The organism is Kitasatospora sp. NPDC088779 (assembly GCF_040685395.1).
In the GTDB taxonomy this organism is placed as follows: Bacteria; Actinomycetota; Actinomycetes; order Streptomycetales; family Streptomycetaceae; genus Kitasatospora.
Genome location: NZ_JBFBHW010000020.1, coordinates 1 through 55,411, shown reverse-complemented (window position 1 = coordinate 55,411; position 55,411 = coordinate 1). Strand labels below are relative to the sequence as shown.

General features: G+C 73.2%; 50 protein-coding genes, 1 tRNA gene and 2 pseudogenes (1 of these 53 cut by a window edge). 33 read left to right on the top strand and 20 right to left on the bottom strand.

All coding sequences use genetic code 11. The annotated features are described in order from the left end of the window. Together AB0P03_RS20580 and AB0P03_RS20575 are read left to right on the top strand one after the other, a co-directional pair. Window positions 1-381: the final stretch of a phosphatase PAP2 family protein gene (locus AB0P03_RS20580; protein ID WP_363630133.1), read on the top strand. The gene continues 432 nt to the left of window position 1, outside the view; only the last 381 of its 813 coding nucleotides appear in the window; the start codon falls outside the window, past its left edge; the stop codon is at window positions 379-381. A 73-nt stretch (window positions 382-454) separates the two neighbouring features. Beyond that, entirely contained in the window at window positions 455-1,327 is an 873-nt protein-coding gene (locus AB0P03_RS20575) for a carbon-nitrogen hydrolase family protein (protein WP_363630131.1), read from the top strand. A gap of 76 nt (window positions 1,328-1,403) precedes the next feature. On the opposite strand, the gene AB0P03_RS20570 is transcribed toward AB0P03_RS20575, so the two are convergent. The 4 genes from AB0P03_RS20570 to AB0P03_RS20555 all read right to left on the bottom strand — a co-directional run bounded on the left by AB0P03_RS20570 (window position 1,404) and on the right by AB0P03_RS20555 (window position 7,307). After that, on the bottom strand, window positions 1,404-3,887 hold the full coding sequence (locus AB0P03_RS20570) for an ABC transporter permease (RefSeq protein WP_363585365.1): 2,484 nt from the start codon (window positions 3,885-3,887) through the stop codon (window positions 1,404-1,406). 243 nt (window positions 3,888-4,130) lie between these two features. Beyond that, a tRNA-Arg gene (locus AB0P03_RS20565) sits at window positions 4,131-4,206 on the bottom strand. Window positions 4,207-4,420: 214 nt separating this feature from the next. Continuing rightward, entirely contained in the window at window positions 4,421-5,713 is a 1,293-nt protein-coding gene (locus AB0P03_RS20560; protein WP_363630129.1) for a transglycosylase family protein, read from the bottom strand. Between the two features lie 148 nt (window positions 5,714-5,861). Beyond that, a complete protein-coding gene (locus tag AB0P03_RS20555) occupies window positions 5,862-7,307 on the bottom strand; it encodes a hypothetical protein (RefSeq protein ID WP_363585367.1) in 1,446 nt (481 codons plus the stop codon). 779 nt (window positions 7,308-8,086) lie between these two features. On the opposite strand from AB0P03_RS20555, the gene AB0P03_RS20550 reads away from it, so the two are divergent. Further along, window positions 8,087-9,619 carry a glycosyltransferase family 39 protein gene (locus AB0P03_RS20550; protein ID WP_363585368.1) on the top strand — a complete coding sequence of 511 codons (1,533 nt, stop codon included), beginning with the start codon at window positions 8,087-8,089 and terminating at the stop codon, window positions 9,617-9,619. A 107-nt stretch (window positions 9,620-9,726) separates the two neighbouring features. Here AB0P03_RS20550 and AB0P03_RS20545 read toward each other — a convergent pair whose 3' ends face one another. Continuing rightward, window positions 9,727-11,955, bottom strand: a complete 2,229-nt coding sequence (locus tag AB0P03_RS20545; RefSeq protein ID WP_363630127.1) for a D-alanyl-D-alanine carboxypeptidase — start codon at window positions 11,953-11,955, stop codon at window positions 9,727-9,729. A gap of 298 nt (window positions 11,956-12,253) precedes the next feature. Between AB0P03_RS20545 and AB0P03_RS20540 the strand changes: the two genes are divergently transcribed. From AB0P03_RS20540 to AB0P03_RS20530, 3 genes are all read left to right on the top strand, one after another. Continuing rightward, window positions 12,254-12,997 carry a GPP34 family phosphoprotein gene (locus tag AB0P03_RS20540; RefSeq protein WP_363585370.1) on the top strand — a complete coding sequence of 248 codons (744 nt, stop codon included), beginning with the start codon at window positions 12,254-12,256 and terminating at the stop codon, window positions 12,995-12,997. Between the two features lie 637 nt (window positions 12,998-13,634). Continuing rightward, the gene (locus AB0P03_RS20535) at window positions 13,635-14,495 is read left to right on the top strand and encodes a helix-turn-helix transcriptional regulator (protein ID WP_350877673.1); all 861 of its coding nucleotides are present in this window, start codon (window positions 13,635-13,637) and stop codon (window positions 14,493-14,495) included. Further along, window positions 14,495-14,704 (top strand): DUF397 domain-containing protein, encoded by a 210-nt coding sequence (locus AB0P03_RS20530; protein WP_363585371.1) that lies wholly within the window; start codon window positions 14,495-14,497, stop codon window positions 14,702-14,704. Before AB0P03_RS20535 ends, AB0P03_RS20530 begins: the two co-directional genes overlap by 1 nt. Before the next feature lie 189 nt (window positions 14,705-14,893). Here AB0P03_RS20530 and AB0P03_RS20525 read toward each other — a convergent pair whose 3' ends face one another. After that, entirely contained in the window at window positions 14,894-16,009 is a 1,116-nt protein-coding gene (locus AB0P03_RS20525; protein WP_350877669.1) for an ADP-ribosylglycohydrolase family protein, read from the bottom strand. Between the two features lie 212 nt (window positions 16,010-16,221). Further along, window positions 16,222-18,828 (bottom strand): bifunctional FO biosynthesis protein CofGH, encoded by a 2,607-nt coding sequence (locus AB0P03_RS20520; protein ID WP_363585372.1) that lies wholly within the window; start codon window positions 18,826-18,828, stop codon window positions 16,222-16,224. A gap of 182 nt (window positions 18,829-19,010) precedes the next feature. Between AB0P03_RS20520 and AB0P03_RS20515 the strand changes: the two genes are divergently transcribed. From AB0P03_RS20515 to AB0P03_RS20505, 3 genes are all read left to right on the top strand, one after another. Further along, window positions 19,011-20,300, top strand: coding sequence for a DUF2092 domain-containing protein (locus AB0P03_RS20515; RefSeq protein WP_363585373.1), 1,290 nt, complete (start codon window positions 19,011-19,013; stop codon window positions 20,298-20,300). Between the two features lie 147 nt (window positions 20,301-20,447). Beyond that, window positions 20,448-21,389 carry an ABC transporter ATP-binding protein gene (locus tag AB0P03_RS20510; protein ID WP_363630125.1) on the top strand — a complete coding sequence of 314 codons (942 nt, stop codon included), beginning with the start codon at window positions 20,448-20,450 and terminating at the stop codon, window positions 21,387-21,389. A gap of 151 nt (window positions 21,390-21,540) precedes the next feature. Then, a complete protein-coding gene (locus tag AB0P03_RS20505) occupies window positions 21,541-22,311 on the top strand; it encodes an ABC transporter permease (RefSeq protein WP_363630187.1) in 771 nt (256 codons plus the stop codon). Between the two features lie 36 nt (window positions 22,312-22,347). Here the strand turns inward: AB0P03_RS20505 and rarD are convergent, their stop codons facing one another. Both rarD and AB0P03_RS20495 read right to left on the bottom strand, forming a co-directional pair. After that, the gene (gene rarD / locus AB0P03_RS20500) at window positions 22,348-23,316 is read right to left on the bottom strand and encodes an EamA family transporter RarD (RefSeq protein ID WP_363585376.1); all 969 of its coding nucleotides are present in this window, start codon (window positions 23,314-23,316) and stop codon (window positions 22,348-22,350) included. Between the two features lie 176 nt (window positions 23,317-23,492). Then, entirely contained in the window at window positions 23,493-24,341 is an 849-nt protein-coding gene (locus tag AB0P03_RS20495; RefSeq protein WP_363630123.1) for an SDR family oxidoreductase, read from the bottom strand. A 205-nt stretch (window positions 24,342-24,546) separates the two neighbouring features. Here AB0P03_RS20495 and AB0P03_RS20490 point away from each other — a divergent pair, with 205 nt between their 5' ends. Next, window positions 24,547-24,888 (top strand): helix-turn-helix domain-containing protein, encoded by a 342-nt coding sequence (locus AB0P03_RS20490; RefSeq protein ID WP_363630185.1) that lies wholly within the window; start codon window positions 24,547-24,549, stop codon window positions 24,886-24,888. On the opposite strand, the gene AB0P03_RS20485 is transcribed toward AB0P03_RS20490, so the two are convergent. Both AB0P03_RS20485 and AB0P03_RS20480 read right to left on the bottom strand, forming a co-directional pair. Further along, the gene (locus AB0P03_RS20485; RefSeq protein ID WP_363585378.1) at window positions 24,875-25,642 is read right to left on the bottom strand and encodes a TetR/AcrR family transcriptional regulator; all 768 of its coding nucleotides are present in this window, start codon (window positions 25,640-25,642) and stop codon (window positions 24,875-24,877) included. The two genes, AB0P03_RS20490 and AB0P03_RS20485, sit on opposite strands and share 14 nt — an antisense overlap. A gap of 84 nt (window positions 25,643-25,726) precedes the next feature. Next, window positions 25,727-26,722: an AsnC family transcriptional regulator gene (locus AB0P03_RS20480; RefSeq protein WP_363585379.1), complete on the bottom strand. Its 996-nt coding sequence runs from the start codon at window positions 26,720-26,722 to the stop codon at window positions 25,727-25,729. Window positions 26,723-26,984: 262 nt separating this feature from the next. On the opposite strand from AB0P03_RS20480, the gene AB0P03_RS20475 reads away from it, so the two are divergent. The 3 genes from AB0P03_RS20475 (at window position 26,985) to AB0P03_RS20465 (ending at window position 29,533) form a co-directional block, all read left to right on the top strand. Next, window positions 26,985-28,538, top strand: coding sequence for an MFS transporter (locus AB0P03_RS20475; protein ID WP_363585409.1), 1,554 nt, complete (start codon window positions 26,985-26,987; stop codon window positions 28,536-28,538). Between the two features lie 74 nt (window positions 28,539-28,612). Beyond that, window positions 28,613-29,068, top strand: a complete 456-nt coding sequence (locus AB0P03_RS20470; protein WP_363630121.1) for a hypothetical protein — start codon at window positions 28,613-28,615, stop codon at window positions 29,066-29,068. Between the two features lie 207 nt (window positions 29,069-29,275). After that, window positions 29,276-29,533, top strand: coding sequence for a DUF6011 domain-containing protein (locus tag AB0P03_RS20465; RefSeq protein ID WP_363630119.1), 258 nt, complete (start codon window positions 29,276-29,278; stop codon window positions 29,531-29,533). A gap of 35 nt (window positions 29,534-29,568) precedes the next feature. Here AB0P03_RS20465 and AB0P03_RS20460 read toward each other — a convergent pair whose 3' ends face one another. Further along, the gene (locus AB0P03_RS20460; protein ID WP_363630117.1) at window positions 29,569-31,512 is read right to left on the bottom strand and encodes a hypothetical protein; all 1,944 of its coding nucleotides are present in this window, start codon (window positions 31,510-31,512) and stop codon (window positions 29,569-29,571) included. Between the two features lie 306 nt (window positions 31,513-31,818). Here AB0P03_RS20460 and AB0P03_RS20455 point away from each other — a divergent pair, with 306 nt between their 5' ends. Further along, window positions 31,819-32,547, top strand: coding sequence for a chitinase (locus AB0P03_RS20455; RefSeq protein ID WP_363585383.1), 729 nt, complete (start codon window positions 31,819-31,821; stop codon window positions 32,545-32,547). A gap of 323 nt (window positions 32,548-32,870) precedes the next feature. Continuing rightward, window positions 32,871-33,593: a DsbA family oxidoreductase gene (locus AB0P03_RS20450; RefSeq protein ID WP_363619175.1), complete on the top strand. Its 723-nt coding sequence runs from the start codon at window positions 32,871-32,873 to the stop codon at window positions 33,591-33,593. 55 nt (window positions 33,594-33,648) lie between these two features. Here the strand turns inward: AB0P03_RS20450 and AB0P03_RS20445 are convergent, their stop codons facing one another. From AB0P03_RS20445 to AB0P03_RS20425, 5 genes are all read right to left on the bottom strand, one after another. Next, a complete protein-coding gene (locus tag AB0P03_RS20445) occupies window positions 33,649-34,053 on the bottom strand; it encodes a DUF3052 domain-containing protein (protein ID WP_363630115.1) in 405 nt (134 codons plus the stop codon). Window positions 34,054-34,157: 104 nt separating this feature from the next. Beyond that, window positions 34,158-34,358, bottom strand: coding sequence for a hypothetical protein (locus AB0P03_RS20440; RefSeq protein WP_363585386.1), 201 nt, complete (start codon window positions 34,356-34,358; stop codon window positions 34,158-34,160). Window positions 34,359-34,436: 78 nt separating this feature from the next. Further along, window positions 34,437-34,802, bottom strand: coding sequence for a hypothetical protein (locus AB0P03_RS20435; RefSeq protein WP_363585387.1), 366 nt, complete (start codon window positions 34,800-34,802; stop codon window positions 34,437-34,439). A gap of 105 nt (window positions 34,803-34,907) precedes the next feature. After that, entirely contained in the window at window positions 34,908-35,171 is a 264-nt protein-coding gene (locus AB0P03_RS20430) for a hypothetical protein (protein WP_363585388.1), read from the bottom strand. Next, window positions 35,171-35,542 carry an ATP-binding protein gene (locus tag AB0P03_RS20425; RefSeq protein WP_363585389.1) on the bottom strand — a complete coding sequence of 124 codons (372 nt, stop codon included), beginning with the start codon at window positions 35,540-35,542 and terminating at the stop codon, window positions 35,171-35,173. The genes AB0P03_RS20430 and AB0P03_RS20425 overlap by 1 nt, the downstream gene beginning before the upstream one ends. A gap of 208 nt (window positions 35,543-35,750) precedes the next feature. Here AB0P03_RS20425 and AB0P03_RS20420 point away from each other — a divergent pair, with 208 nt between their 5' ends. From AB0P03_RS20420 to AB0P03_RS20370, 11 genes and pseudogenes are all read left to right on the top strand, one after another. Beyond that, window positions 35,751-36,635: a helix-turn-helix transcriptional regulator gene (locus tag AB0P03_RS20420; protein WP_363585390.1), complete on the top strand. Its 885-nt coding sequence runs from the start codon at window positions 35,751-35,753 to the stop codon at window positions 36,633-36,635. A gap of 10 nt (window positions 36,636-36,645) precedes the next feature. Then, on the top strand, window positions 36,646-36,852 hold the full coding sequence (locus AB0P03_RS20415) for a DUF397 domain-containing protein (RefSeq protein WP_363585391.1): 207 nt from the start codon (window positions 36,646-36,648) through the stop codon (window positions 36,850-36,852). Window positions 36,853-36,946: 94 nt separating this feature from the next. Beyond that, the gene (locus AB0P03_RS20410; RefSeq protein WP_363630113.1) at window positions 36,947-37,522 is read left to right on the top strand and encodes a DUF1707 domain-containing protein; all 576 of its coding nucleotides are present in this window, start codon (window positions 36,947-36,949) and stop codon (window positions 37,520-37,522) included. Window positions 37,523-37,738: 216 nt separating this feature from the next. Further along, window positions 37,739-38,593 (top strand): helix-turn-helix transcriptional regulator, encoded by an 855-nt coding sequence (locus AB0P03_RS20405; protein ID WP_363630111.1) that lies wholly within the window; start codon window positions 37,739-37,741, stop codon window positions 38,591-38,593. Window positions 38,594-38,740: 147 nt separating this feature from the next. Beyond that, window positions 38,741-38,968: a hypothetical protein gene (locus tag AB0P03_RS20400; RefSeq protein ID WP_363630109.1), complete on the top strand. Its 228-nt coding sequence runs from the start codon at window positions 38,741-38,743 to the stop codon at window positions 38,966-38,968. Further along, the gene (locus AB0P03_RS20395; RefSeq protein ID WP_363630107.1) at window positions 38,946-39,464 is read left to right on the top strand and encodes a DUF6879 family protein; all 519 of its coding nucleotides are present in this window, start codon (window positions 38,946-38,948) and stop codon (window positions 39,462-39,464) included. Before AB0P03_RS20400 ends, AB0P03_RS20395 begins: the two co-directional genes overlap by 23 nt. Before the next feature lie 3 nt (window positions 39,465-39,467). Next, window positions 39,468-40,313, top strand: a complete 846-nt coding sequence (locus AB0P03_RS20390; protein ID WP_363630105.1) for a helix-turn-helix transcriptional regulator — start codon at window positions 39,468-39,470, stop codon at window positions 40,311-40,313. 313 nt (window positions 40,314-40,626) lie between these two features. After that, window positions 40,627-41,811: a methyltransferase domain-containing protein gene (locus AB0P03_RS20385; RefSeq protein WP_363630103.1), complete on the top strand. Its 1,185-nt coding sequence runs from the start codon at window positions 40,627-40,629 to the stop codon at window positions 41,809-41,811. Between the two features lie 78 nt (window positions 41,812-41,889). Then, a complete protein-coding gene (locus AB0P03_RS20380) occupies window positions 41,890-42,405 on the top strand; it encodes a DUF6879 family protein (RefSeq protein ID WP_363630101.1) in 516 nt (171 codons plus the stop codon). A gap of 190 nt (window positions 42,406-42,595) precedes the next feature. Beyond that, a pseudogene (locus AB0P03_RS20375) lies at window positions 42,596-43,111 on the top strand (DUF4157 domain-containing protein); the annotation flags it as partial. A gap of 190 nt (window positions 43,112-43,301) precedes the next feature. Then, window positions 43,302-43,799, top strand: a complete 498-nt coding sequence (locus AB0P03_RS20370; protein ID WP_363585396.1) for a hypothetical protein — start codon at window positions 43,302-43,304, stop codon at window positions 43,797-43,799. A 25-nt stretch (window positions 43,800-43,824) separates the two neighbouring features. Here AB0P03_RS20370 and AB0P03_RS20365 read toward each other — a convergent pair whose 3' ends face one another. Next, on the bottom strand, window positions 43,825-45,318 hold the full coding sequence (locus AB0P03_RS20365; RefSeq protein ID WP_363585397.1) for a BTAD domain-containing putative transcriptional regulator: 1,494 nt from the start codon (window positions 45,316-45,318) through the stop codon (window positions 43,825-43,827). 131 nt (window positions 45,319-45,449) lie between these two features. On the opposite strand from AB0P03_RS20365, the gene AB0P03_RS20360 reads away from it, so the two are divergent. The 4 genes from AB0P03_RS20360 (at window position 45,450) to AB0P03_RS20345 (ending at window position 51,084) form a co-directional block, all read left to right on the top strand. Beyond that, window positions 45,450-48,485, top strand: coding sequence for a BTAD domain-containing putative transcriptional regulator (locus tag AB0P03_RS20360; RefSeq protein WP_363630099.1), 3,036 nt, complete (start codon window positions 45,450-45,452; stop codon window positions 48,483-48,485). Between the two features lie 169 nt (window positions 48,486-48,654). Further along, on the top strand, window positions 48,655-49,554 hold the full coding sequence (locus AB0P03_RS20355) for a CAP domain-containing protein (RefSeq protein WP_363630097.1): 900 nt from the start codon (window positions 48,655-48,657) through the stop codon (window positions 49,552-49,554). Between the two features lie 63 nt (window positions 49,555-49,617). Next, window positions 49,618-50,475, top strand: coding sequence for a peptidoglycan-binding protein (locus AB0P03_RS20350; protein WP_363630095.1), 858 nt, complete (start codon window positions 49,618-49,620; stop codon window positions 50,473-50,475). Window positions 50,476-50,526: 51 nt separating this feature from the next. Further along, window positions 50,527-51,084: an RICIN domain-containing protein gene (locus AB0P03_RS20345; RefSeq protein WP_363630093.1), complete on the top strand. Its 558-nt coding sequence runs from the start codon at window positions 50,527-50,529 to the stop codon at window positions 51,082-51,084. A 313-nt stretch (window positions 51,085-51,397) separates the two neighbouring features. Here the strand turns inward: AB0P03_RS20345 and AB0P03_RS20340 are convergent, their stop codons facing one another. Then, the gene (locus tag AB0P03_RS20340) at window positions 51,398-52,054 is read right to left on the bottom strand and encodes a TetR/AcrR family transcriptional regulator (RefSeq protein WP_363630091.1); all 657 of its coding nucleotides are present in this window, start codon (window positions 52,052-52,054) and stop codon (window positions 51,398-51,400) included. Window positions 52,055-52,553: 499 nt separating this feature from the next. Between AB0P03_RS20340 and AB0P03_RS20335 the strand changes: the two genes are divergently transcribed. The 3 genes from AB0P03_RS20335 to AB0P03_RS20325 all read left to right on the top strand — a co-directional run bounded on the left by AB0P03_RS20335 (window position 52,554) and on the right by AB0P03_RS20325 (window position 55,136). Beyond that, entirely contained in the window at window positions 52,554-52,907 is a 354-nt protein-coding gene (locus AB0P03_RS20335; protein ID WP_363585403.1) for a DUF6542 domain-containing protein, read from the top strand. Then, window positions 52,900-54,552, top strand: a complete 1,653-nt coding sequence (locus tag AB0P03_RS20330) for an LCP family protein (RefSeq protein ID WP_363630089.1) — start codon at window positions 52,900-52,902, stop codon at window positions 54,550-54,552. Before AB0P03_RS20335 ends, AB0P03_RS20330 begins: the two co-directional genes overlap by 8 nt. Before the next feature lie 203 nt (window positions 54,553-54,755). After that, a complete protein-coding gene (locus tag AB0P03_RS20325; protein ID WP_363630087.1) occupies window positions 54,756-55,136 on the top strand; it encodes a VOC family protein in 381 nt (126 codons plus the stop codon). A gap of 91 nt (window positions 55,137-55,227) precedes the next feature. Here the strand turns inward: AB0P03_RS20325 and AB0P03_RS20320 are convergent. Then, window positions 55,228-55,411, bottom strand: a pseudogene (locus AB0P03_RS20320) (2-oxoacid:ferredoxin oxidoreductase subunit beta); the annotation flags it as partial.

Genomic DNA, 55,411 nt, shown 5'->3' with positions numbered 1-55,411 from the left:
GGGCACGCCATGGCCTCGGCGATCACCTGCGCGGTGCTGGTCGGCCTGGTCTGGTACCGGGTCCGCCGACGCGGGCGGATCGCCGCCTGCACGGTGGCGGCGGCGACGGTGCTGACCATCGGCTGGACCAGGATCGCCCTCGGGGTCCACTGGCCGAGCGACGTGGTCGCCGGCTGGCTGGCCGCCGGATTCGTGCTGGGCGCCGTGACGGCCGTCGTCGAACTCTGGCGACCGGGCGCGCTCGCCCGCGACGTACGGCGGGTCAACTGGCGTACCCGGCCGAGGGTCCAGCGGATCACCGTGCCGTCGGTCCGGTCGCCGCGCGGCACCGACCCGCTGGGCGACGCCGCCACCGACCACCCGGACGGGGCCGTCCACTGAGGCCGTCGGCATCCACGCGCGGCCGTCCGAAGCCGTCCGGGGCTGCCCGAAGCCGTCCGCTAGCGTGACGGCCATGTCCCCCGACCCGGTCCCCACCGCCGCCGTCCGTCACCCCGAGCGCCCGCTGCGGATCGCCACCGTCCAGGCCCAGGCCGTGGCCGGTGACATACCCGCCAACGCCACCCAGGCCGCCGAGTTGATCCGCGAGGCCGCCGCGGCCGGCGCCCGCCTGGTGCTGTTCGCCGAGAAGTTCCTCTCCGGCTACGAGCCCGAGCTGATCCGCACCGACCCGCTCAAGTACGCCGTCCAGCCCGGCGATCCGCGCCTCGCGCCGATCGCCGAGGCCTGCCGCGAGACCGGCACCGCCGCGATCGTCGGCGCCGCCGCGCAGGTGGGCGACGAGCTGCGGGTCTCCGCCTTCGTCCTCGGCCCGGACGGCGGCCTCGTCACCCGCTACGACAAGCAGCACCTGTTCAAGACCGAACGCGACTACTACCGCCCCGGGGCGGCTGGTTGCACCCTGGAGCTGGACGGCTGGCGGCTCGGCCTCGGCGTCTGCTACGACTCGGGCTTCCCCGAGCACCCCCGCGCCGCCGCACTCGACGGCTGCCACGCCTACCTGGTCGGCGCGCTGTTCAGCGTCGGCCACGGCCACCACGAGTCCCGCACCTGGTTCCCCGCCCGCGCGCTCGACAACACCCTCTACACGGTGCTCGCCAACCACATCGGCCACACCGGCGGTTGGCACACCTGCGGCGGCAGCGCGGTGTGGGCCCCGGACGGCCGGCTGCTCGCCGAGGCCGGCGAGGACCGGCGCGAACTGGTGGTCGTCGACCTCGACCCGGCCGTCCTGCGCGCCGCCCGGGAGACCGAGACCATGCTCGCCGACCTGGCCGTCGCCGGCGCCCGCCCGGCCGCCCCGCGCGCCCTCTTCACCCTGGCCTGAGCCGGTCGACCTCCGTGCCCGGCCGCTCCGGGCAGGCGGGGTGGCCCGGCCGCTCCGAGCCGGGTGCGCTGGCCGGTCAGGCGGTCCGCATCGCGTCCACCACGGTCATCCGGCCGACCCGACGGGCTGGCAGGACGGCGGCGGCGAGCCCGGTCAGGACGGTCAGCCCGAGCGCGGCCAGCACCAGCACCACCGGCGGGCCGCCGACCGTCCCCACCGTGGAGGTGAGCGAACGCGCGGCCGCCCAGCCGTAGCCGACGCCCAGTCCGGTGCCGACCAACGCCCCGGCCAGCGACAGCAGCACCGCCTCCAGGGTGAGCATCCGGCGCAGCTGCCGCCGGGACATCCCGATGGCGCGCAGCATGCCGATCTCGCGGGCGCGTTCGCTGACGCTGAGCATCAGGGTGGCCGCGACGCCGAGCCCGGCGATGGCGACCGAGAAGGACAGCAGGGCCATGCTGACGGTCGTCATCCGGTCCAGCAGCAGCCGCAGCGTCTCCACCTGCGCGCCGGTGTCGGTGACGGCCACCTCCGGGTGGTCGGCGAGCGCCCGGTCCAGCGCCCGGCGGGCGGTCGACCGGTCCTCGCCCGCGCCCGGGCTGATCCAGACCGTGGTGACGGCCGCGCCGGGGGCGAGCCGGTCCAGGGTCGCGGGGGTCACCAGCAGCGTCGCACCGGTCTGCAGGGTGAACGGCAGGCTGCTGCGTCCGGGTTCGACCCGCAGGTCGGTGCCGGGCCCGCCCGCCGGACCCCCGACCCGGCGCACCCCGCCGCCGCCGAGACCGCTCAGCGCGGCGCCGTCGGCGAGCGCCCCGGCCTGGTCGACGCCGTCCGCCGAGGGGTTGAGCCGGGCCAGGTCGGCGGCCGCGACCAGGGTGGGCCGGCCGTCGAGTTCGACGGTGGCCGAGCGGACCGGCGTGACGGCGAGCCCGCGCTGCGCACCGAGCGCGGTGACCGCCCCGGCGGGCAGCGCGCCGCCCCCGGTGACGACCGCCGAGAAGACCCCGGGTTGGCGCGCGGACACCGCCGGCACCAGGGAGTTGGAGGTGATCTCCAGCGCGGTGACCGCGCCGACCATCACGGTCACGCCGAGCAGCAGCGCCGAGCCGGTCGCCCCGGTGCGGCCCGGGTTGAGCCGCAGCTGCTGGGTGGCGAGCCGCCCGGCCGTCCCACCGAGCCGCCGGGCCGGGCCGCCCAGCACGCCGACGACGGCGGGCAGCAGCCGGTCGGCGAGCCGCAGCACGCCGAAGAAGCTGACGATCGCGCCGACGGTGACCGCGAGCAGCGACAGCGGCGGCGGGGCCACCGCGCCGGCCACCAGCAGCGCCGTCCCCGCGCACAGCAGCACCGCCGTCCACACCGCCGCCCGGGCCTTGGCCGCCCCGCCGACCGGCCCGTGCGTGCCGCCGAGCGCGGCCACCGGCGGCACCGCCGCCGCGGCCTTCGCCGGGCCGCGGACGGCCAGCAGGGTGAGCAGCACGCCGAACAGCCCGGCCAGCGCGCAGGTCAGCGGGGCCGGCGCCAGCGAGAGGTGCACCGGGCCGAGGTCGAGCGTGCCGACGACCACCGTCCCCGCCGCGCACAGGCCGACCCCCAGCAGCACGCCCGCCGCCGAGGCTCCCGTCCCGAGCAGCAGCCCCTGGCGGCGGATCAGCCGGCGCAGCTGCCGCCGGTCGGCGCCCACGCAGCGCAGCAGGGCGAGTTGGCGGGTCCGCTGGGCCAGCACCACTGTGAAGGTGTTGCCGACCACCATCCGCGCCACCGCGAGCGCGATCAGCACGAAGGAGAGCGCGGCGATCAGCACCACCCCGTAGAGGGTCCGGCTCTGCCGGGTCGCCTCGGTGACGGAGGCGTCTCGGGTGCGCACCTCGACGCCGTCGCCGAGGACGGCGCGCAGCGCCTCGACGGTCCGGGCCCGCGAGGCGTCCGGCCGGACCCGGACGTCCAGCTGGGCGGTGGTGACGCCGGTCGCGTACTGGGCGACCGCACCGGCCGGGACGCCGACGATCGGGCGCCCGGCGAGGCTGGGCGCGCCCCGGCCGTCCAGGACGCCCGCCAGCCGGGCGGTGGCGGCGGAGCCGTCGGCCCGGGCCAGCCGCACCTCGGCCCCGGGGGCGGCGTCGAGCCGGTGCGCGGTGTCGGCGTCGAGCAGCACCTCGCCGGGCCCGGCCGGCCAGTGGCCGCCGGTGAGCAACTGCCAGCGCAGCGCCGGGTCGTCGGCGACCGCGCTGACCGCGGCGGTCTGGTCGAGCGGGCGCCCGTCGGCCGTCAGCACCGATCCCTTGCCGACCAGTCGCGGCGCCACCCCGGCCACCCCGGCCGTCCGCCGGGCCCGCTCGGCGGCGGCGTCCAGCCCACCGCCGGCGGCGGTCCTGGTCACCTGCACGTCGCCGGGCCCGACCTCGGCGGCTGCGGTCTGGCTGAAGGAGTCCACCAGCGCCCCGCTGCCGCTGACCGAGGCGATCAGGAAGGCCACCCCCAGCGCGATCGCGGCCCCGCTCAGGAGCAGCTGCCGCAGTTGCCCGCGCAGCTCGGCCACGGTGTATCGGTACGTCGTCATCGCTCCCCGGCTCGTCCGCCCTGACCAGGCACGACGCACTGGCAGGGGCCTCACCGAGCCTAGGGTCCGCACCCGCCCCGGCCCGTCAGCACGAGGTCTCCTCGATGATCACTCCGAGGACGGACGGCCGACCGCGCCCCCTCCTCCCCGAGAGGTACGCCGCCCCCGACCCGGCCCGGCCCCGGAAACGCCGTAGGCCCCCCGCCCTGGTGGGCGGGGGGCCTACGGCGACACACGCGTCTCTGGTGCCCCAGGCAGGATTCGAACCTGCGACACCGGCTTTAGGAGAGCCGTGCTCTATCCCCTGAGCTACTGAGGCGAGGATCCGCCGGGGAGCGACTGCATCCCGTAAGCGGATCCGGGGGCGGCCGGCCCGAGGGCAAGCCGCTACCGGCTCAGTGTAGCGGGTCGGGCGGCGCCCGGGCGGCGGCTTCGCGATCTTGCCGAGAACGGGGCCGGACGTGCCGCCCTCCGGGCTCCGACGGGGCGTCGGGGCGGGCGGTGACGGCTGCCCGCCGGGCCGGGGGCGGTACTCAGCTGCGGGAAACGACCATCTGGGCGCTGCCGTCCGGCAGGCCGGCGACGGCGACCTTCTGCCCGCCGAAGGAGGTGCTCCACCATCCCTGCCAACTACCCGAGGTGTAGCGGGCGTTGTGGTAGACGACGCCGTCGTTGCCCACGGCGATCAGCTGGGCGTCGCCGTTCGGCATGCCGGTGATCGCGAAGCTCCCGGACTGGAAGCTCGCCGCGCCGACGTATCCGTCGACCACGTTCCAGTCCTGCCAGGAGCCGCTCGCGTAGCGGGCGCTGTGGTAGATCTTCCCGTCGCTGCCGGTCGCCAGCAGTTGGGTGTCACCGTTCGGCATTCCGGCGATCGCGACGTCCTTCGCCTGGAAGGTCGCGGCGCCGACGCCCGCGACGGCGTTCCAGCCCTGCCAGGCGCCGTTCGCGGAACGGACGTTGTGGTAGACGTTGCCGTCGTTGCCGGTGATCAGCACCTGCATGCTGCCGTCCGGCAGTCCTGCGGCCGCGATCTTCTGCGCGCCCCAGTCTCCGATCGGCAGCCAGCCCTGCCAGGCGCCCGAGGCGTAGCGGGCGTTGTGGTAGATCTTCCCGTCCTTGCCGATCGCCATCACCTGGGTGTCGCCGTTCGGCATTCCGGCGATCGCCTCGGCCCGGGCCGCGAACCGCGCCGACCCGGCGTAGCCGTCCAGCGGCGCCCAGCCCGTCCAGGATCCGTTCGGGTAGCGCGCCGTGTGGTACAGGTTGCCGTCGGCACCGGTGGCCAGCGTCTGGGTCGAGCCGTCCGGGGTCGCCGCGATGGCGTCCTGCGAGCCGTTGAAGAAGGCCGAGCCGGCGTAGCCGTCCAGCGGGCTGAAGGACGTCCAGTTGCCGTCCACCAGGCGCGTGGCGTGGAAGAGGTCGCCGGCCTTGCTCACCGGCGCGGTCGGCGACGGGTACGGGTTGGCGTGGTCGGTGCTCAGACCGCCGTTGCACTTCGCCGCCCAGGCCCCGGCGCCCTGGCCGGCAAGGATCCGCTCCGCCGTCAGGATCTGCTGCTGCTTGGTGGCCTGGTGGGGCATCGGCGCGTACTGGGTGCCGCCGTACGCCTCCCAGGTGCTCTTCGTGATCTGCAGGCCCCCGTAGTACGGCCAGCCGGCCTTGTAGTAGCTCCAGTCGCCGCTGCTCTCGCACTGCGCCACCCGGTCCCAGGTGGCCACCGAGGCCGCCTGGGCCGAGCCGGCGGCCACCGTGGACAGGCTCAGGGCGGCGAGGGCTGTGAACGTGAGGAGGGCTGCGCGGGGTCGGCGGGAGGCGCGGGACATCGTGACCTCTTCTCGGAGGGGCGGTACGGCTCGCGCGGGTCGGAGCCGGGGGCGAGCGGCGAGACGGCAGGAGAGCGGCGGCGAGGGGGCCGGCCCACCGCGGCGGGGCGGCGGTGGGCCGGCGGGTGGAACCGGCGGGCGGGGACGGTCAGTTGTAGGTGCCGCCGATGGAGACGGCGTAGTGGTTGCCGCTCACGCCGTTCAGCTGGATCGGGGCCGCCGGGTCCCAGCTGCCGGAGCCGTCGCGGATGGTGTGCATGATCCGGTCGTCGTTGGTGATGAAGACGGCCTGGAACTCGCCGTCGATGTTGGCGGCGCTGACCCGGTTGGCGGTGAACGAGCCGATCACGGGGGCGAGCTCGGCGAACGGCTGCCACGTGCCGTTGCCGTAGCGGGCGCCGTGGAACTGCTGGCCGTTGTTGTTCACCACGACGATCTGCGCGTCGGATCCGGTGCCGGCGACTGCCACGTCCTGGGCGGGGCCGACGTTCCCGGCGGCGTCGTAGACGTTGCCCCAGGCCGACCAGGAGCCGCTGACGGCGCGGATGGCGTGGTAGACCGTGCCGCCCGAGACCGTCACGACCTGGAGTTCGCCGTTGACGCTCGCGGCCGAGGCGCTGGTCACGGCGCCGCCCGCCGGGGTGATGTCGCCGAACGGCAGCCAGGTGCCGTTCGCGAGCCGGGCGGTGTGGAAGAGCTTGCCGTCGGCTACGGCGACGACGTGCAGGTCGCCGCCGATCGAGACCGCGGAGACCTTGGTGACGTTGCCCAGCCTGTTGGTCTGCGGGCCGATGTCGGTGAAGCGGTCCCAGCTGCCGCCGGAGCGACGGATGGTGTGGTAGATGTTCCCGTCGCCGCCGACGGCGAGCAGGTGGGTGTCGCCGTTGATGCCGGCGTCCGCGATGGACTGGACGCCGCCGATGTCGCCCGCGACGCTCTCCACGTTCCCGAAGCCGGTCCAGCTCCCGTTGGAGGAACGGGTGGTGTGGAAGACGTTGCCGCCACCGTTCACCACGACCTGGGCGCCCCAGCCCACGGCCCCCTGCTTCGGCGGCAGCGGGGTGCTGTCGACGGTCTTGTCGTAGCGGAAGGGCTTGAAGCCGCCGCTGATCAGGGAGCTGCGCGAGTAGTTGATCTTGCGGGCGGTCAGGCCCGGCCGCGGCTCCTCGTAGACCACGGCGGTGTTGTGGCTGCCGTCGGTCCAGCCGGCGAACAGCACGACGTGCGTGCTGATGTTGTCGATCATGTCGCCGGGCTGCAGGTCGTCGAGGCTGCCGAGCTGGGTGGAGATGTCGTCGAGGGTGGAGGTGACCCGGCTGGAGCCGAGGTGCCAGGCCATCGAGACCAGGCCGGAGCAGTCCTGCCGGTAGGAGCCGTTGCTGTCGCTGTGCCAGAGGCTCTGGCTGTACGGCACCGCCTGGTCGACCCAGTTCTGGGCCCGGGCGATGATCTCGGAGCGGCTGATCGGGCCGTTGACGGACGAGGTGCCGACGGCCTGCGCCGGTGCGGTCAGCGACACGGTGGAGACGACCGCGCCGAGCGCGAGGGCCCCGGCGAGGGCGACGTTGGCGAGCTTCGAACGGTTGGCGGACATGGCGGACCTCCGGACGTGGTGGACGGGGTTGGCGGCTGGGCCCGGCTTCGAGGTGCTCGGGGCCCGACGGTGACGGGCGGCTCACGCGGCGCGCGGATTCCGGTCGGCTGCCCTGCGGGAGCAGCCGGCCTGGCGGCGGTTCGACGCGCTGGTTCGACGCGCTGGTGCGGGGCGCTGCGGGGTGCGGCGCTCGGCGAGGCCGGGGTACGGCGCTCGGATCGGCCTGCCTCGGGAGCGGGCCCGGCGGGACGGCCGCCCCGCAGGAGCAGCCGGTCGATGGGGCCCGGCGGGGCCGGGGCGAGGTGGTGGGGCCGTCAGCCCCGGACAGGCGCTAAGAAGCAGCCGCGGCGGCGGCCCGGCCTGCGACGGCGAGGGTGGCGACCGCGGTGGCCTCGGTCATGACGGTGCGGAGCATGACGGTGTCCTCTCCTGCTGCGACGTGAGGGTGGGATCCGGTGGCCGCGTCCCGCGGTGACGCGCTCTCCGGTGCCGCCCTGAGCGGTGCTCCCTGGCGGCGATCACCAGCTTCGTCGCCGCTCAGCGGCGGTGGAAGGGACTTCGGCTGGACGGAAGTGGCCCTGGACCGTTCCGGCCAGGAGCGGTCGGCGTCCGCGCCGGGGCCTGGTCGGGACCGCGCCTGGCCGGGTCGGGACCGCGCCTGGCCGGGTCGGGACCGGGTGGGGGTGCGGGTGCCGACGAGGGGTCAGAGCGGGTCAAGTAGCCTGCCGGAAAAGTGTTCGACCGCCTTGCCGCGCCGTGCGAAGGAGACGAAGGACCCGATGAGACCTGCTGGGCACCCGGTGGTGCGACTGCTGGGGCAGGTGTGGGTGTGGCCCGCGGTGGTGATGCTGGCGGTGGGCGGGTACCGGCTGGGGACGCCGGAGCTGTGGCGGGACGAGATGGCGACCTGGACGGTGGCCACCCGGTCGTTGGGCGACCTGCTCCGGCTGCTCCAGCACGTGGACGCCAGCAACGGGGCGTACTACCTGCTGATGCACGGCTGGACGACGGTGTTCGGCGACTCCGTGGTGGCGCTGCGAATACCCTCCGTGCTGGCGATGGCGGGGGCGGCCGCGTTCGTGGCGCTGACCGCCGAGCGGCTGTTCGGCAACCGGGTGGCGGCGGTCGGCGCGGGGCTGCTGTTCGCGGTGCCGCCGGAGGTGTCGCGGTACGCGCAGGAGGCGCGCGCGTACGCGCTGGTGACCTTCGCGATCGCGGCGGCCACCTGGTTCCTGGTGCGGGCGCTGGAGCGGCCGACGTGGCGGCGGTGGGCGCCGTACTGCGCGGCGATGGCGGTGGCCGGCGCCGGGCACCTGATCTCGTTCAGCACGGTGGCCGGGCAGGTGGCGCTGGTGCTGCTGCACCTGTGGCGCACGCGCGGGGCGGCGGAGCGGCGGCTGCTGTGGCAGTACCCGGTGGCGGTGGGGGTGGCGGCGGTGCCGGTGCTGCCGGTGGTGCTGCTCGGCAGCCGGCAGTCGGACCGGCAGCTGGGCTGGATCGAGACGCCGAACCTCGGGGGCCTGGTGCACTTCGGCCAGCACCTGTTCGGCTCGCACACGGTGTTCTACGCCTTCGTGCTGCTGGCGCTGCCGGCGCTGCTGCTGCCGGGCCGGCGGGTGCAGGCCGGGCAGGCGCTGCTGCTCGCGGAGCTGCCGGTGATGGGCGTATGGGTGGTGTCGCAGGGCGGCACCTCGTACTTCATCGAGCGGTACATGCTGTTCACGGTGCCCGCGTGGGCGGTGCTGGCCGGGGGCGGGGTCGGCGCGGTGTACGGCGTCGCGGCGGCCTGGGCGAAACGTTTCCGCGCTCCGGGACCGGCCAGGGCGGCGGTGGGACTGCTGGCGCTGGGACTGCTCGCCGCCCCGGCCGTGGCGGCGCTGCCGAAGCAGCCCGCGGTGCGCTACGTGGGCTCGCACAACGGGTCGGAGGAGCCGTTCCGGGCGGCGGCCGGGGTGATCGCCGCGGGCTACCGGTCCGGGGACGGGATGGCGGCCCCCCTGGGCAACCAGGCCTGGGCGATGGTGTGGCCGGGCGTCAGCTACTACCTGCCGTCGGACGTCCACCCGTACCCGGTGTTCGTCGCGCAGAGCGCCGACGACGCGGAGGACCTGTCGCCGACGCCGTGCCCGCAGCCGGAGGCCTGTCTGGGGCAGGCGGCGCGGATCTGGCTGCTGGTCCTCGGGGACACCGAGGACCCGCTGACCACCATGCCGGAGGACCAGGCGCAGGCTCTCCGCACGCAGTACGGCGCGCCCGACCAGGTCACGCCGCTCGGCGGGTTCACGGTCGCGCTGCTCGACCGCGACAACTGACGGGACGAACCCGGAGCACGCGACAACTGACGAGCGAGACCCGGAGCACGCGGAAACACGACGGAGGGGGAGCCGGGCGAACCGGCTCCCCCTCCGTCGTCGCGGTGTCAGAGCGTGCGGGTCAGCCGGGACTGGATGGACGGCGGGTTCAGGTCGGACTGAAGGGCCACCGGGACCTCCGTCTTGTCGTCGCCCGCGCCCACCCGCAGCAGGCCGACCTCCTGGCCGGCCTTCGCGGTGTGGCCGAGCTTGGCCGCGTCCAGGGTGACCGTGCCGGTGATGCCCGGGAAGCCGGCCACCACGAGGTCCTTGGTCGCGACGACCTGGACCTTGCCGCCGAGGCCGTCGTCCACGGTGCCGACGACGTCGCCCTTCTTCACCACGGTCTGGCCGGTCAGGCCGCCCTGCGCGGCCTGGATCTGCTTGCCGCTGACCTTGAGCACGGTCGGCAGGATGCCGTCGCCGGGGTTGGGCGAGGTGGCCTGCTGGCCCAGGGTGACGCCGATGATCAGCCGCTTCACACCGCCGATCTCCTTGTAGGCGGCCCACATCAGGCAGCCGCCGGCCGGGGTGCTGGAGCCGGTCTTGACGCCGATGACCCCGGTCTTCGGGTTGATCAGGTTGTTGGTGTTGGAGATCTTCGCGTTGTTGAAGTTGGTCTCCGGGGTGGAGACGATCTGCCGGAAGATCTCGTCCTGCATGACCTGCTCGGCCAGCTTCAGCTGGTCCTTGGCGGTGGACTTGGTGTCCGCGAGGAAGCCCGCCGGGTCGGCGTAGGTGGTGTTGGTCATGCCGAACTTGGCCGACGTCTCGTTCATCAGCTTGACGAACGCGTCCTCGGAGCCGGAGTGGAAGCGGGCGAGCAGCCGGGCCACGTTGTTGGCCGAGGGCAGCATCAGCAGTTCCAGCGCCTGGTACTCGGTGAGCACCTGGCCCTCGGTGAGGGTGACCCGGGACTCGTCGACGTTGCCGGACTCCTGCGCGGCCTGCTTGTCCACGGTGATCTTCGGGCCGCTCTCCCCCTTCTTCAGCGGGAACTTCTGGAGGATCAGGTAGGCGTTCATCACCTTGGTGACGCTGGCGATCGAGGACGGCGTCTCCTGCCCGGAGCTGCCGAGGCTGCCGACGCCGACCACCTCGGCGGCGGACTGGCCCTTGGCCGGCCAGGCGAGGTCGAGCTGGTCGCCGGCGAAGCTGAAGCTGCCCGCGGCGGACATCCGCACCTTGGCGTCCGGCAGCGGACGCAGCAGCTGGGCCACCACCGCCGCACCGAGCACCACGGCGAGGAAGGCCGTCCAGATGGTGATCCGCTTGAGCGCGCGGCGCAGCGGCGAGACCGGGCGCGCGTTGAGGGTCGCCAGGACCTCCATCGCCTCGGCGGTGTTCTCCGGCGCGGGCGGCGGCTCCGGGAGGGGCAGCGGCTCGGGCTTCGGCAGCGGCGGGACGGGCGGCACCGGCCGCGGGTCGGGGGTGGGCAGTGGCTCGGGGGCCGGGGCGGGGCCGGGCACGGGGGCGGGAGTCGGCTTCGGCAGCGGCTCCGGACCGGGCTGCGGCTCGGGTTCGGGGAGGGGCTTGGGCGCCGGGTGCGGCTCGGGCACCGGCTCCGGGACGGGGGACGGCTCGGGCTGCGGGGTCGGCGCCGGGGGCTCGGGCACGGTGCCGGACGCGGCGGCCGCGGGGGCCACGGCGGCGGCGGAGGCGCGCGCAGGCGCGGGCTTGGCCGGCTCCCCGGGCTTGGCCGACCCGGCTGCCGCCTCGTTCGGCTCGTCGCTCTCGGGCGCGGCGGGCACGGCAACCTCGGCGGGTGCGGCGGCCCCGGGCGTGTCGCCCTCGGACGCGGCCTTCTCGCCGGCCTCCCTCGCCCCCTTCTCCGTGCCCTTCTCCGCACTCCCCGCCACGGCTCCCGCATCCGCCGCGGCCGTCCGCATGGCGAGACGCGGGTCGGTTCCGGTCGGCCGTCCGGCCGCCTTCTCCTCGCCGTCGGAGGCCGTCACGGCCTCCGCCTCCCCGGCCGCGACGTCGGAACTTCCGTCACCGGCGGGCCTGGTCAGCTCCTCGGGCAGCCGCAGCGCGGTGGTCGCACTGTCCACCGGCAGCCGCAGCATCGTGGTCTTGCTGTCCACATCCCGGACACGGAGCTGTACGGTCGAGCCGCGCTTGGCCCCCGCCGCCGGCGTGTCGCCGGGGCCGGTCTCGGCCTCCCGGCTGCCGTTCGGGTTGCCGTCCGGAGCACCGTCCGGGTCCGGACCCGCACCGCCGGCCGTCCCGGTCCGTTCGCGTTCGCGCTCCTGCGCCCGCTCGCCGTCCCTCAGCACCCTGTCGGGGGACTCGCCCACGTATCCCAGCCTCCTCAACGCCCGGCGGGGCACCGGCAGACCCGATTTCGGGAAGCCGACGCCCCGCCCCGTGTACCTGTACAGTCTCCGCCACCGCCGGCCGATCCGGCCGCGCACACCCCGCCCGACCGGCGCTTATTGCCGTCGCACGGGCGTACTGCGGTCTGTTCACCGGTCAGACGCCGGGCCCGCCGCCCCTGGTTCCCCGCCTCCACCGCAAGGTCACGATTCGGAGGCGTACTCGACAAGCCCGTGTGAGAGGCGTCACCCTGTCTCTCATCCACGCGGGGAGGCTTGGATGGGCAAGAGCCGCAGAACTGTTCCCGAGGAACTCTTGCTGCTCGCTTTGGACCCGACCACGGGTACCACGGCGCAGCCGCAGACCCTCGACCTCGGACTCGCCGGGGCCCAGCTCGTCGAGCTGTCCCTGGCCGGACGGATCGTACCGGAGGGAGACCGGATCGCTGTCGTGCTCGCACGGCCGACCGGCGACCCGACCCTGGACCACGCACTGGAACTGCTGCGCCGACGCGGCAGTCCGGTCCGCGCGGCGCACTGGATCGGCGGGCCCCGGCTGGGGCTGCGGCAGACTTACCTGGCGCACCTGGAGCGCTGCGGCATGGTCACGGCCGTGCCGGGCCAGGTGTGCGGGGTGCTGCCGACGACCCGCTATCAGGCGTCGGACGACTGCACCAACGCCGCGATCAAACAGCGGCTGGACACCGCCATCCGCACCGGCGTGCCGCCGGACCCGCGGACGGCGGCGCTGGCGGCCCTGGCCCATTCCGTGGGCCTGGGCAAGCACCTGTATCCGGGCAACGAGGGCCGGTCCTCGCGGTCGCGGCTGCGCGACCTGATCCGGTACGACCCGCTGGGCGGGATGGTCGCGCACGCCGTGATGGACGTGCAGAACGGCCTGCCGGCGCAGCAGAACCGTTCTGCCCAGGGTTCCGGGACCGGTACCGGCACCGGGCGTTCCGGCGCCCGCGCGGCGGGCCGGGGCTCGGGGCGGGTCGCCGCCTCACGGGTCGGCGTCCGCTGACCGGGACCGCCCGGGCGCGCGGGACACCGCACCGATCGCCGTACGGCCTGCGCGGCACGTGCAGCCCGCACGGCCCGTACGGCCCGTGACGGCGGGCACCATGGGCCCGGCGGGCACCACGGGACCGGCGGGCACCACGGGCACCACGGGCCCGGCGGCACCTCCACCGGCGCGCGCCGCCCCGTTCACGCCGCCCGACGGCGCTGAGCAACGGCGCTGAAGGACCCGACGCACCACCGAAGCAGCACCCGCACCACCAGGAGCACGGAGGGGCGGTCGCCCCGCGACGGAAGTCGCCCGGCGACCGCCCCTCTGCCGTCCCCGAAGGCCCTTTGGGGCCCGTCCGGGGAGCCCGGCGGTCCTGCCCTCGCACGTGCCAATGGCACCTGCGCCGCCGGGGAGCACATCCTTAGCCCGTACCGGTTCGAGCCGCTGAGCCGCATTACCACTTGAGGGCCCTCGCCGTCTCACAGAAGTGCTTTTCCGACGATCTGTTCTACTGCGCTGCTGTGATTCCCTGACGCCGACCTGGCCCAAGGTGACATGCTGCTCCAAGTCAGGGGGGTTGGTCCCAATGTCCGAAGTGTTCCGAGGGCTGCCGTTCCAACGATCACCAGAGGTCCGGCCGGAGGTCGATGTGTCGACGAGCATCAATCCCACCGTGCGCCGTCGGCGCCTCGGCTCGGAGCTGCGCAAACTCCGCGAGGGCCTCGGGATGACGGCGGAGGAGGTGGCGGGCCGGCTGATGGTCTCCCAGTCGAAGATCAGCCGACTGGAGAACGGCCGCCGCAGCATCAGCCAGCGCGACGTGCGCGACCTCTGCGACGTCTATCTCGTGAACGACGAGCAGATGCGCGCCAGCCTCATGGAGATGGCCAAGGAGTCCCGCCAGCGCGGCTGGTGGCACGACTTCAACGACATGCCGACCCCGTACAGCGTCTACATCGGGCTGGAGGCCGAGGCCTCCTCGATCCGCGCGTACGAATCCTCCTTCGTCCCGGGCCTGTTGCAGACCGAGCAGTACGCGCAGGCCGTCGTGGAGGGAACCCAGCCGGACACCGACGCGCTCGCCGTGCAGCGCCGGGTGCAGGTCCGGATGAAGCGCCAGGACCGCATCCAGGGCGAGAACCAGCTCGGCAGCCTGTGGACCGTCATAGACGAGGCGGTGCTGCGCCGCGAGGTCGGCAGCCGCGAGGTGATGGCCGAGCAGCTCAAGCACATGATGGAGCTGAGCCAGCACCCGAACATCACCATCCAGGTGATCCCGTTCTCGGCCGGGGCCCACCCCGGTATGACCGGGACATTCTCCCTGCTGGAGTTCCCCGAGTCAGCCGATTCCACGGTTGTCTACTTCGAAGGGGTGACGAGCGATCTCTACCTGGAGAAGGACGCGGACGTCCGCCGCTATACCGGTCTGTACGACTACCTGCGGGCGGCGGCACTCGGCGTGGCGGAGAGCCGGGCACTGATAGCTGAGATTGAAGAGGGATACCACTGATGAGCACCACCTCCGAGCACGGAACCCGCTGGCGGAAGAGCAGCCACAGCGGCGGCAACGGCGCCTGTGTGGAGATCGCCACGCCGGCCACGGGGGCGGTGGCGGTACGGGACTCCAAGGACCCTCAGGGGCCGCAGCTGCGCTTCTCCGCCGAGGCCTGGACCGCGTTCGCGAGCGCTGCGGCCACCGGGGTGTTCGGCCGCCGCTGACCCTGCGGCGGCGGCCACCGACCCGGCCCCGCGCCCCCGGTGCGAATCCGAGCTCGGCCCGTTTGCCCGTAGCAGTGGCCGTCGCCCTCGCCGGCGGCCGACGCTACGGGCAAACGTCGTTCCCGCCCGAACTTCCCGCCCCATCTGTCCTGTCCGCCCCGTCCGTCCTGTCCGCCCCGTCCGCCCCGTTCAGCGCACCACCGGGTACCGCTCGGACCAGGTCAGCCCCTCCGGGGTGCGCGGATCGTGCAGTTCGGTGCCGTGCATCAGCTCCAGCACGAAGTCGTCGGCGAGTTCGAGGATGGCGCCTCGCCCCTCCAGCCCGGCCACCAGCCCCGACGGCAGCGCGGTGTCACCGTGCAGCACCCCGAGCAGGCTCCCGCAGACCGCGCCGGTGGAGTCGCTGTCCCCGGAGTGGTTGACGGCGAGCAGCAGGCCCGAGCGCACGTCGTGCGCGACCAGCGCGCAGTAGACCCCGATCGCCAGCGCCTCCTCGGCGACCCAGCCCTCCCCCAGCGCCTCCACCCGGTCCGCGGACGGCTCGCCGGCCCGGACCGCGTCCAGCGCGGCCCGCAGCGCGGCGGTGGTCTCCTCGTGCGCCTGCCGCTCGGAGAGCAGCGCCAGGGCGAGGTGGACGCCCTCCTCCAGGGTGCCGCCGCGGGCCACGCTCTGGACGATCACCGCGAGCGCGCCCGCCGCGAGGTAGCCGGTGGGGTGGCCGTGGGTGAGCACCGCGCACTCCACCGCGAGTTGGAAGACCAGGCCCGGCTCCCAGCTGGTGAGCAGGCCGAACGGCGCCGCCCGCACCACCGTGCCGCAGGCCTTGGAGTGCGGGTTCTTCGGCCGCTCCACGGTGCCGAGGAACTCGGCGTCGGCCCCGGTCAGGCCGGACAGACAGCCCTGGCCGGGGGCGCGCTGGGCGTACAGCCACTCCTCGCGGCCGAGCCAGCCGAGGTCGGGGCGGCGCTCGTCGGGGCCCCAGTCGCGCTGGGTGGCGGCCCAGCGCAGGTAGGCCAGGTGCAGGTCGGTGGGCGGATGCCAGCTGCCGGTGTCGCGCCGGATGTGGGCGCGGATCAGGCCGTCGACGGTGAACAGGGTGAGCTGGGTGTCGTCGGTGACGGCGCCGGTGCGCCCGTACGCGGGGACGTAGCCGGTGACGCCCTGCGGGCCGTGCTGGGCCCGGATCTTCTCCAGCGGCTCGAACTCGACGCCGGCGCCGAGCGCGTCGCCGATGGCACCGCCGAGCAGACAGCCCCGCACCCGGCTGCGGAAGTCCTGCTGCTGGGCGCGTGACCACAGTGGCATCACGACGGGGCGCCTTTCCTCGGGGCAGGGGGCTGCGCGACGCACGGCCGCGGCGCGCGCCCTGGCACTGTATTCGAAGACCCGAGCGAATCAAGGGCGTCCCTCGTGCTCCGGTTCCCCGGCCCCGGCCGCCGTACGGGCGGCAGCGGGGCCGGGGGAACCGGGAGGCCGGGACCGGCGGAACCGGCGGAACCGGGAGGCCGGTGGCGGGATCAGTCCAGGACCGGCAGCAGCTCCGGCAGGTGCCCGTCCGAGGCCAGCGCCGCGGCCCGGCGCTCGGCCGGCACCTCGCCGTACGTGGTGGTGCGCTGGCGGTGCGGGCGGCCCGCCGCCTCGGCGATCGCCTGGAGGTCGCGCACCGACTTGTAACTCCCGTACGCCGAGCCGGCCATCCGCGAGATGGTCTCCTCCATCAGCGTGCCGCCCAGGTCGTTGGCGCCCGAGCGGAGCATCTCGGCGGCGCCCTCCGCGCCCAGCTTGACCCAGCTGGTCTGGATGTTGGGGATGTGCGGGTGCAGCAGCAGCCGGGCCATCGCGACCACCGCGCGGTTGTCCCGGGCGGTCGGGCCGGGCCGGGCGATGCCGGCCAGGTAGACCGGCGCGTTGGTGTGGATGAACGGCAGGGTCACGAACTCGGTGAAGCCGCCCGTGCCGTTGGTCTCCAGGGAACGCTGCTGGATCTCGGCCAGCAGCCGCAGGTGCCCGAGCCAGTGCTTCGGGGTGTCCACGTGCCCGTACATCATGGTGGACGAGGAGCGGATGCCCAGTTCGTGCGCGGTGGTGACCACTTCGACCCAGGTGGCGGCTGGCAGCTTGCCCTTGGTGAGCACCCAGCGGACCTCGTCGTCCAGGATCTCGGCCGCCGTGCCCGGGATGCTGTCCAGGCCGTTCTCCTTGGCCCGCTGGAGCCAGTCGCGGATGGACAGCCCGGTGCGGGTCGCGCCGTTGACCACCTCCATCGGCGAGAAGGCGTGCACGTGGATGCCGGGCACCCGCTCCTTCACCGCGCGGGCGATGTCGAAGTAGGCGGTGCCGGGCAGGTCCGGGTGGATGCCGCCCTGCATGCAGACCTCGGTGGCGCCCACCTCCCAGGCCTGCGCGGCCCGGTCGGCGACCTGCTCCAGCGACAGGGTGTAGGCGTCGGCGTCGGTGCGGCGCTGGGCGAACGCGCAGAAGCGGCAGCCGGTGTAGCAGACGTTGGTGAAGTTGATGTTCCGGGTGACGCAGTAGGTGACGTCCTCCCCGACGGTGTCCCGGCGGACGTCGTCGGCGATCCGGCAGAGCGCGTCCAGGGCCGGGCCGTCCGCGTGGAACAGCGCCAGCGCCTGGTCGTCGGTGAGCCGCGTCGGGTCGTCGGCGGCCACCGCCAGCGCCTCGCGCAGGTCGCCGACCAGCCGCTCGGGCGCGCCCTCGGCGAGCACCTGCTCGCGCAGCACCTCCCAGTCGCCGTAGACGTCCTCGAAGTCGGCCCGGCGGTCGCCGGTGCGGCCCTCGGTGTCGATGGTGGCGTGCAGGTCGGTCCGCCCGTACGAGACGGGCAGGTCCTCGGGCTCCTGCCAGGGCAGGCCGCGGACCACCGCGTCCGGGTTCGCCAGCCCGGTCTCCGGGTCGGCGAGGGCGCGCACGTGCGGCAGCACCCGCGGGTCCAGCCAGGGCTCGCCGCGCCGGACGTACTCGGGGTAGACGGCGAGACGCTCGCGCAGTTCGAAGCCGGCGGCCGCGGAGCGCTCGGCGAGCCGCTCGATCTGCGGCCACGGGCGTTCGGGGTTGACGTGGTCGGGGGTGAGCGGGGAGACGCCGCCCCAGTCGTCGACGCCGGCCGCGATCAGCCGCCCGTACTCGCCGTCCACCAGGTTCGGCGGCGCTTGCAGGCAGGCCGCCGGGCCCATCACGTGCCGGGCCACCGCCACGGTGGCGACCAGCTCGTCCAGTTCGGCGTCGGGCATGCCGCGCATCGCCGTGTCCGGCTTGGCGCGGAAGTTCTGCAGGATCAGCTCCTGGACGCCGTGGTAGGCCCGGGAGACCTTGCGCAGCGCGAACAGCGACTCCGCGCGCTCCTGGTACGTCTCGCCGATGCCGATCAGCAGGCCGCTGGTGAACGGGACGGAGCTGCGCCCGGCGTCCTCCAGCACCCGCAGCCGGACGGCCGGTTCCTTGTCCGGCGAGCCGAAGTGCGGGCCGCCGGGCTCGCTCCACAGCCGGGTGGCGGTGGTCTCCAGCATCATGCCCATGGAGGCGGAGACGGGCTTGAGCCGCTGGAAGTCCGTCCAGCCGAGCACCCCGGGGTTGAGGTGCGGGAGCAGGCCGGTCTCCTCCAGGATGCGGATCGACATCGCCCGCACGTAGGCGATGGTGTCGTCGTACCCGTGCGCGTCGAGCCACTCGCGGGCCTCGGGCCAGCGGTCCTCGGGCTTGTCGCCGAGGGTGATCAGGGCTTCCTTGCAGCCGAGTTCGGCCCCGCGCCGGGCGACGTCCAGCACCTCGTCGGGGGACATGAACATCCCGTGGCCGGCCCGGCGCAGCTTGCCGGGGACGGTGACGAAGGTGCAGTAGTGGCACTTGTCGCGGCAGAGCCGGGTGAGCGGGATGAAGACGCTCTTGGAGTAGGTGATGACGCCGGGCCGCCCGGCCGCCGCCAGCCCCGCGTCGCGGACCCGGGCGGCGCTCGCACACAGGTCGTTCAGGTCCTCGCCTCTGGCCTGGAGCAGCACCGCGGTCTCGGTGACGTCCAGGGCGACGCCGTCCCGGGCTCGGCGCAGGGCGCGCCGCATCGCGTTAGCGGTCGGGGGGTTGCTTGCGTCCATGGCGGTTCCGTCCATGGCGCGACCCTACGCCAGGTGTCGTACGTTCGGAGTAGCCAACCCTGAGGGCGTCTCAGGGTCGATGTACCCGCGAGGTTGACCCCGAACTGGCCCCGCAGGGCGATGACGGGGCCGGAGTGCGGGCCTCTAATGGAAGGGCACAGCCAATCGCTCGTGTTCGTAGAGGAGTTGAGGACGCCATGACCAATGACACGGCGGCGGGGGACAACGTGGACGGCGGCGTGCCGTACCGCTCCCGGCGGCGCATGCTGGTGCGGGCCGGGGTGCCGCTGACGGTGGCCGCGGTGATCGCCGCCGGGATCGGCCTGGTGCCCGCACTGGCCGCCGACGCCCCGCCCGAACTTCCCTCGCTGACGCCGGAGCAGCTGGTGGCCAAGGTGCTCGGCTCCGACGCGCAGAGCCTCTCCGGCACGGTGTCCGTCTCCACCGACCTCGGCCTGCCCAGCCAGCTGCTGGGCGTCGCGGCCGGCGGGCTCGGCGCGGCGGCCGGGCGCGGCGGCGGCCAGGGCTCCTCTTCGGCCGACCCGCAGGCCAAGCTGCTCGGCCTGCTCGGCGGCGACCAGACGCTGCGGGTCGCGGTGGACGGCCCGGACCGCCAGCGGGTCGACCTGCTGGAGGACATGGCCGGCTACACCGTCGTCCACAACGGCGACCAGGCCTGGGCCTGGGACAGTTCGACCAACACCGCCGTGCGCCTGACCGGCCAGGCGCCCGCCCAGCACCCCGACACCGCCGGCAAGCACGCCGGGGCACCGCTGACCGGGGTGCCGACGACCCCGCAGGAGGCCGCCCGGCAGTTCCTGACCGCGAGCGCGGGCACCACGTCGGTCACCGTGGCCGGCACCGCCAACGTGGCCGGGCAGAAGGCGTACCAGCTGAGCGTCAAGCCCGCGCAGTCCGGTTCGACCGTCGCCGAGGTCCGGATCGCGGTCGCCGCCGACAACGGGGTGCCGCTCTCGGTGGTGGTCAAGGGCGTCGACGGTTCCACCGTGCTGGACGTCCACTTCACCGACGTGTCCTTCGCCAAGCCGGCCGCCAAGACCTTCGACTTCACCGTGCCCAAGGGCGCCAAGGTGACGGAGCACAAGGCGGACGAGGGCGCCAAGGGTGAGGTGCCGCAGGGCTTCGCGCCCAAGGGTTCCGCGCCCGGGGGCCAGGCCGGTCAGGACGCCTCGGGCCGGGACCACGGCGGCGTGAACGTGATCGGCGAGGGCTGGACGACCGTGGTCTCGGCGCAGCTGCCCGGCGGCGCCGTCGACGCGCCGCAGGACGGCGGCAAGGGCGGCAAGCACGGCGGCCGGGGCGCGGCCCTGAACCCGCAGGCGCTGGTGAAGTCGCTCGGCAAGCCGGTCGGCGGCGGCACGCTGATCAGCACCAAGGTGGTGAACGTCCTGGTCACCGACGACGGCCGGGTGTTCGCCGGCGCGGTGACCCTGCCGGTGCTCCAGCACGCCGCCGGGGTGAACTGACGGATGACGAAGGCTCCCGTAACGGGGGACGTTACGGAGTCGGCCGGGGGTCCGGGCGCCGAGCAGCGCCCGGGCCCCGGGCCTTCCACCTCCACCTCCCCCTCCACCTCCTCCCCCGGTTCCCCCGGCTCCTCCCGGCCCGACGACGTGATCAGGACCCGCGGTCTGACCAAGCGCTTCCGGGGCGGCCAGCTCGCCGTGGACGGCCTGGACCTGAGCGTGCCGCGCGGCTCCGTCTTCGGCTTCCTCGGCCCGAACGGCTCCGGCAAGACCACCACCATCCGGATGCTGATGGGCCTGATCGCCCCCACCTCCGGCGTCGCCACCGTCCTCGGCGAGCCGATGCCGCAGTCCGTCGCCTCCGTGCTGCCCCGGGTGGGCGCGCTGATCGAGGGCCCGGCGCTGTACGGCTTCCTCTCCGGGCGGGACAACCTGGTCCGGTTCGACGCCGCCGACCCGACCGCCGACCCGCGCACCCGGCGCCTGCGCGTCGAGACGGCGTTGGAACGGGTCGGGCTGAGCGCCGCGGCGGCCAAGAAGGCCCGCGCGTACTCGCTGGGCATGAAGCAGCGGCTCGGCCTGGCGTCGGCGCTGCTCCAGCCGCGCGAGCTGCTGGTGCTGGACGAGCCCACCAACGGGCTGGACCCGCAGGGCATGCGCGAGATCCGGGCGCTGGTGCGGGAGGTCGCCGCGGAGGGGACCACGGTGTTCCTCTCCTCGCACCTGCTGGACGAGATCGAGCAGGTCTGCACGCACGCGGCGGTGATGTCCCGGGGCCGGCTGGTGGTGCAGGGCACCGTCGCCGAACTGGCCGCCCGCGCGCAGGGCCGGCTGGTGGTCCGCACGCCGGACGTGGCGCACGCCGTGGAGGTGCTGGCGGCCCACCGGGTCGGCTCCCTGCTGCCCGGCGACGGGCGGGTGGACGGCGAGCTCGGCGCGCTCGGCTCCCCGGTCGAGGAGGCGCTGCCGAAGCTGTGCGCGGCGCTGGTCGAGGCCGGGGTGCGGGTGCACGGGTTCGGGCTGGAGCGGGGCACGTTGGAGGACGCCTTCGTGGCGCTGACCGGGGAGGGCTTCGATGTCGCAGGCTGAGCTGTCGCAGGCCGGGGTGTCACAGGCCGGGATGTCGCAGGCCGGGGTGTCGCAGGCCGGGGCGGTGCCGGTCCGGACCGGGCGGAGGCCGCAGACGGCGGCCGGGTTCCTGGCGCTGTTCCGCAACGAACTGCACCTGACCTTCCGCCGGATGCGCACCAAGGTGCTGCTGGGGATCCTGGCGGTGCTGCCGATCCTGATCGGCGTGGTCGTCAAGCTCAACACGGGCAGCCCGCACGAGGGCGGCGGCGGGGTGAACTTCATCGCGCAGACCACCCAGAACGGCCTGTTCCTGGTCTTCACCGCCCTCGCGGTCGCGCTGCCGGTGTTCCTGCCGATGACGGTCGGCGTGGTCGCCGGGGACTCGGTCGCCGGCGAGGCGGCCACCGGGACGCTGCGCTACCTGCTGGTCGCGCCGGCCGGGCGCACCCGGCTGCTGGCCGCCAAGTTCACCGCCGGGCTGGTGTTCTGCCTGGCCGCCACCGTGGCGGTCGCGGCGGCGGCGCTGGCCACCGGCGCCGCGCTGTTCCCGCTCGGCGAGGTGACGCTGATCTCCGGCGACACCATCGGCTTCGGCGACGCGCTGCTGCGGGCGGTGCTCGTGGCCGGGGTGGTGGCGGCCTCGCTGGCCGGGCTGGTGGCGATCGGGCTGTTCGTCTCCACGCTCACCGGCAGCGGCATCGCGGCGATGGCGGCGACCGTCGGGCTGGTGGTCACCGTGCAGATCCTGGACGCCTTCCCGCAGTTGGACGCCGTCAGGCCGTTCCTGTTCACCCATTACTGGCTCAGCTTCGCGGACCTGCTGCGCCAGCCGATGTACTGGGACGGCGTGTGGAAGGACCTCGGCCTCCAGGCCGCCTACGTCGCCGTGTTCGGCGCGGCGGCCTGGTCCCGCTTCACCAGCCGGGACATCAGCGTCTGACCGCCGCCTCGGCGGGAGCGGACCAGCGGGAGCGGATCAGCGCCTGACCGCCGCCTCGGCGGGGGCGGGCTGCGGCACGGCCGCGGCCCGCCCCGCGCGGTCGGCCCGCACCTGGCGCAGCGCGTCCCAGGTGAGCACCGCGAGCGCCAGCCAGACCAGGCCGAAGCCGGCCCAGCGGGCGGGCGGCATCGACTCGTGGAACACCGCCACGCCGATCAGGAACTGGAACACCGGCGCCAGGTACTGGAGCAGCCCGAGCACGGTCAGCGGCACCCGCACGGCCGCCGCGCCGAAGAACAGCAGCGGGATCGCCGTGATCACGCCGCTGAGCAGCAGCAGCCCGGAGTGCCCCCAGCCGTACGAGCCGGCCACCGTGTGGCCGAAGGTGCCGCGCCCGCTGACCTCCAGGTAGACCAGGTAGCCGAGCGCGAACGGGAACATGAAGGCGCTCTCCGCCGCCAGGCTCTCCAGGCCGCTCAGCCCGACCTTCTTCTTCAGCAGCCCGTACGTGGCGAAGGAGAGCGCCAGGGTGAGCGCGATCCACGGCAGCCGCCCGTACGCGACGCTGAGCACCGCGACGGCGGCCGCGCCGACACCGACCGCCGCCCACTGCGCCGTCCGCAGCCGCTCCTTGAGCACCAGGACGCCGAAGCCGATGGTGACCAGGGGGTTGATGAAGTAGCCGAGGCTGGTCTCGACGACGTGCCCGGCGTTGACGCCCCAGATGTAGACGCCCCAGTTGATCGAGATCACCGTGGCCGCGCCGGCCAGCATGGCGAGCCGGCGGGGCTGGCGCAGCAGCGGGCGTATCCAGCTCCAGTGCCGCTGGGCGATCAGCAGCAGCACCACGGCGACCAGGGACCAGACCATCCGGTTGGCCAGGATGTCGTCGGCGGCGCCGGGCTCCAGCAGTGGCCAGAACAGGGGGAAGAGGCCCCAGATGCCGTAGGCCGCGACGCCGTACCAGAGGCCTCGGCCGCTGTCCTGCTGGGTTGTCTCTGGCATGGCCGCCTGCCCTCCGCGCGCGTGTGTCGAGGTGACGGTAGCGGGCGGAGGGGCAGGCTGTCATCTCCGTTTCCGCATTTTGGTCATGACATCGCTGACCTCGGGAAACGCGGGCCCACGGCGGGTCCGGAGTGCGGGAGGACCTGAGGCCCGGAGCGCCTCAGGCCTGGAGCGTCTCAGGCCCGGAGCGCGGCGCGCACCGACTCGGCCAGCGGGACGGTCGGGCGGCCGATCAGCCGGGCCAGGTCGCCCGGGGTGCCGGCCAGCTCGCCACGGGCGATGCCCGCGTCCACGTCCACCAGCACCTCGGCGAAGCCCTCCGGCAGGCCCGCGCCGACCAACGCCGCGAGGTGCTCCGCCGGCGCCACGTCCTGGTGCGCGACCGGCTGCCCGGAGACCAGCGCCAGCTCTGCCGCCAGCTCCGCCAGGCTCCACGCGGCGTCGCCGCTCAGCTCGTACACCCGGCCCTCGTGGCCCTCGCCGAGGAGCACGGCGACCGCCGCGTCCGCGTAGTCCTTGCGCGGGGCGGTGGCCACCCGGCCGTCCCCGGCGCTGCCGAGCACCACGCCGCGCGCCACCGTGCCGGCCGCGTCGCCCAGGTAGTTCTCGGTGTACCAGCCGTTGCGCAGCAGGACGGACGGCAGGCCGGATGCGCGGATCAGCTCCTCCGTCGCCTTGTGCTCGTCGGCCAGCCGGAAGGTCGCCGCGCCCGGCGCGCTCGTGTAGGCGAACAGCGCGACGCCGGCCGCACGGGCCGCGTCGACCACCGCGCGGTGCTGCGGGATCCGGCGGCCGACCTCGCTGCCCGAGATCAGCAGCACCCGGTCACCGGCCGCGAAGGCGCCGGCCAGGGACGCCGGGTCGTCGTAGTCGACCACGCGGACGGCCACCCCGCGCGCGGCCAGGTCGGCCGCCTTCCCGGCGGAGCGGACGGCGACCGCCACCTCGCTCGCGGGGACCGCGGCCAGCAGGCCCTCGACGACGAGACGGCCGAGCTGGCCGGTGGCACCGGTGACGACGTACATGGGGATGCTCCTTGGGTGGGTTTCTGCCTCGACGGGGTTCCTGCCTCGAAACTCACCCTAGGGACTGCACTAACCTTTCGAAAGTACGCACTTCAAAGTACGGTACTGACATGAAGGTAATGGCAGGACAGTCATGAAGACCCTGGAGGAAGGCCGCCCGGCCGTCCCGGTGCGCGAGCTGCCGCCGGCGGACGTGTTCGACCGCATGTGCCCGTCCCGGGGCGTGCTGGAGCACGTCACCAGCCGCTGGGGCGTCCTCGTGCTCGGCGCGCTGCGCGAGCGCGGCTACCGCTTCAGCGAACTGCGCCGACGGGTCTCCGGCGTCAGCGAGAAGATGCTCGCGCAGACCCTGCAGACGCTGGAACGCGACGGCTTCGTGCACCGCGAGGCCTACCCGGTGATCCCGCCCCGGGTCGACTACAGCCTCACCCCGCTCGGCCGGGAGGCCGCCGAACTGGTCGCCGCCCTCGCGCACTGGTCCGAGCAGCGGGTCCCCGCCGTCGAGGCCGCCCGCGCGGAGTACGACGCCCGGCCTAGCGTTCGCTGATCAGGGCCGCCAGCCCGTCCAGCACGCGGGCCAGGCCGAAGGCGTACGCGTGGTCCGGGTCGTACGCGCCGCCGTGGGCCTCGCCGGCGGCGGCGCCCACCCGGGCCGCGACCGGGTAGCGCTCGGCGTCGAAGACCTTGGCGAGCAGCTCGGCGTTGGCGGCCCACCACTGCGCGTCGGTCATCGCGCTGTCCTGCCGGGCGGCGCGCTCGTCGGCGGCCATCCGGGCGCAGGTCTGGACGAAGCCCAGCAGGTGGGTGAGCGCCGCGTCCAGTTCGACGTCGGGCAGGCCGGTGCCCTCGAAGGCGCGCAGCTCGTACTCGTACTTGGCCATCAGGCCCGGGCCGAGCGGCGGGCGGCTGGTGGAGACCGCCGAGACCCACGGGTGGGCTCGGTGCAGCGCCCGGTTGTCGTCGGCGACGGCGGTCACCCTGGCCCGCCAGCCGTCGTCGGCGGGGGTGCTGCGCGGCGTCGTCGCGTAGACGGTGTCCAGCATCAGGTCGAGCAGTTCGGCCTTGCCGGGGACGTAGGTGTACAGCGCCATCGGGGACAGCCCCAGCTCCTGCGCCACCCGGCGCATGGTGACGGCGTCCACGCCCTCGGCGTCGGCCAGGGCGATGGCCACGGCGGCGATCTCGCCGGTCGACCGGGCCTGCCGCGGGCCGCGCCGGCCGGGCTTCTCCTCGGCGGTCAGCCCCCAGAGCAGGGCGAGGGTGCGCGCCGGATCTCCTGCGCTGCTGCGGTCCGTGGCCATGGGGGGATCTTTTCACGGCCCCGCCGACAGCTCGACGGAGCGACGGGGGCGGTCGCTCGGCGGTTCGGCAGCCCGGTGCCGGCGTCATACGAGCGCCGGGTGGATCAGCCGCCCGTGGTGGATGAGCGAGGCGGACTGCTTGAGCCGGTTCACCCGGACGCTGATCTCGTAGCCGCGGATGCCCTCGACGTGGGCCAGGCGGCCGGTGAGGTAACGGTAGAAGTCGGGGGTGTCCCGGCAGGCGACCACGGCCATCAGGTTGTGGCGTCCGCTGATCGCGGCGACGAACGCGCACTCGTGGTGGCCGCCGACCTCCTCGCCGACCTGGTGCAGCCGCGGTAGGTCGACCTGCAGCCACAGGGTGGCGTTGAGCCGGTAGCCGAGGCGCTCGGCCAGGGTGTCGACGTCGTACGTGAGCGAGCCTGCTGCCTCCAGTGCCTCCAGGCGACGGGCGACCCGGGGCTTGGACCAGCCGGTGACCTTGGCCAGGTGGGTATGGGTGGCCCGGCCGTCCTCGGCGAGCGCGCGCAGCAGCGGCAGGTCCTGTTCACCCAGGGGCGTCGACGAGGCCACTGCCGGGGTGGGGTGGCCGGAGGTCAGCCGCCGCACCTGTTCGGGGGTGAGCGAGGCGTCGGGGTCGGTCCAGGGCGCGGTTCCGGGACCGCCGTAGATACGCACGACCAGGTCGACGTTCACGTCCAGGACCGCGCCCGCTCGCGGCAGCTGGCGCAGCAGCAGGTCGTCATGGTCGGTTCCGGCGGGGGACCGGATGATGCAGATGATCTCCGAGCCGCCGGAGGCGATGCCGACGTACGCCACCTCGGACCGGCGGGCCAGTGACTGGGCCAGCGGTGCCACCGCATCAGGTCGGCAGCGCAGCCGGGCGATCCACTCCGCCTGGCCGTCGGCGTTCAGGTTGCCCAGTCCGACAACGCGCAGCAGGCCGTCCCGCCGCAGGGCGGCGTAGCGGCGCGCCACAGTCTGTTCGGACACGCCGATGACCTCCCCGAGCCGCCGGAACGAGACCCGGGGCGCGCACTGCAAACCGTGGATGATTTTGCGGTCCAGATCATCAGCCATGGAGGAATGGTCCCATCGCCAGGCGCTCAGGCGGAGGTTCCGGGAGGCTTCTTGGGATCGACTGCGGGTTTCGGGTGCTTCGGGGAGAAGCTGATCGGCGGCTCCACGGGCGGCTGCCATCGGCCGTCGCCCCCGGGAGCGGGCGCACGCTCCCGGCGGCGCTCCGAGAATGCGGGGCCTCCCCCGCAGCAGCCGAAGGAACGACCCCGTGAACTCCACAACGACGCCGGACCTCAGGGCCGGACGGGCCGCCACGCTCGTCATGGCCTGCCTGGGTGTCTTCGTCGCCTACCTGCCCGTCACCACCGTGTCGGTGAGCCTGCCGGCGATCCAGCGCGCGCTGGGCACGTCGACCTCCGAACTGTCCTGGGTGTCGGACGCGTTCGTGCTGCCGATGGCCGCGCTGATCCTGACCACCGGCGTCTGGGGCGATGTCCACGGCCGCAAGAAGGTCTTCCAGACCGGCATGGTCTTCTGTGCGCTGGGCGCCGCGATCTCGCTGCTGTCCAGCTCGGTGCAGGCACTGTGGGTCGGGCAGGCGGTCTCCGGCATCGGCGCCGCCGCTCTGCTGCCCACCACACTCACACTGATCAGCCATGCCGTGCCCGACCACCGTGAGCGGGGCAAGTTCATCGGCTTCTGGGCGATGAGCCTGACGGCCCCGCTCGCCGTCGGCCCGCTGATCGGCGGCGCCCTGCTGGAGCACACCACCTGGCGCTGGATCTTCCTGCTGCCGATACCGCTCTCCGTGGCCCTGCTGGCCGTCGCCGCGTTCCGGCTGCCCGACTCGCGCGCCCCGCACGGCCGCCGGCTCGACTGGCCCGGCCAGATCACCGCCGCCACCGCCGTCACCGCACTGGTCTACGGCGTCATCGAGGGCGGCGCGGACGGCTTCGACGAACCCGCTGTGATCACCGCGCTGACGCTCGGCGCGGTCGCCGCCGGAGCCTTCGTCCTGGTGGAACTCCGCAGTACCAGCCCGATGCTGGACCTGGCGCTGTTCCGCAGCCCCGCGTTCACCGCCACCGCACTGGTGGCCGTGGTCAGCTTCCTCGGCCTGATCGGCTTCTTCTTCGTGCTCAGCCTGTACTTCGGCCTGGTCCAGCACCTGAGCACCATGCAGGCGGCACTGCGGATGGTGCTGGTGTCCGGCACCTCGCTGGTGGCCGGCCTCCCTGTCGGACGGCTGATGCACCGGATCCCGCCGAGGGTGCTGATCACCTCCGGGCTGGCGCTGGTCGCCGCCGCGATGTTCGCCATGACCGGCGTCGACGCCCACACCTCCTACGCGGCGCTGACCTGGCGACTGGTGCTGCTCGGACTCGGCATGGGCGCGGTGCTCACCCCGATGACCGCCTCCGCAGTCTCCGCCGTTCCCTTCCACCTGGCCGGGATGGCCGCGGCCGGCAACAACGCGATCCGCCAGGTCGGCGCCGCGCTCGGCCCCGCCGTCCTCGGGGCGCTGCTCACCACCCGTGCCCTGAACGCCCTGCCCGCACAGCTCGCGAACGCCGGCGTCCCGGCCCAGACCGGCGCGCGTGTCCTGGACTCCGCCCGCGAACACGGCCTGGGCGCCGTCGCCGGACTCGACCTCGGCCCCGCCACGGGACAGGCCCTGACCGCGCTGAGCAACTCCTTCCTGGACGGCATGCGGCTGTGCCTGCTGGTCTCCGCCGGCCTCGCCCTGCTGGCCGCGCTGGCCTGCGCCCTGCTGCTGAAGAGCCCGTCGAGCGCGGCACCGAGGGCGGCGGGTCCGGGACGGCCAGTGCCGGAAGCGGAGCAGGCCGCGGTCCCGGTTGCGGCGCAGCCAGCCTGAGGAACAGGAAGCAGGGGGACCGACAGCGGTGGTACTGCACCCCGCTGGAGGGAGTCGGTCCGCTGCGCTTCGGGATGAGTCCGCAGCAGGTGTCGGCCGCCCTGGACGGCGAGGTGCCGGCCGAGAGCTGGGGCCACCACCCCTTCCCGGTGGGCAGCCCTTGGGAGGACCAGGGCACTCCCGAGGAGTGGCACGTGAGCAAGGAGTACTACGCCCGGGCTGGGGCGAGCGCGCACTACTTCTACGCGTCGCAGGCGGGCAGGGGTTCCGTGCTGGCCCGGGTGAGCGTCCACGGGCGCAGCGGCCCCCTAGTGTCCCTCTACGGCATCGAACTGATCGGCCGCAAGCCCTCCGCCGTCGAGGCGGACATCATCCGCTACATCCAGGACCGCGGCCTGGACCTGCGCATGGGTTGCGGCGGGGACATCAGCCCGGGCGACTCTCAGGTGTGGGCACGGGCGGAGCGGGCAGGGGACACCTCGGTCAGCGCGGCCTGCTTCTGCATCGAGGACTTTGAGTACCACGGCTGACCCCGTGTCCAGAAGCCGATCAGCCAGTCGACGCCGGCTCCTCTCCCGTTCTACGCAGACGTTCAGGCCTGCTCACTCCGGTCTTCCCGGCCGCCCGATGCCGCGCTGATTCGACAAGATCCGAAAGAGAGGTCCCTAGCCGACCATGATCAAGCTCGGCGCCAACCGCTGTACCGGTGTTCCCCGAGGCCGGGCTACCGTCTCCCCATGACCAGCGTCCCGACCAGCAACGGCCCGACCAGCAACGGCCCGAGTGGCGGCGGCTCGACCGCTGGCGGCCCGGACCCGATCCCGGGCACCGACACTCCCGAGGCCATCCGGCCCCGCGTCACCTGCCGCCGCTGCCATCGCCCGCTGCACGACCCGGAGTCGCGGATCCTGCGGCTCGGCCCGGAGTGCCGCGATCCGGCGGAGCGGGTCGCGCGCTTCGACGTCGACCAGGATCCGCTGCCGGGCATCGGGTGACGGGCGTAGCCCGCCGACCTCTGCTGTAGCGCCCGTCAGGCGCGCCGGAAGAGGCGGCGCAGGAGGCCGGGGCGGGGTTCCGGTTGCTCCCGGGGCACCACCTCGGCCTGCTGGGCTTCCCCGACTTCCCCGACTTCCCCGGCTTCCCCGGCTTCCCGGGCTTCCCTGGCCTCCTGGGCCTCGGCCCGCTCGATCAGCCGCCGGGCCAGGTCGAGGTCGGCCCGGGGCAGCCAGGGCGCGGTGAGCGCCAGCGCGGCGAGCGAGCGCAGGACGGTCACCACGCGGGTGCGGCGGGCCCGGGCGCTGTAGTGCAGCCGCTGCCGGAGCCGGTCGGCGATGTCGGCGCGGGTCTCGGGGTGCGTCCAGCCGATCGCGACGAGGGCGAAGCCGGCCGCCTCGACCACCCAGTCCTCGGGCCCGAGCAGCAGGTCGACCAGCACGCGGCGGCGGTCGGAGTCCTCCCACGGCTGGTCGGTGCGGTGGTGGGCGATGCCGAGGCAGGCGAAGACCTGGACGGCCCGCACCCACAGTTCGGGCTGGTGGGCGAGCAGGGCCCGGCCGAGGTCGTCCTCCCGGGGCATCGGCGGGTGGACGAGCGCGCCGAGCAGGTCGTCGAGCGGCAGCCCGGCCAGCCGGACGGCGTGGTCGTAGGCGGCGGGGACCGTCGCCCAGACGATCTCGGCGGTGGCCCGGACGAGTTCGGCGCTGTCCGGTGCGGGCGGGGCGACGGCCGGGCGCGGGTCGGTCCCGTCCCAGGCCCAGATCCGGGTGGCCGGTTCGGCCAGCGGGAGCCGGGGGTCGGGCTCGGCGACGGACCGGTAGTCGACGGTGGCGCGCGGCAGGGCGAGGCGGACGGCCAGCAGGGAGCTGGGCGGTTCCACGGCGGAGGCGCTGCACTCGATCTCGCTGTCGCGGGTGGTGCCGGGGGCGGCGAGCAGCTGGTGCAGCACGTTGACGGTCGCCTCGGTGGCGCCGGAGACCATGCCGAGCCAGGGTTCCCGGTGGCTGAGCCGTTCCAGCAGGTCCTGGGCGTACTCGTGGTCCGGGTGGGCGCGGTGGTGGTCGGCCAGGGCGAGCAGGTGGGCGGGGTCGCCGTCGGCGGCGTGCCGCAGGCCGTACCGGGCGGGGGCCGCCTTGGGGTGGTCGGGTTCGGTGGCGAGCACGCGGTCCAGCCAGGGCAGGCCGTCGGCGGGGCGGCCGAGGGCGCCGTACAACTCGGCGACGTCGACGGCGAGGTAGCTGCTGGAGTTGTCCCGCTCCGGTTCGACCCGGGCCAGTTCGGCCTCCCAGACGGCGAGCGCCCGTTCCGGCCGGCCGTGCGCGCGCAGGGCGTTGCCGAGCATCACGGACGGCAGGTAGCCGGGGGCCAGCAGGTGGGCCAGTTCGGCGAGTTCGACGGCGCGGTCGGTGGCGCCGAGGCGGCGGGTGAGGCCGGAGGCCATCGCGAGCAGCAAGGCGTGGTCGCCGTGGCGGGCCACCACGGACTGGACGAAGTCCTCGAACGGCTGGACGGCTTCGGCGAGTTCGGCGGGCAGCGGGTCGGGCAGTCCGCCGGCGGCCCGGGCCACCGCCTGGGCGACGGCGTCCGGGTCGACGAGGGCGGGCAGGTCCTCGCGGGCGAGCCAGGCGGTGTGCGCCCAGGGTCTCGCGGGCTCGTACTGGATCGCGGAGGCGAGCAGGCCGACGGCGGTGTCCCAGTCCCCGGCGGCGGCCTCGACGTGGGCCCGGCAGGCGACGGTGCCCAGGTAGACCTGGCCGTCCAGCGGGAACAGGTCGCGGGCGGCGGCCGGTCCTCCGGCGGCGGCGCACAACTCGGCCAGCGCCTCGTACAGTTCGGGCAGCTGGGGGTCGGCGAGGATCGCGTCGGCCAGGTGGTCGGCGGCGTGCGGGAGGTCTCCGGAGTCGATGGCCAGCCGGGCCACCGCCACCTCGCCCTCCGCCGCCAGCCGCTCGTCGCCCTCGTCGTCGGCGTGCCCCATGTGGTCGTCCCCCCGCTCGCGGTGTCTGCCTTGTGCGCGGACGAGGCTATCCCGCGTATCTGATGACCGGATGATCAATCTGCCGGTGTGTCGGACGAGCTGGAATTGGCCTGAATCGCGCTCACCTCTAGGTCGGATACACCCCGAACGAGTGGTTTGGGTGCTGGTCGGCGCCTTTTCCCGGAATCGGCGCACCACGATGTTCCCGACGCTTCGCTCCCGAAGCACCCCCCGGTGCACCCACCGGAGCACTCACTGGAGCACCCACCGGAGCACCCCCACCCCGACGACAAGCGAGAAGTGACGATGAAGCTCTCCCGCACCCTGTCCATGGCCGCCTCGGCCGCCGTCCTGAGCACCGTCGCCCTGGGCACCACCGCCCTCACCGGGCACGCCACACCAGCGGCCGCCGCCTCGTTCGTGGTCAGCGAGGCCCAGTTCAACCAGATGTTCCCGAGCCGGAACTCCTTCTACACCTACCGCGGCCTGACCGACGCCCTCAGCGCCTACCCCGGGTTCACCACCACCGGCAACGACGCCACCCGCAAGCGCGAGGCCGCGGCGTTCCTCGCCAACGTCAGCCACGAGACCGGCGGCCTGAAGTACGTCGTCGAGCAGAACACCGCCAACTACAGCCACTACTGCGACGCCTCGCAGCCCTACGGCTGTCCCGCCGGCAAGAGCGCCTACTACGGGCGCGGCCCGCTCCAGATCAGCTGGAACTTCAACTACAAGGCCGCGGGCGACGCCCTGCACATCGACCTGCTGAACAACCCCTACCTGGCCGAGAAGGACCCGGCCGTCTCCTGGAAGACCGGCCTCTGGTTCTGGAACACCCAGAAGGGCGCCGGGACGATGACCGCGCACGACGCCATCGTCAACGGCAAGGGCTTCGGCGAGACCATCCGCAGCATCAACGGCGACCTGGAGTGCAACGGCAAGAACCCGGACGAGCGCAACGACCGCATCAACCTCTACAAGAAGTTCGTCGGCGTCCTCGGCACCGACGTCGGCGGCGGCAACATCTCCTGCTGACCGGCGACCCCGTGCGTGGGAAGTCGACCGGGCCGACTTCCTGCTCACGGCCCCCCGCAGACCGGCGCATCCCAGCGCTCGACGAGGAGCCTGCGCCGTCCTGCACGAGGCGTTCCTCACGGAGGCCCGGGCGGCGTCGGGCTCGGCGGACGGGCACCTCCCGTACGGGTTCAGGATCCACCTCGCGACGGCGCGGCTGCGGTGAGGCCGGTCCCGTCGGGCACCTGAATATTTCATCACGAGAAATATTCAGGTGGTCGTCGGCGTTGACCACGGAGCCGGGTGCGGGAAGGCCCCGCACGGCTGGAGACGGGAGCGACGCCGTGCGCGTGGAGATCTGGACCGACATCAACTGCCCGTGGTGCTACATCGGCAAGGCCCGGTTCGAGCAGGCCCTGGAGCGGTTCCCCCACCGCGGGGACGTGGAGGTCGTCCACCGCTCCTTCGAACTCGACCCCCACTCGCCGGCCGAGGCGCGGCCGGTCGTCCCGCTGATCGCCGCCAAGTACGGGCTCAGCCTGGACCAGGCCGAAGCGGCGGAGGCGCGGATCGCGGACAACGCGCACGGGGAGGGGCTGGCGTACCTCCGCGAGGGGCGCGACGCGGCGAACTCCTTCGACATGCACCGCCTGCTGCACTTCGCCAAGGACCACGGGCGGCAGGGGCAGCTGCTGGACGCGCTGTACCGGGCCAACTTCGCCGACGCGCGATCCGCGTTCGCGGAAGGACGACTGGTGGAACTGGCCGTCGAGGCGGGGCTGGACGGCGAGGCCGCGGCGGCGGTGCTGGCCGATCCGGACGCCTACGCGGAGGCGGTGCGCGAGGACGAGGCGACGGCGGGCGCGATGGGCGCCACCGGGGTCCCGTTCTTCGTGTTCGACCGGCGGCTCGGGGTCTCGGGCGCCCAGCCCGCCGAGACGTTCACGGCAGCACTGGAGCAGGCCTGGGAGAGCCGGGTGGCGGTGCCCCTGCTGGTCGGCGGCGCCGGAGGTGAGGGCAGCGGCGAGGTCTGCGGGCCGGACGGATGCGAGCTGCCGCAGCGGTGAGGCGCGGGGCCGTGGAGCAGGAAGTCGGCGGGGCCGGCTTCCTGCTCCGGGGGCGTCAGCGCTTGGGGGCGATGAGGCGGATGCCGGTCCAGTCCGCGGCGGCGCTGATGGCCTTGGTCGAGGCGAGGCCGGCGGTCTGGGCGGCCTCGTTGACGTCGCTGGGCTCGATGTAGCCGTCCCGGCCCGGCTTCGGGGTGAGCAGCCAGATCATGCCGCCCTCTTCGAGGAGGCCGATGGCGTCGACCAGGGCGTCGGTGAGGTCGCCGTCGTCCTCGCGGAACCAGAGCAGGACGGTGTCGGCCACGTCGTCGTAGTCCTCGTCGACGAGGTCCTGGCCGATCAGCACCTCGATGCCCTCGCGGAGATCCTGGTCGACGTCCTCGTCGTAGCCGATCTCCTGGACGACCTGCCCGGCCTCGAACCCGAGCCGGGCCGCCGGGTTGGTGCGCTCTGTCGTCATGCCGGTGTTCCTTTGACTTGGAGGCGCCTGTCGCCTCGCATCCGGGTAGCCAACCAGACACGGACGGCGGTCGGCGCGGAACACGCCCGGAGATTGACGATCCGTCAGATCTTGCGGCAGGAGATGACCACGGACGAGCTGACGGTCAACAGGAGTTGCGCACCGCCGGCCGCGTCGGCCCGGGCAATGGTGGCGCCCAGCTCGCCGGGCGGGAGGGGGAACGTGTGCGGGCGCAGGTCGGCGTCGTGCGCCACGACCGCGTCGCCCTCGACGTAGAGCAGCAGGTATTCGGCGACGTCGGACACGTCGGGTCCCCTCCCCTGGGGTGGCTGGCGCTTGGCGCTGCCCACGCTAGGGGCCGCGCGGGGCGCGGTCGGTGGCATTCACCCGGCACCACTCCCACGGGTGAACGCGGTCGAGGACGAGCGAGGGCTCGGGCTGGGGTTGAGGTGGGGGTTGAGGCGGGCGGGGTGCCCGGCGGCGTTGCGACCGGCGGCCTCGCGGTAGGCGATGCGCTGGACGGCGGTGAGCAGGCGGTAGAGGTTGAGAGCGGCGTCGGAGTCGTCGGCGGCGAAGCCCAAGTGGAAGATGAAGGCTTCGAGTTCGCGCCAGTCGAAGTCGTCGGGGACGGGCTGGGCGGCGCCGGGGGCGAGGGTGTTGAAGGCGGCGGCGACGGCGTAGTGGGTCGCGGCGAGGGCGTTGGCCAGGGGGTTGGGGCCGAAGTCGGGCTCCGGGGCGGGGTCGGACATGTCAGGGGTCCTCCTCGTCGGGCTTTGCAACGTTGAGTGCGGTGATGACGCCCAGGACGACGGTGGCGATCGCCAGGGCGAGGAGGACGGCGAAGGCGGCCGCGATCAGAAAGCGCACGGGTCGTCGCGGTCTCGGTCGGCGGCGAGGAGGAGGGAGAGGAGGTTGAGGAGGGTGGAGGCGGGGGCCGTGTTGAAGCGGACGAGGATGCGGCCGTCGATGGTGCGGTCGGTGGTCGCGGAGGGGAAGATGAGGCCGAACCTGCGGCCGCGCTCGTCGACTTCGGCGAGGAGCGTGCGGATGTGGTCGTCGGTGTAGTACCGGATCCGGGGGTCGGTCGGCAGCATCGGGTAGCGGCGGGGAAGAGGCATCAGGCGGCGTCCAACTGCAGTTCGAACCAGACGGATTTGCCCTGCTTACGCAGGTCAGTGCCGAAGCGGTGGGTGAGGGAACGGACGAGGTGGAGGCCCCGGCCGGAGAGGGCGAGGGGGTCGGCGGGGACGCACGGCTCGGGCGGGAGGGTCTGGCTGTCGTCGCAGACCGAGACCCGGAGCCTGCGGTTGAGGAGGGACAGCACGACGAGGGGCGCGAGGCTCCCGGCGTGCTTCCACGCGTTGAAGAAGAGTTCGTGGAGGGCGAGTTCGGCGTCGGAGATGGTGGGGGGCGGCCAGCCGGCGGTGGTGAGGAGGTCGCACAGCTCGGTGCGGGCGGCGGTCCAGTCGGGAGGGTTGGAAGCACGCATGGGAGACCCCAGGAGGAGAGGAGGGGAATCGGCGGAAACGTCGCCATGAACCGGACTGACGCTCCGTCATGTGATCAGTGCAACACTGAGAGTAGGGGTCTGTCTGGCAAGGTTGCAAGCAGATCCAGGAGACTCGTACCAGCCATCACTCGTTGGTGGCATCCCGGAGGGGTTGTGCGCGAGACTGCGCCGACAGGGAAGGACGATCGTGGGATACAAGGGACCAATCAGCCAACGGCAGCGCCGATTCGGCGAGGAGCTGCAGCACCTGCGGACAGCCGCCGGGCTGTCGTCTGCCGACGCCGGGGCACTGGTCGGTATGAAGGTTCCGGCAGTGAGCCACACCGAGGCTGGTCGGATCACTCTCAACCCCGAACGCCTCGAAGTCTGGCTCGACGCCTATGGCTGCACGGACCCGGTATACCGCGCGGGTCTTACCGAGATGGGGCGGAGCAGCGGCAAGGGCTGGTGGAGCGAGTTCGAGGGCAAAGTTCCGACACTCGCGCTGGATCTGGCCGAGGCGGAGGACAGGGCACAGACCTTCTCAGTGTTCGATACGCTCCATATCCCCGGCAGCTTGCAGGTCCCGGGCTATATCGAAGCTATCTACAAGGATGCTTACCAAGATGGCCGTTGGGACACGGCGACCGCCGTCCAGTTCCGTCTACAGCGGCAGCGCGTCCTGACCGACAGTAGGCGTCAGTTTCGATTCGTCATCCACGAAGCAGCTCTTCAGATGCGGTTCGCCGGCAAGTCGGTCATGCACGAGCAGCTTCTTCACCTCGTCGATATGGCGGAGCTACCCAATGTCACGATCGAGATCATTCCATTCGACGCCCCCAAGAAGGTCCCCTACACAGGCGCCTTCCTGATCTGCGACCCCGGGTGCACCGCGCTGTCGACCATCATCCTGGATGGGCCCAAGCGCGCTATTCACCTTGGGGATCCATCAGATGTAGTGGCCTACCACCAGAAGTTTCGCGAGGCCTGCGATCTCTCATTACCGGCCGTGGATGCGTCGAAGCCCAGGCGTGATTCCTCTCGTGACTCGTGGGGACTCCTTCAGCACCTCATCTACCAGCTTCAAACGTGAAAGGCGCCCGATGTCCGACCTTGCCTGGCAGAAGTCATCCTTCAGCGACGCAGACGGCGGCAGCACATGTCTTGAACTAGCGACTGGGGTCGACAGCCTCCGTCACTTCCGCGAGTCCGACGACCCCGACGTCATCGTCACCACCACCGTCCCCAAACTCCGCGCCTTCCTCCTCGGCGCCAAGGCCGGCGAGTTCGACCATCTCGTCCGAGCCTGAACTCCACGCACGCCCGGCGGTCAGCACACTCGGTGCTGACCGCCTCCGCTCAGCTCCCTGTTCCGGGCCGCCCGCACTGGGTTAGCGTGGACCCATGTCGAGAGACCTGCCCGCGCTACGGGCATCCCATCAGGACCGGGACCGCACCGTAGAAACGCTGCAGGTCGCCGCCGCAGACGGCCGGCTCACCCCCGAGGAGCTCGAAGCCCGGCTGGAATCCGCGCTCTCGGCCCGGACGCTCGCCGAGCTGGCTGAGCTGACCACCGACCTGCCGAGCTTCGCGTCGGCCGTGCCCACGCCGAAGGACGTGCTGGTCATCGACCAGCGCGGCGGCAAGTACACCCGGGCCGGGCGCTGGGTGGTCCCCCGGCACATCGAGTTGCGGCCGAAACATTGCACGGTCGTCCTCGACTTCACCGAAGCGGTCATCACGGCCGACACCCTTCTGATCGACGCGGCCCTGCGGCACGGCAAGCTGCTCATCATCAGCCCGCCGGGCCTCGTCACCCTCGACACCGACGATCTCACCCTCGTCTTCTCCAAGGTCAAGCAGCGCTCCAACGGCGGCGGCGACGCCACCAGCCCCCGGCTCCGGATCGAGATCACCGGCACCCTCAAACACGCCTCGGTCGTCGCGCGCCCTCCCCGCCGCCGCCTCTTCGCCACCTGAGGCAGGCCCACTCCCCATCTGCACACCCTCGCCCGCTCGTCGATCCCAACGAGCGGGCACCTCCCGTTGCCCGGCCGGCCTCCCGCCCTCAAAGAGCCCGCCATGACGCATCGTTGGCCGATTCCAGCCTTCCGACACGACCACGCCGGTGAGAAATTTTGAGAAATTTCGGCTAGGAGGAGCAATCGTGAAGCTGCGACTCATCGGTAGCCCGCGTTGAGCACCGCACGACAGGGTGTCCACGAAGCCCGCTTGGAACTCGGCCGCCGCCTTCGCACGATCCGCACGGCGGCCGGGCTCGACGGACGCACCCTCGCGAGCCGGCTCGGCTGGCCCACGAGCAAGGTGTCCAAGCTCCAGCAGGGGCGGCAATCCCCTACGGTCGCCGACGTCCGAGCCTGGGTCGACGCCTGCGACGTCCCCGAGGCGGCTGCGGAACTCGTCGTCCAACTGCACGAGCTGGACGACCGGTACGCCCAATGGCGGCGCGAGCTGCGGCACGGCCACGCCGCAGTCCAGAAGTCCTGGGCCGACATGGAGGCCGCGGCACAGGCCATCCGCGCATTCGAACCCTGCTGGGTACCGGGTCTTCTCCAGACCGCCGACTACGCGGCCGCACGGTTCCGCGAGCACGCCCAGCTCAACGACAGCCCGCCGGACACGGACGCCACCGTGGCCGCCCGCCTCGCCCGTCAACAGATCCTGTACTCGCACTCGCCCGGCGGCCGCCACTGGCACATCCTCCTCACCGAGGCCGCCCTGCTCTACGGGACCGCCTCCGCCGAGGTGATGCGCGCCCAGATCGACCGCCTGGTCTCCGCGACGACCCTCCCGGCCCTGCGCCTGGGCATCGTGCCGTTCCGCACACGCCTGCCGGCCTCACCCGTGCACGGATTCTGGATCTTCGACGACCAACTGGCCTCCGTCGAGGTCGTCAGCGGCGAACTCCGGCTGGGCCTGCCCGAGGAGATCGCCCAGTACCGCAAGGTCTTCGACCTGCTGGCCCCGAGCGCGCTCTACGACACGGACGCCCGGCGGCTGCTCACCTCGGCTGCCGAAAGCTGGATCTGATAGGTCATCAAAAACAACGTCAGCGACTTCCGCTGCATGAACCTGCTGGCTCTCGCCGGGCAAGTTCAAGCAAGTTCGTGGTGCGGGTCCCGAGTTGTGCGGCAAGCTCTCTCACAGCGATCGACTCCAACCACGAGGAGGCCCACGATGGCGCTGCACAAGCTCGGACAAGACCCCGAGAGCCCCGACGGCAAGTCCCCGACCGTCTACTTCGACGATGCGACGGGCAACTACATCCTCCAGGGCTGGAAGGTCCTCGACCCGGACCGGCTCGCGCAGATGGATGTCCCCGGGCACGAGACCGTGATCGAATTCCCCAAGCGAATGATGCAGTTCTTCCCGGAGGTGAACGGTGACGGCGGCCCCCACGCTTGAGGACCTGCTGCAGACCTGCACCCAGTCGGCGCTTCACCTTGAGATGCGCGACGGCTACATGCGCGACGACCCCCTGTTGGTGCGCTGGCTCAACGGGCACCGGGATGACCCGGCCGACCGCTCGTCGTGGTGGAACCCGTGGTTGCAGCTGATCCACGAAACCACCGCCCGAGGCGTCGAGGTCCGACGCGCCCGTGTGGTGTCGGAACCGGTGAGCGAGTACATCAGGTTCGAGTATGAGATCACGTTCCGGAACGTCGTTTCCGGCGAGCAGGTCAGGTGGCTTCCCCGGCGGCAGGCGACCGATCTGGCTCTCCCGGGAAATGACTTCTGGCTGATCGACGGGCAGTATCTCGTCGTCCACCACTTCAGCGGGGAGGGCGACTTCGTCGACGACGAGATCAGCACCGACCCTCAGACCCTGAAGCTCTGCCACTCCGCGTTCGAGGCCGTCTGGGAGCGGGCAGTGCCGCACGAGGACTTCCGGCTGCACTAGACCGTGTCCGCGTCATCCAGCGTCCAGCAAGCCAAACAGGCTCTCGGCCAGCGCCTGCGCGATATCCGGCGAGACTCCGGACTCAGCGCGCGGGCGGTGGCCGAGGCCGCTGGGTGGCATGAATCGAAGTGCTCCAAGATCCAGAGCGGCCGGGTGATGCCGTCGGAGGCTGACATACGCGTCTGGACGGCCATCTGTGGCGTCCCTGATCAGGCTGCGGACCTCATCGCGACTGCTCGGAACATCGAAGGCATGTACGTCGAGTGGCGCCGCCTCGAACGAGCCGGACTCAAGCGGGCGCAGGAATCCGTGCGCCCGCTGTTCGAGCGGACACGCCGCTTCCGCATGTATCAGTCGTGGGTCGTCCCTGGCCTGCTCCAAACCGCCGCCTACACGCGTGCGGTGCTCCACACGATCGTGTCGCTGCGCAACACGCCCGACGACGTCGATGAAGCCGTCGCTGTACGGATGGAGCGGCAGAACGTGCTGCACACCGGAGACCACCGCTTCGCCGTCCTGGTCGAGGAGTGGGTGCTGCGAACGGTCATCGGCACGCCGGACGTCCTCCTGGGCCAGCTTGGCCGTCTGATCGGTATCGGCTCCCTTCCCTCGGTCAGCCTCGGAGTGATTCCCCTCGGGACAACCAGGGGCGCGGGATGGCCGGTTGAGTCCTTCACCATGTACGACGATGCGCAGGTGAACGTCGAGCTTGTCTCCGCCCACCTCACCATCACCCAACCAGCGGAGATCGCCGAGTACGGCCAGACCTTCTCCGAGCTGGCGAGCATCGCGGTCTACGGCGCCGAGGCGCGTTCGCTCATCACCCAGGCCATCAACGCGCTCGGGTGAATCCGGGCAAGGTCTAGCAAGTTCATCGACCGGGCGCAGGCCCCCTCCCTACCGTCGAGGACACAACGAGCTGACAGGAGAGGGCCGTTGCAGGTCACCGATCCCCCGAAGCCGAAGAAGCCCGCCTCACCCCCGTCGCCGAGGCCGCCGGACCTGTAGCCACGCGACGACCTCCACACCTCACCGACCAACAGGGAGGGCCAATGAGCGGAACGGCCGGCAAGCACGCGGGCCAGCAGGACCCGGGCAAGGACAAGCCGTCCAAGGACACCTCGCGCCCGAAGCCGCCTCCGAAGCACGAAAAGAAGGACCAGTGACGGAGAACATCCGCCAGGAGCAGGCCGCCATGCGCGGTCTGCTCCTGGCCATCAGCGAAGAACTCGACAAGCCCGTCCCGCAGGAATGGAAGGACGCGATCAGGGCGACCCCTCGTCACCGGTTCCTGCCGGACCGGATCTGGCTGGACGACGAGAACGGGGATCTCCGGCCCTGCGACCTCCGGGACGAGCCCGACCGGTGGTTCGAGGCCGCCTACGCCAATGGGCCTGTCGTCACACAGGTCAACGACGGCGAGGAACCCGCCGACGGCGCGGAGGCCTGGGCGTCGTCCTCCGCCTCCTCGCCCGCCATGGTCGTGCGGATGCTCGACGACCTCGGTGTCTGGCCGGGCTTGAACGCCCTGGAGATCGGCACGGGGACGGGCTGGAACGCCGCGCTGCTCGCCCACCGGCTCGGCGCCGACCGGGTCACCTCGATCGAGGTCGACCCTGACGTTGCCCGGCAGGCCCGCGCCTCGCTCAACGCGGCCGGGCTCGCCGTGGAGGCCGTCTGCGGGGACGGCGCCGGCGGCTGGGGCTCGCGGCAGCCGTACGACCGGATCATCTCCACCTGCTCGGTCCGCAGGGTGCCTACGGCGTGGATCGAGCAGACCGCCCCCGGCGGCGTGATCGTCACCCCCTGGGAGAGCCCGATGCTCTCCTTCGGCCTGCTCCGGCTCGTCGTCGACGAGCAGCACACCTACGGGAAGTTCAGCCCGCACGCCTCTTTCATGCTGATGCGCGCCCAGCGGACGGACCTGCGGATCTACCGGGACGTCGTGCGCGACCACCACCAGCCCGACGAGTCCACCACCCGGCTGTCGCCGTGGCAGGTGTGCGGCGAGGACCTGGACGTGCGGTTCGCACTCGGCCTGAAACTCGGCGACGTGTGGACCGCCTGGCACCACGAACCCGACGTCGAGGGGGTGGCCACCCGCCTGTGGGTGGCCACCACGGACGCCACCTCGTGGGCCGCGGTGGACCACGACGGCCGCCAGGAGGACCGGTTCACGGTCTGGCAGTACGGGCCTCGCCGACTCTGGGACGAGATCGAGGAGACCCACGGCTGGTGGGAAAAGGCCGACCGGCCGGGCCCGGACCGGTTCGGGCTCCGGATCGTCGGCGACGAGCAGCAGGTCTTCCTCGACGGCCCGACCACCGTCATCAGCCGGGTGCCGTAGGACGAGCCCCTCCCGCCCGCTCGTTGGAACCCAACGAGCGGGCGGCAAAGCAGATCTGCGCGACGATGAGGAGGAGCGATGACGAACCCGGTACTTGAGGGCCTGGCCACGGCCAAGGTTTCCGCCGTACACCTTGAGATGCGCGACGCCTACCAACCCAGCGACCCCGAGTTCATCGCATGGCAGCAGGGGAAACGCCTTGACCCTGCTGCCGAGCGGTCGTCCTGGTGGCGCCCGTTCCTGGACGTGGTGACCGAGACGACGGCGCGCGGTGTCGTGATGAGGCGCGCCCGGATCGTCTCCGAACCGGTCACCGACTACATCCGGTACGAGTACGACGTGACGTTCCCGAACGTCCGGGCGGGCGAACAGGTCCGTTGGCTTCCCCGCCGGAAGGCGGCCGACATCGCGTTGCCCGGCACCGACCTGTGGCTGTTCGACGGGTCGTCGGTGCTGTTCACGTACTTCTCGGGTGTCGGTGAGGTCGTCGACCGTGAATGGCGCACCGAGCCGGCCGTCGTCGAACTGGTGAAGTCGGCATTCGAGGCGGTGTGGGACCGGGCCGTCCCGCACAAGGAGTACCGGCTTCACTGATCCACCATGGCCGCCTCGCCTGCACGCCCTGCCCTCGACGGCGAAAACCCCTGCCCTGCCCGCGCGTTGGGGACCGACCGGCGGGCGGGGCTGCCCTCGGTGGGCAGGGTTGCTGCCCCCACCATCCCTATCGCTCCGGGTGTGGGCGGGGTATCCAGGACTCACCGGCCATCGACCCGAAGGGACGCCGATGAGGACCAGCGACAGCGACGACAAGGCGCACGCCCCCTCGACCGCCCGGACACCCGCGCACGCGCCCGCACCAGCACCCGCGCTGCTCGGCCTCCAGGCGTCCGTCGGGAACTCCGCCGTCGTCCGACGACTCCAGCGGGCCGGCCAGGTACAGCGCTCCGCCGCCGCCGTCCACGACGTGCTGCGCAGCGGCGGCCGCTCGCTCGACGGCGCCACCCGCGCCGACATGGAGGCCCGCCTGGGCGCCGACTTCTCGGACGTCCGGATCCACGACGACAGCGCCGCCCGGAGCTCCGCCGCCGAGATCGGCGCCCGCGCCTACACCTCCGGCAACCACGTCGTCATCGGCGACGGCGGCGGCGACCGGCACACCCTCGCCCACGAGCTGACCCACGTGCTCCAGCAGCGGCAGGGCCCCGTGGCGGGCTCCGACAACGGCTCCGGGCTGAGCGTCAGCGACCCGTCCGACCGTTTCGAGCGCGAGGCCGAGGCCAACGCCCGGCGGGTGATGTCCGGCCCGGCCGCAGGCCGCCGAGCCGACCACGCCGCCACCCACGAGGACGAGGAGCACCGGGGCTGAGCCGTCCCGCCCCCGCCCATCAACGGGATCGTTCATCGTTTGTCTACCGCCTTGCCCCATGGTCAGTCCCACGGGGCGCCCCGAACTTTCACGGGCGCGATATGGACGAAAGAGGTACCCGGGGATGAAGGCAGTGAAGGCAGTGCGACGCATGGCCGTCGGGGTGGCGGCCACGGCGCTGGCGCTGACGGGGACGATGCTGGGGGCCGGCACCGCGCAGGCGGCGTACGACCCGACGACCCACACGCTCTGGAACGACGAGCCGCTCTACCCGGGCTGGCACGTCGACTCCGAGAACTCCCGGCTGATCATGCAGTCCGACGGCAACCTGGTCGTCTACCGCGGGTACAACACCCCGAACCCGCTGGCCGTCTGGAACTCCGGCACCCACGTGAACCACTGCGGGTACAAGGCGGTCATGCAGTCCGACGGCAACCTGGTCGTCTACTCCGCCTCCGGGGGCGTCTGCTGGTCCTCCGGCACGTACGGGCACCCGGGCGCCCGGCTGGTGGTGAAGAGGCTCGGCGGCGTCGCCATCTACTGGGGTGACGGCGAGGTCCCCATCGTCACCACGCCCACCAACGACATCCGCATGTGGGCGATGTCCTCGGACCTCTACTGACCACCGCACCGGCCCGGAGCGCCGCTCAGGCGCCCCGTTCGGCGAGCCAGCGGACCAGGTCGGCGACGGACCACTGCGGGCGGGCCGCGAGGCGCGCCGCCACCGACCGCAGGAGTACGGGCAGGTAGCCGCAGAGCTCGGCGACCTCGGCGGCCGGGCCCGGCTCCCGGCGGATCCGCTCGGCGCCGACGACCCGGGCCAGCAGCTCGTACGCGTCCTGCGGCTCCAGCGGGCCCACGGCCAGCCGGGCCGCGTCGGCGGGCAGGGCGCCCGGTTCGGCGCCGGCCACGACGGCCGCGCAGCCCGCCACCGCGGGCAGCAGCGGCGCCGGGTCGGTGACGCCGTCGAGCACGACCAGCACCCGCCGTCCGGCGAGCGCGGCCCGGTAGCGCACGCCCAGTTCGCCGACACCGGCGTCCTCGACGGGCCGCTCCCCCAGGGCCCGCAGGAAGGCGGCCAGCACCGCTCCCGGCTCCGCCGTCCCGCCGGCCGCGTACAGCTGCCCGTCCGGGAAGGCGTCCTGGACGGTGTGCGCCAGGTGCACCGCGAGCGCGGAGGTGCCGCTGCCGGCCGGCCCGGACAGGCCGAGCACCGGCGAGGCCCCGGCATCACCGCCGTCGACATCACCGCCGGCACCGGCACCGGCACCGGACCGCAGGATCCGCTCGGCCTCCCGCACCTGGGCCGCCCGCCCGACCAGGTCGGGGATGTCCGGCGGCAGCTGGCAGGGCCGGGCGGGCCGGCACGGCGGTACCGGGGCGGACGGCGCCGCGAGCTCGGCGTCCCCTCTCCGGATGCGGGCGTGCAGGTCCGCGACCGCCGGTGCCGGTTCGAGCCCCAGCTCGCGGTCCAGCCGTTCGCGCAGCGCCTCGAAGGCGGCCAGCGCCTCGGCCGTCCGCCCGCAGCGGTGCAGGGCCAGCAGGTGGAGGCGCTGCACCTCCTCGTCGCGCGGGTGTGCGGCGGCGAGCGCGTCCAGCGCGGGCAGCGCCTCGGCGTGCCGGCCGAGCGCCAGGTCCAGGTCGTGCAGCACCTTGACGGCGGCATGGTGACCGGCGGCGAGCCGTTCGCGGGCGCGTTCGGCGAAACCGCCGGGCACGCCGTCCAGCGCACGCCCCTCCCACAGCGCGAGCGCGCCGGCGAGCAGTTCCCGGGCCCGCACCGGGTCGTCGTAGCGCAGCGTGACGGCCTCACCCACCCCGGCCTCGTAGCGGAACAGGTCGACGGCGGCCCGGTCGACCTCCAACCGGTAGCCACCGGCGGTGGCGACCAGCAGGCCGGGGGCCGCGAGGGCACGGCGCAGCCGGTGCGCGTGGGTGCCGATCTGGCCGGCCGGGGCCTTGGGCCAACGGGCGACATCCTCGCCCCACAAGCCCTCGACCAGCCGTTCAGTGGGCACGAGCTGGCCCGGGGCAAGCAGCAGGGCGGCCAGCACGGCCCGCTGCTGCGGCCGACCGAGATCGATCTCGTGGCCGTCGCACCGGGCCCGCAGCGGCCCCAGAACACGGAATTCGAGCCCCATGCCCCCACCCCTCGAAGCCATGAGTTCAAGTACACAATCCGTGACAGAGCATAGGTGACCGGATCAGGGGGCGCCGCCGTCCGTACGGAAGTGGCGTGATCCGGGCACCGGACGACATTCGGGGACGGGACATGGTTGACATCGGGGCGTCCGGGCTGCGGTTCGGACTGCTGGGACCACTGCGCGCCTGGCACGGGGAGCGGGAGATCGAACTGGGCCGACCGCAGCAGCGGGCCGTCCTGGCGGTGCTGCTGGACGCCGCCGGACGGACGGTGGCGACGCCGGTGCTGGTGGAGGGGGTGTGGGGCGGGGCCGCACCGGCCGACCCCCGCAAGGCCGTCCAGCTGGCCGTCTCCCGGCTGCGTTCGGCCTTCAAGCCGTACACCGGGCCGGATCCGCAGCGGATGCCGCTGGTGCGGGTCGGCGACGGGTACGCGCTGCGGGTGCCGGACGCGGAGGTGGACGCGGCCCGCTGGGAGGAACTGCTGGCCACGGCCGGACGGCTGCGCGGCGAGCAGGCCCCGCCGCAGGAGGTCCGGGAGGTCCTGCTGGCCGCGCAGCGGCTGTGGGTCGGCGAACCGCTGGCCGGGTTGCCGGGGCCGCACGCCGAGGCCGTCCGCTCCCGCCTCGCCGAACAGCGACTTCACGCCAAGGAGACGCGGCTGGAGCTGGACGCGGAGATCGGCGACCACACCGGTCTGACGGCCGAGGCCGCCGCACTCGCCCTGGAACACCCCGAACGGCCCCGGCTGACCGCCGTCCTGATGCGCGCCCTCTACCAGGCGGGCCGCAAGGCCGAGGCGCTCGCCGTGTACGAGGACGCCCGCCGCCGACTGCCGTCCGGCGGGGACGGGCCCACCCGGCACGAGGACACCCGCCGGCCGCCGACGGCCGCCGCCGCCGCTCCGACGGCCGAGGACGGCCCCGCCGCACTGCACCTGCGGATCCTGCGCGAGGACCCGTCCCTGCTGCCCGCCCCCGCCGCCTCCGCCTCCGTCCGCGCCGAACCCGCCGCCGCCTGGCAGCCGCCCGACCAACTGCCCGACGGCCTGGCCGACTTCACCGGCCGCACCGAGGAGGTCGAGACCCTGGTGGACCGCCTCGCCGGGGCCGGCGGGCGAGCCGTCGTGGTCTCCGCCCTGGACGGCATGGGCGGGGTCGGCAAGACCACACTCGCTGTGCACGTCGCCCGACAGGCCCACGGACGCTTCCCCGACGGGCGGCTCTTCGCCGACCTGCGCGGCGCCGACCGCACCCCGCTGGACCCGGGCGCGGTGCTCGCCGGCTTCCTGCGCGCCCTCGGCGTGGCCGCCGCCGAGATCCCGCTCGACACCGGGGAGCGCTCCGCCCTCTACCGCTCGGCACTGGCCGGGCGGCGGGTCCTCGTCGTCCTCGACAACGCCGCCACCCTCGGCCAGGTCGAACCACTGCTGCCCGGCTCGTCCGGCTGCGCCGTCCTGGTCACCAGCCGCGTCCGGCTGGCCGGCCTCGCCGGGGCGCACCAGATGCGCCTGGACACCCTGCCGCCCGCCGAGGCACTGGAACTGCTGACCCGGATCATCGGCGCCGACCGCGTCGACGCCGAACCCGGGGCCGCCGAGGAGATCGTGCGGGCCTGCGGACTGCTGCCGCTCGCCGTGCGCATCGTCGCCTCCCGGCTCGCCGCCGACCCCGCGCTCACCCTGGCCGCGCTCGCCGACGGGCTGCGCCGGGAACACCGGCTGGCCGAACTCAGCGACGGCGAACGGACCGTGGAGGCCACCTTCGCCCTCTCCTACCACCGCCTCGACGCCGAACTCGCCCGCGCCTTCCGCCTGCTGTCCCTGCCCGACGCCCCGGACGTCCCGCTGCCCTGCGCGGCCGCGCTGCTCGGCCGCACCGAAGCCGAGACCGACGAACTCCTCGAAGCGCTCGTCGACCTCAACCTGCTGCACTCCCCCCGCTTCGGCCGCTACGGCTTCCACGACCTGGTCCGCGACTACGCCCGCGGCCGGCTCGCCGCCGAGGAGCCCGCCGCCGAACACACCGCCGCCGCCGACCGGCTGGTCGACTACTGCCTGGCCACCGCCCGCAACGCCGACCGCGCCGCCCGCAAGGCCGACCCGGTCGAACTCAGCCTGCTCGACGCACCCGTCCGCTCCCCCGGCAAGACGATCACGGACGGGCCCGCCGCCGTCCGCTGGATGCGCGAACAGGCCGGCGTGCACGCCTCCGCCATCGCCCTGAGCTGCGCCGACGCGGCGCTGCCGCTCGACCGGGCGGCCGAACTCGCCGACCGGATGGGCTCCGTACTCGCCGAACGCACCCAGACCCGCGACATCGCCGACCTCTCCGACCGCATCGCCCGCGAGGCCGCCGCCCGCGGCGACCACGGCCCGCTCGCCCTCGCCCGCTACGTGCGCGGCGGCATGCTCTGGCACATCAACCGCTACGCCGAGTCCGAGCAGGACATCCGCCAGGCCGTCGCGCTCTGCCAGGACGACGACGGCGGCAACGGGGGCAGCGGCGACGGCCCGAAGGTCCGCGTCCTCGCCAAGGCCCTGCTCACCCTCGGCGGCAACGCCCGCGTCCACGGCCGCTACGCCGACGCCGCCCGACACGCCGGCCGCGCCGCCGACCTGTTCCGCCGCCTCGGCGCCGAACGCTCCGAGGGCAGCGCCCTCGGCGAGTTCGCGTTCAGCTGCGCCCAGACCGGCCGGCTGGCCGAGGCCCGGGACGCCGCCGAGCGCGGCGCCCGCCTGATGAGCGGCTCCGGCCCGGTGTCCGCTGCCACCGGCCGCTACTACCTGGCCCGGGTCCTGCGCCTGTGCGGCGACCCGGAGGCGGCGCTCGCCCACGCGGCCGGCGCCCGCGACGAGTTCGCCGCCCTCCAGGTGACGGTGTTCGCGGCGGCGGCGGGCGACCTCGCCGCCCGGATCCACGCCGAGGCCGAGCGCTGGCTGCTCGCCGCCGACGCCGCCGAGGCGGCGCTGCCGCTCGCCCGCCGCACCAGCGCCGCCCTGGAGGCCGCGCTGCTGCGCACCCTGGGCACCGCGCTCACCGGCCTCGGCCGCCCCCGCCAGGCCCGCGCCTGCCTCGCGGACGCGCTGGAGGTGTACGAGCGGCTCGGACTCGGCGAGGACGCCGAGCGGACCAGGGCCCTGCTGGACGGCCTGCCGCAGCCCTAGGTCCCGGCCGATCTCGGCGGGCCGGACGAGACCTGGCAGGCCCTGGGCCCGGGGGCCGCCCCCCTTGTTGATCACTTGTCTACCGCGGTCCGCGATCTTCTCTCTCGTCAGGTCGCGGACCGCACCAGTGCGGAGCCGGGGCCACTCCCATCGAAGATAGGCGCCACTCATGCCCACGCTCCCGCAGAACGGCCAGGTCTGGACCCTCAAGTCCGCGAACGGAACGGTCGCCGACGTGCGCTCCAGCCAGAGCAGCCCGGGCACCCCGGTCCAGTCCTGGGGCCCCAACGGCACCACCGCCCAGGGCTGGGTCTTCTGGGCCAAGGACGGCGGCAGCTGGCTCCTGGAGACCCAGCTCACCAACGGCAGGCACGCCCCCGGCCAGGCCGTCGTCATCGACTACAACTACTCCACCGGCCAGACCTGGCTGTTCAACGAGCACGGGCAGCCCAACCAGCGCTGGGTGCTGGACGTCATCGACAACGACTGGTTCCGGGTCCGGACCGTCCGCGGCGACGAGGGCCAGCTGTTCCTCACCGCGGCCGCCCCCGGCGCCCCGCTCACCCTCACCAAGCAGGACGACAACAACCCGGCGCAGCGCTGGCAGCTCATCCCGGCCGGCGGCCAGAACGGCAGCGCCGGCGGCCAGCAGCAGCCCCAGCCCCAGCCGCAGCCGCAGCCCGGCGGCGACTTCCGCACCGAGATGCTGGCCTCCGTCAACACGGAGCGCGGCCGGGCCGGCCTCCAGCCGCTGCGGCTCGACGACCGCCTGAGCGCCGCCGCCCAGCGGCACGCCAACGACATGGCGTCCCACGACCTCACCCAGCACGACGGCACCGACGGCAGCAACCCGTGGGACCGCATCCACGCCGCCGGCTTCCAGTTCCGCTCGGCCGCCGAGAACGTCACCCCGGGCAACAGCGTGGCGGAGGCCATGCAGATGTGGATGAACAGCCCGCACCACCGCGACAACATCCTGGGCCGCGACTTCACCTCCATCGGCATCGGCTACACCCCCCGCCAGCGCGGCAACTGGGGCCGCTACGTCCAGACCTTCGCCCAGGCCTGACCTCCCCGTCCCCTCAGCCGTCACAGCAGCCACAGCAGCCACAGCAAGCAAGGAGCCACCCTCATGTCCTCGAACGCGGCGGACCTGATCCGCGTCGCCCGAGACGAGGTCGGATACCAGGAGGGCCGCAGCGGCTCGCACTGGAACAACATCCAGAAGTACTCCCCGGCCGTCCCCGGCCTGGAGTGGTCCCAGGGCGAGGCCTGGTGCGCGACCTTCGTCGCCTGGTGCGCCCAGCAGTCCGGCAACGCCGGGCTGTTCCCGGTGACGGCCTCCTGCGCCGAGGGCGTCGCCTGGTTCAGGGACCGCGACCGCTTCACCGACTACCCGGTGATCGGCGGCCAGGTGTTCTACGGCCCCGGCGGCGGCAGCCACACCGGCATCTGCGTCGCCTACACCAGCTCCACCATCACCACCGTCGAGGGCAACACCAACGACGACGGCAGCTCCGAGGGCGACGGCGTCTACCTCAAGACCCGTGACCGCAAGTCGAGTTGGGTGTACGGGTACGGCGTCCCGGACTTCGCCGACGGCGTCATCCTCGCCGACCCGCAGTGGCGGGACCGCCAGGGGGCCGTCTACTTCGGGCAGGAGGCCTCCGCCGCCGACCAGCCGAACGGCGGCGCCCGGCCCCAGGCCGACAGCAGCGGGGACGGAGGCGGGGGCGAGGGCGGCTACGAGCCCTTCCCCGGCGCCGACTTCTTCCAGGACGGCCAGAAGAGCGACGTCATCACCCGGATGGGAGAGCGCCTGGTCGCCGAGGGCTGCTCCGCCTACGCCGAGGGCCCCGGCCCCGAGTGGTCCGGGGCGGACCTCGAATCCTTCCGCAACTGGCAGCACAAGCTGGGTGACTCCGGCAGCGACGCCGACGGAGTCCCCGGCCCCAAGCAGTGGGACGCCCTCCAGGTCCCGCGCGGCTGACGCCGCACCTCGACCACACCCGGATCCACCACACCCAAGAAGGAGAACCCGATGAAACCCGTCACCCGTACCCGCAGGTTCCTCGCCGGGCTCGGCGCCGTCGCGGCCGTCGCGGGGGCGGCCGTGGTCACCGCCCCGGCCGCGCACGCCGCCGGCTGCGAGCTGGCGCCGAACCTGCAGACCGTCACCGCCGTCTACAACGGCGCCACCGGCGTCCTCGACCTGCCGGCCAACACGGAGACCAACGGCCAGCGGATCGGCGTCTACCAGGGCAACCAGAGCCCCGCGCAGACCTGGTCGTTCTGGGGCTACTGCGACGGCACCACCGCCATCTCGCACGGCTCGGCCGGCAAGGTCGTCGACCTCGACACCGGCTCGGGCGCCGTCCAGCTCTGGGACACCCCCGGCGGCTGGGACGGCCTCAACCGCCCGGCCGGCGACTGGCTGCCGGCCAACCAGAAGTGGATCCGCACCAGCGAGGACCGCGGCTGGTACCTGATCCAGAACGCGGCCACCGGCCAGTGCCTCAAGTCCAACGGCGTCGCCCAGCTCACCTCGGTGACGTCCTGCAACGGCAGCGACCCGGCCCAGCGCTGGAAGATCGGCTGACGGCTCCCCGAGAGGGGTCCGACGGTTCCCGCCCGGGGCGCGAATCGTCGGACCCGGCCCGTCCCCGGTCCGTTCGCCGACTCCGGCGGGCGGACCGGTCCGCGCCCACCACCCTCCGCCCGAGCCACCCCTGGGCCGGCGGAGGGGTTCGTCGGCGAGCCGGTCCTCGACCTGCTCGCCCACGAGTGGGCCCCGTGACACGCCGCCGAACCCCTCCCCGACGGCGTGTCACGGTCAGGCGTCCGCCGTCACCGCGCTGCGGGCGTCTCACGCTCCGGCGTCCGCCGTCAACGCGCCGCAGGCACCCGCGCCGTCACCGCGCCACAGGCACCCGGTGGATCCGCAGGAAGGCGTCGACACCGAGCGCCGCGATCCGGGCGAGTTCCTCGTCCGCCACCGGCAGGGCGCCCCAGAACGAGCGCTCGGCGACGCCGTGGAAGGTCAGCAGCGTGAACTGCTCGGCGGTCTGCGGGGCGTCGTCGACGGCCAGCAGGCCTCGGTCCGCGATCGCCTCGAACCGCTGCGCGAGGTCGCGCTGCGAGGCGATCGGGCCGGCCTCCAGCCACGCCTCCAGGACGTCGGCCGGGATGTTGGCGACCTCGGCGCGGATGGCCCGGCCGAGCGCGCCGCGGTCCCCGGCCGAGAGGACGGCCCGGGCCCGTTCGACCGCGAAGTCGGTGAGGCCCTGGCGCAGGTCCACCACCCGGTCGAGGTGCTTGTCCATCAACTCGCGCATGACCTCGGTCAGTTCGGCCGAGTTCTGGAGTGCGACGGAGAGGAAGAGGGTCTCCTTGTCGGCGAAGTGGTTGTAGACCGTGCGCTTGGACACCCCGGCCTCCGCCGCGATCGCGTCCATGCTGGCCCGGACGTATCCCTCGCGCCCGAACACCGCCGTCGCGGCCCGCGTGATCGCCTTGCGCTTCTCCGGCCGTCCCGCTCCGCCCGTCGCCGCCACGGCGTCACTCCTCATCTACCGGGACTCTCGAAAACTGCCCGGTGTAGTGTCTCCCGAGCCCGCCTGAGCCGGGTTGCCATCGAACAAGGGTGCTCTATGCTGCCTACAACCTCTACACCCGTGTAGAGGGAATTCAACAGCACGCCTGCCCCCGACCGGAACACGGAAGCCGAGCGCGGGAACCGGCCGGCCGAACAGCAGCGTCCAGAAGTGGCAGCGCACAACGGCTCATCACACGAGGACCGGGCGCAGGCGCCACAGGGGCGCAAGGCACGGGAACACCGGGGGTGAGTGCGTGGCGGGGCGGCGAGGACGGACGTCCAACCAGGAGGCACGCGGGCGAACGCCAGGCCAGGAGACGCAGGCGCGGACGACCGACCAACGGACGGCCGACCAGCGGTCACCGGGGCGGACACCCGACCGGCGGGCACCGGGGCGCACCTCCGACCAGGGAGCCCGTCGGCGGGCGAACAAGGCCCCCGTCCGCCCCTTCCCCGGCGGAGCGGCCCTGCCCGTGGCCCTGGCCGTGGGGCTGCCGGCGGTGGGCGCCGGGATCGACGAACTCTCCGGCCCCGGCATGGGGACGGCCTTCCTGGTGGGCGCCGTGCTCGGCACCGGCCTGGCGGCCGCACTCAGCAGCCGCAATGGCTGGTGGTGGGTCCTCGCCTCCACTCCGCTGCTGGTCCTGGGGGTGACGGCCGGCGCGGAACTGCTGGCCAACGGCGACGCCTACCGGGGCAAGAACCTGGCCACCGGCTCCGCGAAGTGGGTGGTCCACGACTTTCCCGTGATGGCCGCGGCCGCCGCAGCGGCCGCCCTGGTGATCGTGGTCCGGCTGGTCCGGGACCGGAGGAGGGACCATGGCTGAGAACCCGCAGACCCGGGACGGGGGCCGCGCCGCCGCGCCCCCGACCCGCCGCATCTCCCCCCTGCTGATCGCGGGCCGGACGCTGGCCTGCTCGGTCGCCCTGGCGGTGTTCGGCGCCAGCGGGGTGGTCTGGTACGAGGTGACGTCCCTCACCGACGGGATGACCACCTCCAACGCCATCGCCGAGACCAAGAAGAACGCGCCCAAGCACCTCGACAACTCCGTCAACATCCTGCTGATCGGCCTCGACAGCCGCAAGAACATGGACGGGACGGACCTGCCGCCGGAGTTCGTCCAGGACGAACTGCACGCCGGCCACAGCTCCGACATCGGCGGCTACAACACCAACTCCCTGATCCTGCTGCACATCCCCGCCGGCGGCGGCAAGGCGCAGGCCGTCTCCATCCCCCGTGACGACTACGTCATGACCTACACCGGGGACGGCAAGCAGGCCGGCATGCGCAAGATCAAGGAGGCCTACGGCGAGGCCAAGGAGAAGGCCACCCCGGCCCTCCAGGCGAAGGGGCTCAAGGGCGCGGACCTGGAGAAGGCCGGCCGCGACGCCGGCCGGGCGGCCACCATCCAGACCGTGCAGAAGTTCCTCGACCAGCCCGTCGACCACATAGCCGAAGTCAACCTGATGGGCTTCTACGACATCGCCAAGGCCGTCGAGCCGATCGAGGTCTGCCTCACCCACGACACCAAGGACCCGGCCATGGAGGGCCAGGGCTCCGGTGCCGACTTCCACAAGGGCATCAACAAGCTCAACGCCTCCCAGGCGCTCTCCTTCGTCCGCCAGCGCCACAACCTGGACGGCCCGGACGGCAACAGCGGCGACTTCGCCCGCACCCACCGCCAGCAGGCCTTCATCTCCTCCGTCGTGCACAAGCTCAAGCAGGACGGCGTCATCAGCGACCTCGGCAAGCTGCAGCAGCTGTTCGGCGTGGTGCAGAAGGACCTGGTCATCGACAACGAGTGGAACGTCCTCGACTTCGCCCAGCAGGCCCCCAACCTCACCGGCGGCAACGTCGAGTTCAACACCCTGACCTTCGACGGCTTCGGCACCCGCAACGGCCAGGACGTCAACCTGGTCACCCCCGCGAAGCTCCAGAAGGTCGTCAAGCAGATCTTCGGCTACGCCGACTCCGCGCCGGCCGCCCCCGACGCGGCGGGCGACACGCCCGCCCCGGCGGCCCCCTCCGGGCCGGCCACGACCGCGCCGCCCACCACCAAGGCCGCCGCCCCCACCACCGTGGACGTCTTCAACGCCTCCACGGCCGCCGGGGTCTCCTCCACCGCCGAGTCCAGGGCCCTGGTCGCGATGGGCTTCAAGGCGGGCAAGACCGGCAGCGCCGCCGCGAAGCCCAAGACCACCACCGTGGCCTACGGCAAGGGCGCCAAGGAGGCGGCCGACCAGATCGCCGCCCGCTACGGCGTCACCGCCATGGAGTCCGCGTCGGCCCCCGCCGACCGGGTGGTCGTCACCCTCGGCACCGGCTTCACCGGCGCGACCGACGACAAGACCGGCGCCGCCGCCCCGGGCGGCGGCGCGACCGGGGCCCCGTCCGACCCGGCGGCCAACCTGCCCGTACAGGGCCCGTCGGTCGACGCCCAGAGCGACGGCGGCATCCCCTGCGTCTACTGACACCCCGCACCTGACGCACCGCACCGAGCCGTGGGGAGGCTCCCACCAGGGAGCCTCCCCACGGCTTTTCCCCACGGCTTTTCCCCACGCCCTTCCCCCGCGTCCGACCCCAGGGCGGACACCCCTCGCGTGATTCTCCGTACTATGTATAGTGTACAGCGTACGGGATAACCGCGCGCTCGCGCCGACGAGAGGGCTCCGCCATGCAGATCACCACCACCACCCTCGCCCTGACCGTCGAGGACGCCACCGCCTCCGCCGCCTTCCTCCAGCGGCACTTCGGCTACACCGAGGAGATGTCGGCCGACGGCTTCGTCTCGCTCCAGCACCCCGGCGGCGGGGTCGGCGTCGTCTGCCTGCGACGCGGCCTGGAGGTGCTGCCCGAGGACCAGCGCGACCGGACCGCGACCGGCGTCATCCTGGCGTTCGTCGTCGAGGACCTCGCCGGCGAGGAGCGGCGGCTGCGCGGCGAAGGGGTCGAGATCACCCTGCCGCTGCGCGAGGAGCCGTGGGGCGAGAAGCTGTTCCAGGTCACCGACCCGAACGGGGTCGTGATCGAACTGGTCGAGTGGGCCGAGCGGTAAACCGCCCCCCCCAGCAGTGACCGAGGCCCGAAACGGCGGCGCCCCCTCGGCCATCGGCCGAGGGGGCGCCGCCGTGACCGGACCGGGCCGGTCAGTCCACCGTCCAGGTGTCTCCGCCCGCCAGCAGCGCGGCCAGGTCGCCCGGCCCGCGATCGGCCTGCGCGGCGGCCAGCTGCCCCGCCATCAGCTCGTCGTAGACGGGTCGGTGGACGTCGCGCAGGACGCCGATCGGGGTGTGGTGGAGGGTGTCGGCGTCGGCGATCCGGGAGAGCGCG

Coding starts and splice junctions, on each gene's coding strand:
- AB0P03_RS20550 (WP_363585368.1), top strand. CDS start 8,087: ATGAGACCTGCTGGGCACCCGGTGGTGCGACTGCTGGGGCAGGTGTGG.
- AB0P03_RS20410 (WP_363630113.1), top strand. CDS start 36,947: ATGTCGAGAGACCTGCCCGCGCTACGGGCATCCCATCAGGACCGGGAC.
- AB0P03_RS20490 (WP_363630185.1), top strand. CDS start 24,547: ATGTGCCCGTCCCGGGGCGTGCTGGAGCACGTCACCAGCCGCTGGGGC.
- AB0P03_RS20560 (WP_363630129.1), bottom strand. CDS start 5,713: ATGTCCCGCGCCTCCCGCCGACCCCGCGCAGCCCTCCTCACGTTCACA.
- AB0P03_RS20495 (WP_363630123.1), bottom strand. CDS start 24,341: ATGTACGTCGTCACCGGTGCCACCGGCCAGCTCGGCCGTCTCGTCGTC.
- rarD (WP_363585376.1), bottom strand. CDS start 23,316: ATGCCAGAGACAACCCAGCAGGACAGCGGCCGAGGCCTCTGGTACGGC.
- AB0P03_RS20355 (WP_363630097.1), top strand. CDS start 48,655: ATGCCCACGCTCCCGCAGAACGGCCAGGTCTGGACCCTCAAGTCCGCG.
- AB0P03_RS20445 (WP_363630115.1), bottom strand. CDS start 34,053: ATGACGACAGAGCGCACCAACCCGGCGGCCCGGCTCGGGTTCGAGGCC.
- AB0P03_RS20325 (WP_363630087.1), top strand. CDS start 54,756: ATGCAGATCACCACCACCACCCTCGCCCTGACCGTCGAGGACGCCACC.
- AB0P03_RS20470 (WP_363630121.1), top strand. CDS start 28,613: ATGAGTCCGCAGCAGGTGTCGGCCGCCCTGGACGGCGAGGTGCCGGCC.
- AB0P03_RS20330 (WP_363630089.1), top strand. CDS start 52,900: ATGGCTGAGAACCCGCAGACCCGGGACGGGGGCCGCGCCGCCGCGCCC.
- AB0P03_RS20345 (WP_363630093.1), top strand. CDS start 50,527: ATGAAACCCGTCACCCGTACCCGCAGGTTCCTCGCCGGGCTCGGCGCC.
- AB0P03_RS20460 (WP_363630117.1), bottom strand. CDS start 31,512: ATGGGGCACGCCGACGACGAGGGCGACGAGCGGCTGGCGGCGGAGGGC.
- AB0P03_RS20525 (WP_350877669.1), bottom strand. CDS start 16,009: ATGCCACTGTGGTCACGCGCCCAGCAGCAGGACTTCCGCAGCCGGGTG.
- AB0P03_RS20480 (WP_363585379.1), bottom strand. CDS start 26,722: ATGGCTGATGATCTGGACCGCAAAATCATCCACGGTTTGCAGTGCGCG.
- AB0P03_RS20555 (WP_363585367.1), bottom strand. CDS start 7,307: ATGTCCGCCAACCGTTCGAAGCTCGCCAACGTCGCCCTCGCCGGGGCC.
- AB0P03_RS20365 (WP_363585397.1), bottom strand. CDS start 45,318: ATGGGGCTCGAATTCCGTGTTCTGGGGCCGCTGCGGGCCCGGTGCGAC.
- AB0P03_RS20430 (WP_363585388.1), bottom strand. CDS start 35,171: ATGCCTCTTCCCCGCCGCTACCCGATGCTGCCGACCGACCCCCGGATC.
- AB0P03_RS20455 (WP_363585383.1), top strand. CDS start 31,819: ATGAAGCTCTCCCGCACCCTGTCCATGGCCGCCTCGGCCGCCGTCCTG.
- AB0P03_RS20540 (WP_363585370.1), top strand. CDS start 12,254: ATGGGCAAGAGCCGCAGAACTGTTCCCGAGGAACTCTTGCTGCTCGCT.
- AB0P03_RS20515 (WP_363585373.1), top strand. CDS start 19,011: ATGACCAATGACACGGCGGCGGGGGACAACGTGGACGGCGGCGTGCCG.
- AB0P03_RS20575 (WP_363630131.1), top strand. CDS start 455: ATGTCCCCCGACCCGGTCCCCACCGCCGCCGTCCGTCACCCCGAGCGC.
- AB0P03_RS20505 (WP_363630187.1), top strand. CDS start 21,541: ATGCGCACCAAGGTGCTGCTGGGGATCCTGGCGGTGCTGCCGATCCTG.
- AB0P03_RS20370 (WP_363585396.1), top strand. CDS start 43,302: ATGAAGGCAGTGAAGGCAGTGCGACGCATGGCCGTCGGGGTGGCGGCC.
- AB0P03_RS20465 (WP_363630119.1), top strand. CDS start 29,276: ATGACCAGCGTCCCGACCAGCAACGGCCCGACCAGCAACGGCCCGAGT.
- AB0P03_RS20475 (WP_363585409.1), top strand. CDS start 26,985: ATGGCCTGCCTGGGTGTCTTCGTCGCCTACCTGCCCGTCACCACCGTG.
- AB0P03_RS20530 (WP_363585371.1), top strand. CDS start 14,495: ATGAGCACCACCTCCGAGCACGGAACCCGCTGGCGGAAGAGCAGCCAC.
- AB0P03_RS20360 (WP_363630099.1), top strand. CDS start 45,450: ATGGTTGACATCGGGGCGTCCGGGCTGCGGTTCGGACTGCTGGGACCA.
- AB0P03_RS20570 (WP_363585365.1), bottom strand. CDS start 3,887: ATGACGACGTACCGATACACCGTGGCCGAGCTGCGCGGGCAACTGCGG.
- AB0P03_RS20380 (WP_363630101.1), top strand. CDS start 41,890: ATGACGAACCCGGTACTTGAGGGCCTGGCCACGGCCAAGGTTTCCGCC.
- AB0P03_RS20400 (WP_363630109.1), top strand. CDS start 38,741: ATGGCGCTGCACAAGCTCGGACAAGACCCCGAGAGCCCCGACGGCAAG.
- AB0P03_RS20350 (WP_363630095.1), top strand. CDS start 49,618: ATGTCCTCGAACGCGGCGGACCTGATCCGCGTCGCCCGAGACGAGGTC.
- AB0P03_RS20425 (WP_363585389.1), bottom strand. CDS start 35,542: ATGCGTGCTTCCAACCCTCCCGACTGGACCGCCGCCCGCACCGAGCTG.
- AB0P03_RS20520 (WP_363585372.1), bottom strand. CDS start 18,828: ATGGACGGAACCGCCATGGACGCAAGCAACCCCCCGACCGCTAACGCG.
- AB0P03_RS20340 (WP_363630091.1), bottom strand. CDS start 52,054: ATGAGGAGTGACGCCGTGGCGGCGACGGGCGGAGCGGGACGGCCGGAG.
- AB0P03_RS20415 (WP_363585391.1), top strand. CDS start 36,646: ATGTCCGACCTTGCCTGGCAGAAGTCATCCTTCAGCGACGCAGACGGC.
- AB0P03_RS20485 (WP_363585378.1), bottom strand. CDS start 25,642: ATGGCCACGGACCGCAGCAGCGCAGGAGATCCGGCGCGCACCCTCGCC.
- AB0P03_RS20435 (WP_363585387.1), bottom strand. CDS start 34,802: ATGTCCGACCCCGCCCCGGAGCCCGACTTCGGCCCCAACCCCCTGGCC.